The organism is Acetomicrobium hydrogeniformans ATCC BAA-1850, from assembly GCF_000160455.2.
In the GTDB taxonomy this organism is placed as follows: Bacteria; Synergistota; Synergistia; order Synergistales; family Acetomicrobiaceae; genus Acetomicrobium; species Acetomicrobium thermoterrenum.
The window spans coordinates 457,961-515,631 of the sequence record NZ_ACJX03000001.1; the positions used below are offsets into that span (position 1 = coordinate 457,961).

The 57,671-nt window shown below is 44.2% G+C and carries 58 protein-coding genes, 1 other RNA gene and 1 riboswitch (2 of these 60 running past the window's edge); of the genes, 15 read left to right on the top strand and 44 right to left on the bottom strand.

Features of this window, described 5'->3' with window-relative positions:
* Positions 1-651, bottom strand: partial view of a sulfurtransferase gene (locus HMPREF1705_RS02255; RefSeq protein ID WP_009200327.1) — the 5' portion only. It extends 321 nt beyond the left edge of the window; 651 of the gene's 972 nt are visible here — the first part of the coding sequence; the start codon lies at positions 649-651; its stop codon lies off the left edge, out of view.
* Between the two features lie 142 nt (positions 652-793).
* Between HMPREF1705_RS02255 and HMPREF1705_RS10580 the strand changes: the two genes are divergently transcribed.
* From HMPREF1705_RS10580 to HMPREF1705_RS02275, 4 genes are all read left to right on the top strand, one after another.
* Positions 794-2,161 carry a TIGR04283 family arsenosugar biosynthesis glycosyltransferase gene (locus HMPREF1705_RS10580; RefSeq protein WP_071804866.1) on the top strand — a complete coding sequence of 456 codons (1,368 nt, stop codon included), beginning with the start codon at positions 794-796 and terminating at the stop codon, positions 2,159-2,161.
* A gap of 208 nt (positions 2,162-2,369) precedes the next feature.
* Positions 2,370-3,281 carry a sulfurtransferase gene (locus tag HMPREF1705_RS02265; protein WP_009200325.1) on the top strand — a complete coding sequence of 304 codons (912 nt, stop codon included), beginning with the start codon at positions 2,370-2,372 and terminating at the stop codon, positions 3,279-3,281.
* Between the two features lie 97 nt (positions 3,282-3,378).
* On the top strand, positions 3,379-4,101 hold the full coding sequence (locus HMPREF1705_RS02270; RefSeq protein ID WP_009200324.1) for a TVP38/TMEM64 family protein: 723 nt from the start codon (positions 3,379-3,381) through the stop codon (positions 4,099-4,101).
* A gap of 37 nt (positions 4,102-4,138) precedes the next feature.
* Entirely contained in the window at positions 4,139-6,751 is a 2,613-nt protein-coding gene (locus HMPREF1705_RS02275) for an FAD-dependent oxidoreductase (RefSeq protein ID WP_009200323.1), read from the top strand.
* Between the two features lie 80 nt (positions 6,752-6,831).
* Here the strand turns inward: HMPREF1705_RS02275 and arsS are convergent, their stop codons facing one another.
* From arsS to ychF, 7 genes are all read right to left on the bottom strand, one after another.
* Positions 6,832-7,803, bottom strand: a complete 972-nt coding sequence (arsS, locus tag HMPREF1705_RS02280; RefSeq protein ID WP_009200322.1) for an arsenosugar biosynthesis radical SAM (seleno)protein ArsS — start codon at positions 7,801-7,803, stop codon at positions 6,832-6,834.
* Positions 7,804-7,824: 21 nt separating this feature from the next.
* Positions 7,825-8,160: an arsenosugar biosynthesis-associated peroxidase-like protein gene (locus HMPREF1705_RS02285; protein ID WP_009200321.1), complete on the bottom strand. Its 336-nt coding sequence runs from the start codon at positions 8,158-8,160 to the stop codon at positions 7,825-7,827.
* Between the two features lie 114 nt (positions 8,161-8,274).
* Positions 8,275-9,504, bottom strand: a complete 1,230-nt coding sequence (locus HMPREF1705_RS02290; RefSeq protein WP_009200320.1) for a M48 family metallopeptidase — start codon at positions 9,502-9,504, stop codon at positions 8,275-8,277.
* A gap of 18 nt (positions 9,505-9,522) precedes the next feature.
* The gene (gene thiE, locus HMPREF1705_RS02295) at positions 9,523-10,155 is read right to left on the bottom strand and encodes a thiamine phosphate synthase (protein WP_009200319.1); all 633 of its coding nucleotides are present in this window, start codon (positions 10,153-10,155) and stop codon (positions 9,523-9,525) included.
* Between the two features lie 12 nt (positions 10,156-10,167).
* A complete protein-coding gene (gene thiM, locus HMPREF1705_RS02300) occupies positions 10,168-10,983 on the bottom strand; it encodes a hydroxyethylthiazole kinase (RefSeq protein WP_009200318.1) in 816 nt (271 codons plus the stop codon).
* A gap of 33 nt (positions 10,984-11,016) precedes the next feature.
* On the bottom strand, positions 11,017-11,829 hold the full coding sequence (thiD, locus tag HMPREF1705_RS02305) for a bifunctional hydroxymethylpyrimidine kinase/phosphomethylpyrimidine kinase (protein WP_009200317.1): 813 nt from the start codon (positions 11,827-11,829) through the stop codon (positions 11,017-11,019).
* 15 nt (positions 11,830-11,844) lie between these two features.
* Positions 11,845-12,939 carry a redox-regulated ATPase YchF gene (ychF, locus tag HMPREF1705_RS02310; protein ID WP_009200316.1) on the bottom strand — a complete coding sequence of 365 codons (1,095 nt, stop codon included), beginning with the start codon at positions 12,937-12,939 and terminating at the stop codon, positions 11,845-11,847.
* Positions 12,940-13,278: 339 nt separating this feature from the next.
* On the opposite strand from ychF, the gene HMPREF1705_RS02315 reads away from it, so the two are divergent.
* The gene (locus tag HMPREF1705_RS02315; protein ID WP_242603495.1) at positions 13,279-14,610 is read left to right on the top strand and encodes a sodium:solute symporter family protein; all 1,332 of its coding nucleotides are present in this window, start codon (positions 13,279-13,281) and stop codon (positions 14,608-14,610) included.
* Between the two features lie 51 nt (positions 14,611-14,661).
* Here HMPREF1705_RS02315 and HMPREF1705_RS02320 read toward each other — a convergent pair whose 3' ends face one another.
* The gene (locus HMPREF1705_RS02320) at positions 14,662-15,090 is read right to left on the bottom strand and encodes a bis(5'-nucleosyl)-tetraphosphatase (protein ID WP_009200314.1); all 429 of its coding nucleotides are present in this window, start codon (positions 15,088-15,090) and stop codon (positions 14,662-14,664) included.
* A 106-nt stretch (positions 15,091-15,196) separates the two neighbouring features.
* Here HMPREF1705_RS02320 and HMPREF1705_RS02325 point away from each other — a divergent pair, with 106 nt between their 5' ends.
* The 3 genes from HMPREF1705_RS02325 (at position 15,197) to HMPREF1705_RS02335 (ending at position 19,039) form a co-directional block, all read left to right on the top strand.
* A complete protein-coding gene (locus HMPREF1705_RS02325; RefSeq protein ID WP_009200313.1) occupies positions 15,197-16,696 on the top strand; it encodes a DUF4139 domain-containing protein in 1,500 nt (499 codons plus the stop codon).
* Positions 16,697-16,841: 145 nt separating this feature from the next.
* Positions 16,842-17,117 (top strand): FeoA family protein, encoded by a 276-nt coding sequence (locus HMPREF1705_RS02330; protein WP_009200312.1) that lies wholly within the window; start codon positions 16,842-16,844, stop codon positions 17,115-17,117.
* Entirely contained in the window at positions 17,117-19,039 is a 1,923-nt protein-coding gene (locus tag HMPREF1705_RS02335; RefSeq protein ID WP_009200311.1) for a ferrous iron transporter B, read from the top strand. The genes HMPREF1705_RS02330 and HMPREF1705_RS02335 overlap by 1 nt, the downstream gene beginning before the upstream one ends.
* Before the next feature lie 12 nt (positions 19,040-19,051).
* Here HMPREF1705_RS02335 and HMPREF1705_RS02340 read toward each other — a convergent pair whose 3' ends face one another.
* From HMPREF1705_RS02340 to HMPREF1705_RS10875, 4 genes are all read right to left on the bottom strand, one after another.
* Complete coding sequence (locus tag HMPREF1705_RS02340) at positions 19,052-19,837, bottom strand: ABC transporter ATP-binding protein (protein ID WP_242603496.1); 786 nt, start codon at positions 19,835-19,837, stop codon at positions 19,052-19,054.
* A gap of 20 nt (positions 19,838-19,857) precedes the next feature.
* The gene (locus tag HMPREF1705_RS02345; RefSeq protein WP_009200309.1) at positions 19,858-20,841 is read right to left on the bottom strand and encodes a FecCD family ABC transporter permease; all 984 of its coding nucleotides are present in this window, start codon (positions 20,839-20,841) and stop codon (positions 19,858-19,860) included.
* 50 nt (positions 20,842-20,891) lie between these two features.
* Entirely contained in the window at positions 20,892-21,740 is an 849-nt protein-coding gene (locus HMPREF1705_RS02350) for a LacI family DNA-binding transcriptional regulator (RefSeq protein ID WP_242603497.1), read from the bottom strand.
* A gap of 110 nt (positions 21,741-21,850) precedes the next feature.
* Positions 21,851-22,015, bottom strand: coding sequence for a hypothetical protein (locus HMPREF1705_RS10875; RefSeq protein ID WP_165588955.1), 165 nt, complete (start codon positions 22,013-22,015; stop codon positions 21,851-21,853).
* A 184-nt stretch (positions 22,016-22,199) separates the two neighbouring features.
* On the opposite strand from HMPREF1705_RS10875, the gene HMPREF1705_RS02355 reads away from it, so the two are divergent.
* Positions 22,200-24,146, top strand: coding sequence for an FAD-dependent oxidoreductase (locus tag HMPREF1705_RS02355; protein WP_009200306.1), 1,947 nt, complete (start codon positions 22,200-22,202; stop codon positions 24,144-24,146).
* A 100-nt stretch (positions 24,147-24,246) separates the two neighbouring features.
* On the opposite strand, the gene HMPREF1705_RS02360 is transcribed toward HMPREF1705_RS02355, so the two are convergent.
* The 15 genes from HMPREF1705_RS02360 to HMPREF1705_RS02430 form a co-directional block, all read right to left on the bottom strand.
* Positions 24,247-24,639 (bottom strand): OPT/YSL family transporter, encoded by a 393-nt coding sequence (locus tag HMPREF1705_RS02360; protein ID WP_040347749.1) that lies wholly within the window; start codon positions 24,637-24,639, stop codon positions 24,247-24,249.
* Between the two features lie 29 nt (positions 24,640-24,668).
* On the bottom strand, positions 24,669-25,184 hold the full coding sequence (locus HMPREF1705_RS02365; protein WP_242603499.1) for a L,D-transpeptidase: 516 nt from the start codon (positions 25,182-25,184) through the stop codon (positions 24,669-24,671).
* Between the two features lie 175 nt (positions 25,185-25,359).
* Positions 25,360-27,006, bottom strand: coding sequence for a nucleoside kinase (locus HMPREF1705_RS02370; protein WP_057940643.1), 1,647 nt, complete (start codon positions 27,004-27,006; stop codon positions 25,360-25,362).
* Positions 27,007-27,141: 135 nt separating this feature from the next.
* Positions 27,142-27,990, bottom strand: coding sequence for an ABC transporter permease (locus HMPREF1705_RS02375; protein WP_009200302.1), 849 nt, complete (start codon positions 27,988-27,990; stop codon positions 27,142-27,144).
* A gap of 18 nt (positions 27,991-28,008) precedes the next feature.
* Positions 28,009-28,923 (bottom strand): quaternary amine ABC transporter ATP-binding protein, encoded by a 915-nt coding sequence (locus HMPREF1705_RS02380; RefSeq protein ID WP_050767841.1) that lies wholly within the window; start codon positions 28,921-28,923, stop codon positions 28,009-28,011.
* A 202-nt stretch (positions 28,924-29,125) separates the two neighbouring features.
* The gene (locus HMPREF1705_RS02385) at positions 29,126-30,157 is read right to left on the bottom strand and encodes an ABC transporter substrate-binding protein (protein WP_009200300.1); all 1,032 of its coding nucleotides are present in this window, start codon (positions 30,155-30,157) and stop codon (positions 29,126-29,128) included.
* A 404-nt stretch (positions 30,158-30,561) separates the two neighbouring features.
* A complete protein-coding gene (locus HMPREF1705_RS02390; RefSeq protein WP_009200298.1) occupies positions 30,562-31,575 on the bottom strand; it encodes an ATP-binding cassette domain-containing protein in 1,014 nt (337 codons plus the stop codon).
* A gap of 6 nt (positions 31,576-31,581) precedes the next feature.
* A complete protein-coding gene (locus HMPREF1705_RS02395) occupies positions 31,582-32,280 on the bottom strand; it encodes an ABC transporter permease (RefSeq protein ID WP_040347746.1) in 699 nt (232 codons plus the stop codon).
* A gap of 142 nt (positions 32,281-32,422) precedes the next feature.
* Complete coding sequence (locus tag HMPREF1705_RS02400) at positions 32,423-33,283, bottom strand: substrate-binding domain-containing protein (RefSeq protein WP_242603501.1); 861 nt, start codon at positions 33,281-33,283, stop codon at positions 32,423-32,425.
* A gap of 63 nt (positions 33,284-33,346) precedes the next feature.
* Positions 33,347-33,468: riboswitch (molybdenum cofactor riboswitch) on the bottom strand.
* Between the two features lie 60 nt (positions 33,469-33,528).
* Positions 33,529-34,983: a sodium/pantothenate symporter gene (panF, locus tag HMPREF1705_RS02405; RefSeq protein WP_009200294.1), complete on the bottom strand. Its 1,455-nt coding sequence runs from the start codon at positions 34,981-34,983 to the stop codon at positions 33,529-33,531.
* Positions 34,984-34,989: 6 nt separating this feature from the next.
* Positions 34,990-35,304, bottom strand: coding sequence for a YhdT family protein (locus tag HMPREF1705_RS02410; RefSeq protein ID WP_009200293.1), 315 nt, complete (start codon positions 35,302-35,304; stop codon positions 34,990-34,992).
* Positions 35,279-36,967: a dihydroxy-acid dehydratase gene (gene ilvD / locus HMPREF1705_RS02415; RefSeq protein ID WP_009200292.1), complete on the bottom strand. Its 1,689-nt coding sequence runs from the start codon at positions 36,965-36,967 to the stop codon at positions 35,279-35,281. The genes HMPREF1705_RS02410 and ilvD overlap by 26 nt, the downstream gene beginning before the upstream one ends.
* Entirely contained in the window at positions 36,957-38,123 is a 1,167-nt protein-coding gene (locus HMPREF1705_RS02420; protein WP_009200291.1) for an aminotransferase, read from the bottom strand. The genes ilvD and HMPREF1705_RS02420 overlap by 11 nt, the downstream gene beginning before the upstream one ends.
* A gap of 8 nt (positions 38,124-38,131) precedes the next feature.
* A complete protein-coding gene (locus HMPREF1705_RS02425) occupies positions 38,132-38,602 on the bottom strand; it encodes a CRISPR-associated protein Cas4 (RefSeq protein ID WP_040347743.1) in 471 nt (156 codons plus the stop codon).
* Complete coding sequence (locus HMPREF1705_RS02430; RefSeq protein WP_009200289.1) at positions 38,578-38,829, bottom strand: PD-(D/E)XK nuclease family protein; 252 nt, start codon at positions 38,827-38,829, stop codon at positions 38,578-38,580. Before HMPREF1705_RS02430 ends, HMPREF1705_RS02425 begins: the two co-directional genes overlap by 25 nt.
* 73 nt (positions 38,830-38,902) lie before the next feature.
* Here HMPREF1705_RS02430 and HMPREF1705_RS02435 point away from each other — a divergent pair, with 73 nt between their 5' ends.
* Genes HMPREF1705_RS02435 through HMPREF1705_RS02450 form a run of 4 tightly spaced genes read left to right on the top strand, consistent with a single transcriptional unit; the run spans position 38,903 to position 41,386 of the window.
* Positions 38,903-39,319, top strand: a complete 417-nt coding sequence (locus HMPREF1705_RS02435) for a PaaI family thioesterase (protein ID WP_009200288.1) — start codon at positions 38,903-38,905, stop codon at positions 39,317-39,319.
* Between the two features lie 39 nt (positions 39,320-39,358).
* A complete protein-coding gene (locus tag HMPREF1705_RS02440; RefSeq protein WP_009200287.1) occupies positions 39,359-39,874 on the top strand; it encodes a cob(I)yrinic acid a,c-diamide adenosyltransferase in 516 nt (171 codons plus the stop codon).
* A gap of 47 nt (positions 39,875-39,921) precedes the next feature.
* Positions 39,922-40,599 carry a GntR family transcriptional regulator gene (locus HMPREF1705_RS02445; protein WP_009200286.1) on the top strand — a complete coding sequence of 226 codons (678 nt, stop codon included), beginning with the start codon at positions 39,922-39,924 and terminating at the stop codon, positions 40,597-40,599.
* A 22-nt stretch (positions 40,600-40,621) separates the two neighbouring features.
* A complete protein-coding gene (locus HMPREF1705_RS02450; protein WP_009200285.1) occupies positions 40,622-41,386 on the top strand; it encodes a YdcF family protein in 765 nt (254 codons plus the stop codon).
* Between the two features lie 16 nt (positions 41,387-41,402).
* Here the strand turns inward: HMPREF1705_RS02450 and HMPREF1705_RS02455 are convergent, their stop codons facing one another.
* From HMPREF1705_RS02455 to HMPREF1705_RS02525, 16 genes are all read right to left on the bottom strand, one after another.
* Positions 41,403-42,749: a replication-associated recombination protein A gene (locus HMPREF1705_RS02455; RefSeq protein WP_009200284.1), complete on the bottom strand. Its 1,347-nt coding sequence runs from the start codon at positions 42,747-42,749 to the stop codon at positions 41,403-41,405.
* Complete coding sequence (locus HMPREF1705_RS02460) at positions 42,746-43,720, bottom strand: HAD family hydrolase (protein ID WP_111089629.1); 975 nt, start codon at positions 43,718-43,720, stop codon at positions 42,746-42,748. The genes HMPREF1705_RS02455 and HMPREF1705_RS02460 overlap by 4 nt, the downstream gene beginning before the upstream one ends.
* A gap of 41 nt (positions 43,721-43,761) precedes the next feature.
* Positions 43,762-43,940: non-coding RNA, 6S RNA (gene ssrS / locus HMPREF1705_RS10585), on the bottom strand.
* Between the two features lie 26 nt (positions 43,941-43,966).
* Positions 43,967-44,422 (bottom strand): hydrogenase maturation protease, encoded by a 456-nt coding sequence (locus tag HMPREF1705_RS02465; RefSeq protein WP_009200282.1) that lies wholly within the window; start codon positions 44,420-44,422, stop codon positions 43,967-43,969.
* A gap of 6 nt (positions 44,423-44,428) precedes the next feature.
* The gene (locus tag HMPREF1705_RS02470; RefSeq protein ID WP_040347741.1) at positions 44,429-45,856 is read right to left on the bottom strand and encodes a Ni/Fe hydrogenase subunit alpha; all 1,428 of its coding nucleotides are present in this window, start codon (positions 45,854-45,856) and stop codon (positions 44,429-44,431) included.
* 20 nt (positions 45,857-45,876) lie between these two features.
* On the bottom strand, positions 45,877-46,416 hold the full coding sequence (locus HMPREF1705_RS02475; RefSeq protein WP_009200280.1) for an NADH-quinone oxidoreductase subunit B family protein: 540 nt from the start codon (positions 46,414-46,416) through the stop codon (positions 45,877-45,879).
* Positions 46,417-46,437: 21 nt separating this feature from the next.
* Positions 46,438-48,519, bottom strand: a complete 2,082-nt coding sequence (locus HMPREF1705_RS02480) for a molybdopterin-dependent oxidoreductase (protein ID WP_009200279.1) — start codon at positions 48,517-48,519, stop codon at positions 46,438-46,440.
* Positions 48,520-48,538: 19 nt separating this feature from the next.
* A complete protein-coding gene (gene nuoF, locus HMPREF1705_RS02485; protein WP_040347739.1) occupies positions 48,539-50,332 on the bottom strand; it encodes an NADH-quinone oxidoreductase subunit NuoF in 1,794 nt (597 codons plus the stop codon).
* Positions 50,333-50,344: 12 nt separating this feature from the next.
* Positions 50,345-50,716, bottom strand: coding sequence for a (2Fe-2S) ferredoxin domain-containing protein (locus HMPREF1705_RS02490; RefSeq protein WP_009200277.1), 372 nt, complete (start codon positions 50,714-50,716; stop codon positions 50,345-50,347).
* The gene (locus HMPREF1705_RS02495; protein ID WP_009200276.1) at positions 50,709-51,281 is read right to left on the bottom strand and encodes an ATP-binding protein; all 573 of its coding nucleotides are present in this window, start codon (positions 51,279-51,281) and stop codon (positions 50,709-50,711) included. Before HMPREF1705_RS02495 ends, HMPREF1705_RS02490 begins: the two co-directional genes overlap by 8 nt.
* A 6-nt stretch (positions 51,282-51,287) precedes the next feature.
* The gene (nuoE, locus tag HMPREF1705_RS02500) at positions 51,288-51,764 is read right to left on the bottom strand and encodes an NADH-quinone oxidoreductase subunit NuoE (protein ID WP_040348316.1); all 477 of its coding nucleotides are present in this window, start codon (positions 51,762-51,764) and stop codon (positions 51,288-51,290) included.
* A gap of 87 nt (positions 51,765-51,851) precedes the next feature.
* Positions 51,852-52,601, bottom strand: coding sequence for a PHP domain-containing protein (locus HMPREF1705_RS02505; RefSeq protein ID WP_009200274.1), 750 nt, complete (start codon positions 52,599-52,601; stop codon positions 51,852-51,854).
* Between the two features lie 4 nt (positions 52,602-52,605).
* The gene (locus HMPREF1705_RS02510; RefSeq protein WP_009200273.1) at positions 52,606-52,941 is read right to left on the bottom strand and encodes a hypothetical protein; all 336 of its coding nucleotides are present in this window, start codon (positions 52,939-52,941) and stop codon (positions 52,606-52,608) included.
* Positions 52,938-54,266 carry a [Fe-Fe] hydrogenase large subunit C-terminal domain-containing protein gene (locus tag HMPREF1705_RS02515; protein ID WP_242603503.1) on the bottom strand — a complete coding sequence of 443 codons (1,329 nt, stop codon included), beginning with the start codon at positions 54,264-54,266 and terminating at the stop codon, positions 52,938-52,940. The genes HMPREF1705_RS02510 and HMPREF1705_RS02515 overlap by 4 nt, the downstream gene beginning before the upstream one ends.
* Positions 54,263-54,697, bottom strand: coding sequence for an ATP-binding protein (locus tag HMPREF1705_RS02520; protein ID WP_040347735.1), 435 nt, complete (start codon positions 54,695-54,697; stop codon positions 54,263-54,265). The genes HMPREF1705_RS02515 and HMPREF1705_RS02520 overlap by 4 nt, the downstream gene beginning before the upstream one ends.
* Position 54,698: 1 nt before the next feature.
* On the bottom strand, positions 54,699-55,064 hold the full coding sequence (locus HMPREF1705_RS02525) for a hypothetical protein (protein ID WP_009200270.1): 366 nt from the start codon (positions 55,062-55,064) through the stop codon (positions 54,699-54,701).
* A gap of 194 nt (positions 55,065-55,258) precedes the next feature.
* On the opposite strand from HMPREF1705_RS02525, the gene glgP reads away from it, so the two are divergent.
* Both glgP and glgA read left to right on the top strand, forming a co-directional pair.
* Positions 55,259-57,016, top strand: coding sequence for an alpha-glucan family phosphorylase (glgP, locus tag HMPREF1705_RS02530; protein WP_009200269.1), 1,758 nt, complete (start codon positions 55,259-55,261; stop codon positions 57,014-57,016).
* Positions 57,017-57,037: 21 nt separating this feature from the next.
* A protein-coding gene (gene glgA, locus HMPREF1705_RS02535; protein ID WP_040347734.1) for a glycogen synthase GlgA crosses the window boundary here: on the top strand, positions 57,038-57,671 show its 5' end (the start). 854 nt of this gene lie beyond the right edge of the window; 634 of the gene's 1,488 nt are visible here — the first part of the coding sequence; the start codon lies at positions 57,038-57,040; its stop codon lies beyond the right edge, outside the window.

The window sequence follows — 57,671 nt, forward strand, 5'->3', positions numbered from 1 at the left end:
ATCAAAGGCTCTCACGTCAAGTATTATGGAATCCGGGTCGGACATTGCTTCTTTGACATCTTCTAATGTTGCTAATTTCTGTAAATCCATTTCTCCTTTAAACCTGAACTCTTTCGCAGTGATTTCCGGCTTGCTCGTCGTCATTTCGAAACCGGCAGCTTTCCAGCCATCTAATCCTCCATCTATCAAAGCAACCTTATTGTGCCCATACATATCTAACTGCCACCAAAATCTTGCGGCGTCATAATCTCCCCTGTCATCGTACAAAAGTATGAAGGTATTTTCGTCAGCACCCAAACTTCCCAATAATATCTCCATCTTTTCTTTGCTGCATCTCATGCCTTCAAAGGGGTATTCGTCATTATCCGCGCTGTAATCAGGTCTCCATACATTGACGGCTCCTGGAATATGACCTAAGGAGTAGGCAATGGATCTTCTGATATCTATTATCAACACATCTTCTTTTTCCATTATCTCCTTTGCCCTTACCGCAGACACGACAATATCAGAGTTAGCGTAATCGGCATATTTTCCCTCTTGCTCTCTTAACTCTATTTCCGACTTTACCTCCACGCCACGGCCACGATACCATAGCATTCCGCCAACCAAAGCAATAACCAAGATTAATATAGCAATCCCGAACTTCTTCATAACCAATCCTCCTAGCCGGTTTTGCGATAAGTGATAAATCTCAATAAAATACGTGTATAAAATAAAAAAATGATTCTATGTTGTCAACTCTTTCAGGATGAGTTGGACAAAAAGTATAAAAAAATATAACAAGGAGGCAAAGATGGCACGCATAGCGGTTTTCACGAAGTACCCCGAAAGCGGCAAGGTAAAAACACGCCTTGCAAAAGATATCGGAGAGGACAAGGCAGCACGGCTGCAAAAAGAAATGACAGAATTCGCCCTTTCCAATTTATGGCCTTTAATTTCTCGGGGCCATAAATTGGAGGTCAGATTTGACGGAGCTACTTTAGACCAGATGATCTCTTGGCTTGGCGACGGGCTTGAATACGTACAACAAGGTGACGGAGAACTTGGTGTCCGCATGGCACGGGCTATAGCAGATGGCTTAAAAAAAGACAAAGAACCTGTTATCGTCGTAGGAAGCGATTGTCCTGAGATCAACGCTGAGCTAGTTTTGGAAGCAATCGAAGCTTGCAAACACAGCGATATCGTTATCGGCCCTGCCTTCGACGGTGGATACTATTTGATCGGTATGAAAAACTTTGAGCCCGATTTATTTGAACATATTACCTGGGGCAGCAGTACTGTGTTCGAAGAAACCATAAGAAAAGCAAAAAAGCTTGGCCTTTCTGTCTGTAGTCTTACATTGTTAAAAGATGTAGACAGATTTGGTGATATAGAAATATTTGATAAAGCAAAAAGAAAAATAGGTTGGCAGGGGTTGCCCTTTATCAGTGTTATTATCCCAACGTTGAACGAAGAGAGAAATATAGCTAAAACCTTAGAAAACGCCCGAGGAGTAAAGGTCGAAAGAATCGTCGCGGACGGAGGCAGCACTGATAGAACTAGGGATGTCGTTAAGAAATGTAATGTTAAGTTAATATATTCAAAAAAAGGAAGGGCCGTCCAACAAAATGCCGGTGCCCAATATGCTAAAGGCAAAATACTTTTGTTTTTGCATGCTGATTCATCTCTTCCCGGCGGATTTGACAGCGCCATAAGACAAGCCTATGTCAATAACTTTTCCTTTGGAACCTTTAGCCTAGGTATAGATGCCAGTGGCCTTGGTTTTCGTGCTACAGAAATGATCGCTAATGCAAGAAGTAAATATTTAGGCTTGCCCTATGGTGATCAAGCTATTTTCGTTGACAAAAAACTTTTCGAAGATGTCGGCGGATTTCCAATAGTACCCATCATGGAGGATTTCCTGTTGATCAAAAATTTAACTAAGGAATCAGGGAACAAGCCCACGATCCTCCCTCAAAAGGTTATGACCTCTCCAAGAAGATGGCAACAATACGGTCTTTGCAAAGTTTTCTTCGTCAACCAGCTCATCATTTTAGGATATTATGCAGGTGTTTCTCTTGAGGTACTTGCTGAATTTTATAAAAAACCATCGATGCAAATGGGAAAAGCAATAGTATACGAGCTACTTAAAAAATTTTTACACATCAAAAACAATGCCTGACTATATAGAGTAAGATTCCACTATTCATAATAAAAAAAGTTATAAAAGTGCACAATTTAGTCCAATGACCAATAACACAAATTTTTTAAATGACTTCAAATCCCCTTGACACCTATACAGGTAAATGTAAAAATGTACTACGAATGTTAAACATGTGCATATTAGCACAGGTGATAGTGATAACTAATGCAATATATGGAGGTGTTAGATGGCAATGTGGTTGAAAAAGGTCAAATTGTTTGCTCTGTTATGTTTGTTTATTTTGATTAGGATTGGAGGAACCGCCTTCGCGTCAGATTATGCTAATCCCGACGCAATAGTTAGTGTCGATGAATTGCATTCGCATATCGAAAAAGGAGAGGTCAAGATTATCGACGTAAGGGGGGGAATGAAATATAAGTTGGGTCATATACCTGGAGCCGTCAACCTAGATTTCGGCAATTTCATCGACAAAAGTTCTCCCTATCCTTACATGTGTCCATCAAAAGAACAAGTTGAAGAAACTTTGAGAGCATTAGGGTTAAAAAATAATGATACGTTGGTAATATACGGAGACACTCCAAACAATGCAGCTGCCCGGGTATGGTGGATATTGGATCGCTATGGGCACAAAAACATTAAACTTTTAAACGGTGATATTGCCGCTTGGGAATCCGCCAACTTTAACAAGGAAATGCTATCCCCCAAGATTGAAGCCACGACTTACATTATAAATGGCGTGGATAATTCAAAGTATGCATCAGCTGAAGATGTAAAAGCTTCCTTAGATGACCCTAACGTCGTAATTTTGGACGTGAGATCATATGAAGAATACACTGGAGAAAAACTTCTCAAGGGTGCCAAAAAAGCGGGACGTATTCCCGGAGCCGTTTGGGTTGAATGGACTCAGGCTCTGGATGAAAAGGGGCACTTTAAATCATTTAACGCACTTAAGGAACTTTATGAATCTAAGGGTGTTACTCCCGATAAAACAATTATCGTATATTGCCAGGGAGGCTATCGTGCGGCACATACAACATTTGTGCTACATCGCCTCTTAGGATACCCCAACGTCAAGAATTACGATGGATCATGGGTAGAGTGGACAGCTTTGGACTTACCTGTGGAAACGGGAAAGTAATTCTCGATTTGAAAATAATCGAAAGACTTATCTTTTGCTCATACAACTTTAACGTTAAAGTTGTATGAGCAAAAGATAAGTGAAGGGAGTGTTCAATATGACTGTAAATAACCTAAAAAATCAAAAAACGAAAAATTCCTCCGGCAACATTAAAAGAGTCTTGACTGCAGTAGTCATTATTGGGGCTATCATATTGATACTGCATAGACTAGGCGTTTTTTCCTACTTGACTCTTGAAAATATTTCAAGGATAAGAGAATGGATTTTAAGTTTTGGAATTTGGGGACCCGTTATTTATATAATCCTATGGATAGCGGCCTGTGTCTTCTTTTTGCCGGGATTGCCTGTTGCATTAGTGGGAGGGATTGCCTTCGGCCCCCTTTGGGCAACTGTTTATTCCTCTATCGGTTCTACGTTGGGAGCAACTGCAGCTTTCCTTATAGCCCGATATGTGGCGAGAAACATGGTGGAAGAATGGGTAAACAAATCTCCACAGCTCAAGAAAATCGACGAAGGCGTAAAAAAACACGGATGGCGTATGCTTATGATCACGAGATTGGTTCCTATTTTTCCTTTTAACGTACAAAATTACGTATATGGATTGACAAAAATATCGCTGACAACTTACATGTTGGTATCATGGATTTGCATGTTGCCCGGCACCATAGCCTATAGCTTTGCTGGAGGGTCTCTGTCTCAGGGAGGAGATATGAAGCAGACATTTATTTATTTGAGCATAGCCGCAGTCTTCTTCGTAATTATATCTTTAATTCCCGGCTGGATTCGAAAGAAAAAAGGTGACGTTATAGATAACGTCTAAACCATTCAAATTTTGTTCATGGAGGTGTGTTTGCTAAATGACTGAAAAGATAAAAGTAAAACAATATCCGCCTGATGTTATAGAGAAAATGAAAGAGATAGTAGAAGAATGTATGGGAGACGCACCCCCTTTTTGTCAAGCGGCATGTCCTATGCATACGGATGCAAAGGGTTATATACAAATGATTTCGGAAGGAAAATATAAGGATGCGATCAAGTTAATCCGAGAAAAACTCTTCTTGCCGGGAACGCTGGGTCGCATCTGCGCTCACCCCTGTGAGGAAAGATGTAAACGAGGGGACTTGAAATACCCTATGTCTATAGCCGAGCTGAAAAGGTTCGCATCTCAATTTGATAACCCGAGCGATTGGGACCTGCACTGTGAACAAGATAAAGGCAAATCTGTAGCTATTATAGGAGGAGGACCAGCAGGGGCTCAGGCGGCCATAGATTTGAAAAAAAAGGGTTATTCCGTAACTATATTTGAAAAGCTACCTAAAGCGGGAGGGATGCTGCAGGTAGGTATACCTGAGTATAGATTGCCAAGGGAAATTGTCGACTTTGAATACAGCTATCTTTATAAACTGGGTATAGAGATTCGAACGGGAACTGAAGTAGGTAAGGATATATCTTTTAACGATATAAAGGACAATTATGATGCCATATTGATAGCTACTGGCGCTACAAAAAGCCTAATCCTTCCCATTCCTGGTAATGATTTGAATGGAGTATTGGGCGCACTAGAACTGCTAAAGGACGTTAGTGAGAAAAAACCTGTCGAAGTAGGCAATAAAGCAGTGGTAATTGGCGGAGGAAATGTCGCCATGGACGCTGCTAGAACGCTTCTACGAGTAGGAGCCAAAGAAGTACAACTCTTTTGCCTTGAACAAAGGCATGAGATGCCGGCCCATACTTGGGAAGTGGAAGAAGCGGAAGATGAAGGTGTTATAGTCAACAACGGTTACGGACCCAAGGAGATACTGGGGAAAAATGGAAAAGTTAAGGCCATCAGATTTAAAAAGTGCCTTTCCGTCTTTGATGCAGAAGGTAAATTCAATCCCAGTTACGACGAAAATGACATAATTGAAATAGACGCAGATAGTATTATATTCGCAGTGGGTCAACGACCTGACACATCTTTTATCCCAACAGAGATTGGACTGGAGCTTGAAAAAAACGGAAGGATAAAAGTCCTTCCGGAAACATTAGAGACCAACATCCCGGGAATTTTCGCAGCCGGTGATGTTGTTATAAAGCCATGGTTTGTCATCGAAGCTTTAGCCCTCGGGCGAAAGGCAGCAATATCAATAGACAGATACCTGGAAGGAAAAGATTTGTTTGCAGACAGAGACCTCACCTGGGAAGGTCCTTTTGATACATGGTTGGAAAAGGATATTGAAGGGGAGGAAATCTTGCCGAGAGTGCAAACACGCATGAGGCCTTCACAGGAGCGAATCAATGATTTTAAAGAAGTAAATCTAGGCTTTACCGAAGAAATGGCTCGCAGAGAGGCAGAGCGCTGTTTGCAATGCGAATGCAGGCTATGCATGCAAGAATGCTTAATGCTTAATGATTTCGCTCACTGTCCAAGGGAGCTTTTCGAAGAAATCCTTAAAAGCAATGAGGTTAATCCCCTAGTTCCCTACTCTTGCAACATGTGCGACCAATGTACGCTTCAATGTCCAAAGGAGTTTAAGCTGGGAGACAGATTTAGCGACATAAGAAAGGAATTAGTTCAAGAAGGGTTAGCTCCATTGAAGGAACATAAGCCCATATTGGCACATCAACGACTTGGCTTTTCTAAACTTTTTAACGTTACCGTTCCCGACACAAATACAGGTAAGACTGTCAGGGTCTTTTTTCCGGGATGTAGCTTGCCTTCATATAACCCCGAGGCCGTAGGTGCTATTTATGCATATTTAAAAGAGAAGTTGCCCGGAACCGGAGCTATACTGAAATGCTGCGGAAAACCTACAAAGGCATTGGGAATGATGGAAGATTTCCATCATAAATTTGACAGCGTCATAGAGGAAATAGAAAAACTGGGCGCTACAGAAGTTATAGTGGCCTGCCAGTCCTGCTATAATACCTTCAGGCAGTACTTGCCTGAGCATATAAGTGTCAAATCTTTATGGCAACTGCTACCGGAAATTGGTCTTCCCGATGATGCCGTAGGTATTGGCAAAGATACGGGTATAACAGTTGCTATTCACGATTCCTGTGTTACCAGAGATGTTCCATCTATACATGATGGCATCAGGTGGATAGTAAAGCAGCTGGGCTATGAAATCGAAGAACTGTCACACAGTAGAGAAAACACGCGTTGTTGCGGATATGGAGGTATGATAGTTCCTGTTAATCCCGATCTAGCGAAACGTGTGATGTCGAGACGTGCACAGGAAGCAAATTCCGATTGCATAGTAACCTATTGTGCCGCTTGCAGGGCATCTATGATGGCTGGAGGAAAACAAGGTTTCCATATATTGGACTTAATTTTCGGCGGAAGCCTTGCCGGGCGGGAAGCTCCAGCCCCTGATGGTTCACTAGCCAGCTGGTACAAGCGCTGGAAGACGAAGCGATTACTGAAAAAAGTAGCCGAAACCCAGTCCAGAAAATCATCGTTAAGCAGCAACAACGCGCGGGCGGCATAAGTTTAAACAAGGCAATTTGCCGTGAAAATAAAACTGGGAGGGATCAATCCTCCCAGTTTTATTTTTCGTTGTAAACTTTACTATTTAACTGTTTCGCCTTGACAGGAGGAGCCGGCTCCTGCCGTACAACCGAAACAATGTTCGCCCACAACTATCTTTCTATTGGAAAGTTTGTCATAATCAAAATCGAATATATGGGAAGGACCATCCTTAATCTTTAAACCCAACATTTGGTTAAAATCACAATCATAAAGATACCCCTCCCAATCAACAGAGATGGTCGTTCTGCACATTACATTTTGTACAGCAACGGGATTAAAGGCGGAGATCAATTCCTCCATATAGCCACCATAATTTTCGCTTCTTTGTAGAAATTCCATGAATCTTCCAATAGGCATGTTTACAATCACAAAAAGGTTATTGAAGTGTACACCGTATTTCCGCAGCAAATGTTTTTTGTACTCTGTTTCCAGCGCTTTTTGGCTTGCGGGCAAGTAGGCCCCTGCAGGATTGTGAACCAAATGAACTTGCAAATTTGACCCAGACATTCCGTAACCAAGCTTGTTGAGTTCCTTCAATGCTTCTATAGACCGAATGAACGTATTTTCGCCACGTTGTCTATCCGTTCTCGAGGGATTATAATCGGGAAGCGAACCCACTAGTTCGATGCCCAATTTACTGTAAATTTCTAAATATCGACGCCATGGTTCATTGAGTAATATCACCAGATTTGTTCGCACGATAATCCGTCTAGAAGGCCTTGCGAGCATTTTCAAAAACCAAGCAAGATCGGGATGCATCTCAGGAGATCCTCCTGTTATGTCAACTACAGAAATATTATTGGCATCAATAACATTGAGGCAGGCTTCCAGAATCTCTCTAGACATTATCTCCTCTCTTTTGGGCGAGGCATTGACATGGCAATGCTTGCAACATAAATTGCATCGTCTAGTGATATTAAGCTGTAATATTTGCACTCCTGTAGCTCGCAAGGGCATCATATTCAAGCTGCAAAGCTTATTTTCAAAACTTTCAGCAACTTTTGTCTCCATGGCCTGGCTATCTCCCCTTTTTTACATTTCTTTCTGCTTTATAATCTTACGCATCTGCGTTGCATGGGCTAAAGTATCTCCAGCAACCATCGAGGCTGCTACATGCACAGCCTCCATCATCTCATCATTGCTTACACCCAAAGACAGACACTTATTAGTATAAGCATCTATGCAATATGGACAGTGACGAACTGTTGCAACTGCTAGGGCTATCAAGGCTTTTTCGCGTTCTGTCAAAGTTCCTGCGCTTGTGGCAGCACCGTAATAATCGAAAAATTTCTTACCTAACTCAGATGCATATTCCACTATATTAGGAAAATCCTTAAGATCTTTTTGTTCATAATATGATTGAGACATATAAATTACACCTCCGATGAAATTCAATTTATACCTATCAGGGTTTATTATACATAAAAATAATGTATTTAGAAGACCTATATACAGAAGTCATTCTTATATTTAATTCCACATCTAAATATTGGTAAAAGTTTTTAAAAACCTTAGCCTCTCCGGAATGGGCGGATGTGTGCAGTACCACGCTTTATATAAAAAATGCCGAGGCAACCAGGCCATGTTATCGGTCGATATTTTTGAAAGTGCGTTTATCATTAGACTACTGCCTGCATGTCGGGCAGCAAATAAGTCGGCCTTTGTTTCTTGTCGCCTTATAAAGTTCAGCAGGCAGGGTTGAAAAAAGAGAGTAACTACCATATTTAACAGAAGAAAGGCATAAATGGCGAACTGTTGAGGATTTTGAATTTGAAAATCATACATGAAGCCGACATTGGACATGACAAAGGCGAAGTATACTAAGACCGCTTGAATCGCTAAAACCAAGCCTATGCGCTTCAGGGCGTGTGCAAGTTTCCAATGCCCCAGTTCATGTAACAAAACGGCAATAACTTCATCCGCGGCGAGGCTCGAAACAAGGGTATCGAAGAGCACTATCTTTTTATTCCTTCCAAGACCTGTTACGAAGGCATTGCTATGCAACGTCCTCTTGGATGCATTGGCGACAAAAACTTTTATTTTATTGATGCCCAATTTACGCAACAACTCATTGATTTTAAATATGAGCTCCTCATCGGCAAGAGGGTTAAGTTCAAAGAAAAGCGGGATGACCACCAAGGGGACAAGTATCATGGCAACGATTTCAAACAAAGCGAAGACAAACATCAGATAAAGTGGCCATATCCGACTTTCAAATATAACGGCAAAACAGGCAAATCCCAAAAAAGACAACAAAACAATAAAACTTAATACTATGGCTTGGTCTTTGATGAATATGCTTTTAGTAGTCTTATTAAATTTATACTTACTTTCGACATAGAATACTTTAGCCCACGCCCATGGGAAAGAAGATACCCAAAAAAGAAGCCCAAAAGCAATGCCGAATGCTCCGGCCCTGAAAATGGGCGAACTAATTTGAGCGGTTAAACCATCGACAAGTTTTGGAAGGTCATAGGCGACGATAATAGCGCTTATTAAGTAATTGGTGAGCGTTTCTCCCAAAGAGATTCTCAAGTGTTCAATGGCGTAGTCAACGTTTTTGTCGTTAACTGTGGACTTTTGGACGTAGCCATCAAAAACCGTATTGAGATTTAACTTCATTTTAATCAGATGTCGCCACTCCAGTGAATGAAGAAAAACCTCCCACGTTACGGCTCCGATCCACAAAATCCAAAAAATTTGTTTCCACATACGAGGTATACCGCTAAATTAAGAAACTAAAGACCTCAAAGTCCTTGCAGCGCCAGCTATGTCCTTTTGCGATATTACAGCAGATATTACAGCAACGCCCACTGCTCCAGCTTGCAAAGCCTGCTTTACGTTATGTACCCCTATCCCCCCAATTGCCACGCAGGGCAATTTTGTGTTAACGCAAACCTCTTTCAACCCTTCGATGCCTATCGTCTTCGCATCAGGCTTGCTGGACGTTCCGAAGACATCTCCTACTCCAAGATAATCAGCGCCTTTCCTTTCTGCTTCGATTGCCTGATCTGGAGTTCTAACGGATATGCCTATAATAAAACCTTCGGGAGCTATTTTTTCCGCTGCCTCTAGAGGCAAATCTTCCTGTCCAAGATGGACGCCATCGGCACCGGCGGTCAAAGCTACATCTAACCTGTCGTTTACTATGAAAAGAACGCCCTTTTCTTTGCATATTTCTTTTATCGCTAAAGCAGCCCGATAAAAGTCTCGCCCCTGCATCCTTTTATCGCGAAGTTGAATGGCTGTAGCGCCCCCTTGTATAGCCAATCTTGCCTGGTCGCACAAAGGCACTCCCCTTCCCAATCTCCTGTCCAATATAACGTAAAGCTTTAATCTATCCTTCAAATCCAATAACTTCACCTTCTTGCAGCACTATAAATCTAATATTTGCCACTTTGGAAACACGATGGACGAGGGGTTTCTTACGCAAGCAAAAAGGGCATCAAATAGGTTGCAATGAAAACTCCCGGGACCGTAGGATTTCTTAACCGCCACTTCTGCAACAAAACCCATCAATGCCAGAGACGCCAAAGCTGCAACCAAAGGTTCAGTTATAGCCATGCAAGCTGCTATGATAGTGCCCACATAACATCCTGATCCGGAAATGAGGGAAAGCCATTCGTGACCGCTCTCTAAGGCAAAGACGTCTCTTCCGTCAGAAACATAATCTATCGGGCCTGTGGCAACGGCAATACAGTTATATTTGCGTGAGACTGTTTTGGCAGCCAGTGCAGCTCGGGGAGAATCTGCTGAATCAACTCCTCGCACTTGAGCGCCCTCACCGCCAAGCAATGAGATCTCAGCACCGTTGCCCTTTATTACGCCAAAAGCCTTAGTATCGAGTAACCTTTCTACAAGATCCGTTCTCATATTAGTCGCTCCATAGCCAACCGGATCAATGAGGGCAGGTCTTCCCAATTCTCTAGCCTCTCTTGCCGCAACGAACATGGCTTCAATTCCTTCTCTCGTAGGGGTACCTATGTTAACCAACAATGAATCAGATACGGCGACCAATTCAGCAGCTTCTCCGGGATAAAGCGACATAACGGGAGAAGCACCAATAGCCAAAGCCAAATGAGCCTGCCCACTAATAGCTACCATGTTGGTCATGTGATATATTAATGGTTTATGCTGCAGCAAATTGTTAAATACATCGGCAAAGCGAGTTTCCAATTCTAGATTGTCCATCTACACACCCCCATCTAGCGAAAAGAAAGCTGTTTAATCGGAATTTTCAAGCCAGTCTACCTTGAAAATATGCCCCACACAGCCATACCCCTTTCCACCTTTGAACCTATGTTGAATAGCCAGCCTGGTATAATCTTTGGCCCTTTTCACCGCTTCTAAAGTATCGGTACCTGCAGCCAATTCCGCCGCAATCGCCGCCGACAATGTACAACCTGTTCCATGATGATCGTTCGTATGTATCCTTTCATGCTCGAAGACATGAAACTTTCCCTCATAGTAAAAAAGGTCGGTAACCCTTTCACCCTCCAGATGTCCTCCCTTTACAAACACACCTTTAGGGCCTAATTCAGCAATGACCTTAGCTGCCTCCTTCATTTCGTCAAGAGAGGTAATTTTCATCCCTGTTAGTTTTTCCGCTTCAGGAATGTTTGGGGTTACTATAAAGGCAAGGGGAAGAAGTTCACCGATCATAGCGTTAACGGCCCCTCCAAACATTAAAGGATCTCCGCTTTGAGCAACCATGACAGGATCCACCACCAATTTGGTCACTCTATAAGTTTTTATGCCCTCAGCTACCTCTGAAATGGTTTCCTCGCGCGAAAGCATGCCTGTTTTTACGGCACCTACAGAAAAATCAGTCAATATTGCCTTTATTTGGGCGCCAACCATCTCGCAAGGTATATCGAAGACCTTGTGCACTCCCAAACTGTTTTGAGCTGTTACTGCCGCCAAAGCAGCAGTACCAAAAACCTTCAAATGCAAAAAAGTTGCAAGATCAGCTTCTATACCGGCTCCTCCACCGGAATCGCTGCCGGCTATCGTCATCGCAATACCCCTATATGTCATTTTTATCACCTTGCTTTATATATTGAATCGTATTTCTATAATATCTCCGTCTTTTACTATGTAATCCTTGCCCTCCAGGCGAAGCAGGCCCTTCTCTCTGGCCACTGCCATGGAAAATCCCAATTGCTTGAAATCATCGAAGTGTATTACCTGAGCCCTTATAAACCCCCTGGCTAAATCAGAATGGATAGCTCCTGCTGCATCCAAAGCGGTAGAACCTTGGGGTATAGTCCAAGCTCTAACTTCGTCATGGCCCACTGTAAAAAAGGAAATCAACCCAAGCATTTTGTAGGCCTCTCTTATTAGCCTCTCCCTTCCGGGATTCGTTATGCCAAGCTCTTTCATGAATTCTTTTTGGTCCTCCGAGGAAAGATCGGCCATCTCCATTTCCATCCTGCCGTAAATCTTTATCAAGGAAAGTCCCCTCTCCGCTGCCAACCGGACTATTTTATCGTAATCGGGAATTTTATCGTCAGACGTCTGCGTTTCATCCAAGTTTAAAACTATCAACTCCGGCTTTAGCGTCAAAAAGGAAAAACCTCTCGCTTTTTTATGCTCTGTATCGGAAAATACCAACTCCCTCAATGGCCTTTCAGACAGAAGATGGGAATGACACTTTTCCAGCAATTCCTTTTCCTGTTCTTCTTCCTTCTGCAGCACTTTCTTTTTTGCCAGCCTTTCCAGACGATTTTCTATAACGGACAGATCTCTAAATATTAATTCCATCTCAACTATTTCGAAATCCCTTAAGGGGTCTATATTTCCCTCGGGATGGGCAACTTCAGCATTATCGAAACATCTTATGATGTGAATCAATGCGTCAGAATCGGCAACGAAAGTCAAAAAGGCATTACCCAAACCGGCTCCTTTGCTTGCATCCTTAGAAAGGCCGGCCAAATCGACAAATTCGATTTGGGCAGGAACCGTCTTTTTCGGTTTATATACTGATGCAAGTTCCTGCAATCTCCCATCAGGGACATCCACAACAGCTCTATTTGGGTCCGTCTTCCCTCCGGCATAGGACTTGACTTCCGCTCGAGCGCTCGTTAAGACATTGAAAATCGTCGTCTTGCCCGACAGGGGAAGCCCGACAATACCACAATTCAACATGACCACCACTCCTTTTTCAAGAGGCCCTATACATTTTAACCCAGGGTTATATATTATGCTAATTTCTTGCGATCAATTTCTCTTCTGCCCGAAAATCGTGCGTCTGCCATGGAGGTTCCTGCAATTCTAATATCCTTGGTTTCAATTGACACATCTCGGGCTTTTAATTAAGATTATTGGAAAAATTTCAGGCAAGCCAATTCGATATTTTATCATAGCTTTTATGGAGGTGTTATTTAATTGAGCGTTCAATTATTTATATTAATTGGTTATATTGCGATGTTATATGTTATCTCGTGGTACGCGACACGCCTTGTCAATCGAGGCGGGGGAGGAGCTTTGAATTACCTGTTAGCAGGAAGGCACTTCCCGACCATCATTGTTGCGACGATGTTGACGGGGCTTGCAATAGGAGGGGCTTCTACTGTAGGGGTAGCCGAAGGAGCTTATACGCAGGGCATCTCGGCCGGTTGGTATAATGCAGCTTGGGGAGCAGGTGGCATCATAGTAGGTATACTGGTCGCCGATGCTTTTAGGCGCATGGAGGTTCGTACAATACCGGAAATGATGGAGCGCATGTATGGCCCCTCCAGCAGATTGATAAGCATAGTAGCTCAAATATTAATAATGATGGTCATCACTTCTCTTCAGTACGTTGCAGGAGGCGCAATTCTTACCGCTCTGCTGCCGTCTATTTTTACCTTCCAGCAAGGAGTTCTCTTGACGGCCCTGGTCTTTGTCGGCATTACGCTGATAGGCGGATATTGGGCAGCAGGACTCTCCAATCTGATAAACGTAATCATAATCTATCTCGGAGTAGTGGTAGCTATCTTTATCTCGGTCTCGAATTTTGGCGGTTTCGAAGCCATAACTTCCCGACTCCCGGCAGACGGACCATGGTTTCATCCTATTAGCGGTGTTGGGCTTTCTATTATAATGGCTTGGATGGTCGTCATGATCACTCAAACCTTCTCGATCCAGGCAATATCTCAAATTGCCTTTGCCGCCAGGAACGGCCGTACTGCACGCCGCGGTTTTATTATAGGAGGAATAATAACCATACCTGCTGGATTTTTGTGCGCGCTCTTTGGGATTATTGCCGCTGCCCAATTCCCTGGCCTGGAAAATGCCGCTATGGCACTGCCCATCCTGGTCACCCACATAACACCGGCAGTTGGAGGATTGTTGCTCGCATCCTTGTGGGCTGCGGATATATCGACAGCAGTGGGATTGCTTCTCGGGTGTTCAACCATGGTCACCGAAGATTTTCTAAAAAGGCTTATGCCTGAAAAAATAACGCCACGGGGAGAGTTGCTCATTTCACGGCTCGCCGTCTTGCTCGTCAGTGCAGCCACGTTATGGCTGGCCCTGACATCTGTCGGAATTTTAAAGACCATTACAACCGCTTTAGCCATGACATCCTCCTTTACCCTTTTAATATTAGCCAATATCTTCGCGCCGGCTCTGTGCAAAAAGAATTGTGGTTTTTGGACTATATTGGCATCGGTAGTGATTTGGGTAGCCTGGACTTTATTTCCTTCGACTCATATTGTTCCTCACGTAATATACTTAGAATGGCCAATTTGCCTCGGCGTGTTTTCGGCATGTGCCTTATTGAGCAAAGAACCTGCCGAAAGACTCTTGAAGGAAGTCCCTGAAATTGGAAGCTGATCGGCCTGCAGGATCAGAAATATATGTAGCTGAAGCGACCTTAGAGGATGTTCAGGAATTGGGCATCCTCTCTTTTAAAATTTTTTGGTGAGCCCATTCAAGAATCGCTTTTAACCTTTCGTTCAAAAGAGCTCTCGCATCATCATAGGGCAACCACTTCCACTCATGATGCTCGGGACGCCCCAGGTCTGGAGATATTGGAAGAAATACGTCCTTGGTTTTGGCTTCTGCAATATAAAACATGGCAACCTTTCCTTTGCCATAGGGAGGTGTTTCAGTAACATTGTCATAAAATATCACATCGGTCAAACCCGTCTCCTCTGCAACCTCGCGCTTAGCGGTTTCTAAGGGATGTTCCTCCGGTTTTATCTCGCCCTTTGGAAAATCCCAATTTCTATAAGCCCTAAGAAGCAAATAAACAGGCCTGTCATTTTCCCAATAAAAGATCACAGCACCTGCACTGATGGTTTTTATTCTCATCTTCCAACGCCTCCTCGGATCCTAGAGCTATCTTATTTTGTCATTTTATTCTAATATAGTCCCGTAAGGATACGAAATTTTGAGAAAAAGCAAGGGAGATGTAAAAATGAGGAAAATACGTCTGGGCCTATATTTATTTGCGGTGGCTTTAATGACATCGATGGGTACACACTCGTCTTTGGCTGTAGAAGGCGATTTTAACATGCTATCACCATCTAAAATAGAAATATTTTCCGAAGGAGCCCTGCTTTACTTTGAAATGCCTTCAGGCGAAGCAACCGTTATACTCCCTCCAACAATAGACCCTAACAGCATATCGATATATTCGGATTCGGGCGTAAATATATCGAAACTGGAAATAGACAAAGAATATCTGGGAGATTGGATCCCATCCGAACTTGGGGAGTTGAAAAAACAAATTAACTCATTGCAATCGAAAGTGGCCGAAACGGCTTCCCAGTTAAATGCCCTCAAACAATCTGCCGGGATGTTTGAAACCATTCCACTTCCCTCCGATCCGCGTAAGGCTAAAGAGATAATCTCGGAATTGCAAAAAGATAGGTTCGCAACTGAACAAAGCATATTCGATTTGGAGCTAAAACTGGAAGCCCAAAAAAACAACTTGAAATATTTACAGGACCAATGGAATGCCCTTAGCCCTACCGATGATTTTGCAGCCAGGGTTGCGATTTCATCGACCGGAAAGGGCGAAATCCTCCTTAAGGCCTTCAGCCACGAAGCTCGATGGCGCCCAGTTTACTATGCTAATTACGACACCAAACGAGGAGAATTGACGCTGGATGTCAAGGCTGAAATATATCAAAAAACGGGAATTCCTTGGAATGGAAAAATATCACTTTACACCCATACTGCCAAGGATGAAATCGGCATGCCCGAACTTCCGCCTTTGGTAGTGGAGTTCAGAGAACCGATTACCCTTAAAGCGCTTTCGCGAGATATCGCCAGTTTCGAGCAAAAGGCAGAAACAAGAGCCGAAGTTCTTCCGGGTATAGTTTATACCGTGGATTCCACTATTGCCGGTACGGGAAAATTAGCATTACTCCCCCTCGAAAAGTACAGCGAAAAGACAGAAATAGAAATACGTTGCTTACCTCAAATAGATCCTGAAGCATGGATTATCGTACAAACTAAACCAATTGAAAAATCTCTTGCCAAAGGAGAAGTCCATCTTTCTATCGACAATACTCCTACGGGAACAAGCTTAATAGACAATACAAGTGCGGGCGAAAATTTGAGGTTTTCCCTAGGTAAATCTCCATTGGTCAGAGCAACCAAAGTAGACCTGATACCAAAAACCGGTGAAAAGTGGACAAAAGGCACTCTTCTGGATGGCTATGACATCACTGTAGTAAACGGACTTTCCCAAGAGAGTTATATTACAATCGTAGATAGAATTCCCGTAAGTTCCCATCAAGATATCAAAGTTTCAAATATAAGTATCGAACCGGAGCCAACGGAGACAACTCAAAAGGGTATTTACACCTGGAAATTGAGATTAAAACAGGGAGAGACAGGAGCCATAAAAGTGAGATATGAGATAAAATTTCCTGAAGACAAGGAGATTACAATACGACCCATCTTCTAAGACCTTTGATAAGCCTGTATCAATCAAGCTTGACATCTTTTGTTTTAGGATATAAATTTGGCTAGGCTAACTTTTTTCGAATGTTCTTTGATTTTTTATTGGTCAGCAGCGCGTGCAATATATTTGGAAAGGAAGTTTTAATAACATGTTAGCGAGAAAATGTGATGATCAAGAGAGCATGTCCCTTATCCTATTGCCTAACGGTAAATATGCAGAGATAGCATCTTTGCCACTGGGCCAGTGTGGAAAAAGACTGGAAGCGCTGGGCCTTAGGCCTGGCAAAAAGATAAAAAAACTTTATGGAATGCCTTTTTGCGGACCGGTGACGATCGAAATCGACGGAAGACAGGCAGCGATAGGTTATATGGCAGCCTCACGAGTTAAGGTAAAACTTGTGGAAAACGGATCTCTAGAAGGGTGATGCGTATGTCCTGCCACGGACTTTTCGACATATTAAAAAAACGAAAAACCAATGGTCGAAACAATGCCAACCTAGATGACTTCGAGAGCAATACAGGTTGTGGTATGGGGATACATTGCAGCGAGTGCCCTCTGTCTTTTCGTTGCAGCCATAATGGCAATAAAGACGTATCAAAAACGACGAAGAGCGGCCAAAAAATTAAAAAAGTCCTTCTAATGGGAAACCCAAACGTCGGCAAAAGCGCTATATTTTCCCGATTGACGGGATTACATGCCATTTCCTCCAATTACCCCGGGACTACCGTAGGTTTTCTTGAAGGATCCGTTTCAATCGACGGAGAAACGTACAAGCTCATAGATGTGCCGGGTGCTTACACATTGGATCCAACTAACGAAGCAGAGGAAGTTGCCCGTCGCATCTTAGACGAAGGTGGAGATATAGTTGTAATAGTCGCGGATGCAACTGCGCTAGAGAGAAACCTCTATTTGGCACTTCAGGTACTTGAAAAAGGTTACCCTTCGGTATTGGTCTTAAATATGGTTGATGAAGCCAGACACAAGGGCATACATATAGATTTGCAAACGCTGGAAAGAGAGCTGGGCATCCCCGTTGTGTCGACTGTTGCCGTTACCGGAGAAGGTATATCTGCACTCAAAGACGCCCTCGCAAAGGCACGCCCCTCCTTCATACTTCCCATGGGCAAAGACGAGCGATGGCGGTTGATAGGCGATATAGTTATGCGATCCCAGCAGGTAACACACAGACACCACACTTTTCGCGATCGCCTTGAGGATATAAGCGTTCATCCCGTATCAGGTCTGATATTGAGCCTATTGGTCATAGGATTGAGCTTTTACACAATAAGAACTATTGGCGAGGGGTTGATTGATTACGTCTTTGACCCTCTATTCGACAGATTTTGGAGTCCACTCCTTGCTTCTTTGTCTAATCTGCTGGGTGGCTCGGGATTCCTCCATGACATACTCATCGGGCACCTCATTGACGGAAACTTGGACTGGGAACAGAGCTTTGGAATTCTGTCGACGGGATTATACGTGGAATTTGCTATGGTATTCCCCTATATAATCTCATTTTATTTAATCTTATCTTTGCTTGAAGATATTGGCTACCTACCACGCTTGGCCGTGCTTTTTGACGCGCTACTGCACAGGATAGGCCTTCACGGATTTGCAATAGTGCCCACCCTTTTGGGTCTAGGTTGTAATGTCCCAGGAATTCTGGCAACAAGGGTATTGGAATCGGAACGGGAAAGGTTTATTGCTGCTACCTTGATATCGGTTGCCGTGCCCTGCGCCGGCCTTCAGGCAATGATATTTGGTGCGATTGGTTCGCTAGGCATGAGGTATGTCGTGGTTATATATGCTTCCCTTTTTCTCGTATGGCTGATTCTTGGATATGTGCTTAATAAAATTTTATCGGGTCAAAGCCCCGAGCTAATTGTGGAAATTCCGCCTTACAGACTGCCTTCGTTTCGAGATCTAGGCCTGAAACTTTGGTTTCGCATATCGGGGTTTTTATTAGAGGCAACTCCTCTGGTGCTTATAGGGATCCTGATCGCCAATCTTATTTATTCCAGCGGAATACTTCCCTTGATCTCTAATTTCTTAAAGCCTGCTGTGTATCTTCTCGGGTTACCCCCGGAGGCAATTGGCGCGATATTGCTTGGTTTCTTGAGAAAAGATGTGGCCGTAGGCCTGCTATTGCCTCTTGGGCTGACTCCCCAACAGCTTATCGTAGCAATTGTTGTGCTTTCCATGACCTTTCCATGCATCGCTACGTTCGTTGTGCTTTTCAAGGAATTAGGGGCAAAAAGGCTGTTGCAAAGCATAATTATCATGATTTCCATTGCCATGTTAGCGGGGATCGCTTTAAACTCCCTTTTTTCTCTCATGATTACATAGGTCGAGGTTACTTTAAAGGGGTATGGCGATCAACCCGCCATCCCAATGTTTTACGTACCAGGAAACGTCAAATACCTCGCTCAGCATATCTGCATCGACATCTTTCGTGTCACAGATATTATAAACTGATCCATCTTTCATCAAAGCTATCCTGTCCGCAAAACGAAGCGCTAGATTGACATCGTGCATGACGCAAAGGGCCGCTCGGCCCCCGTTGGCGTAAGCCCTCAAGACTCTCATAACAGCCACCGAATGTTTCGGATCGAGAGCACTCGTTGGTTCATCTAACAGCAACAAGGCTGCGTCTTGAGCAAGACATTGAGCAAGCAAGACCCTTTGCAGTTCTCCGCCCGAGAGGGATGTAACTGATCTTTCTTCAAAGCCCTTCATTTCAACTTCCTGAAGATAACGCAATGCCAATTTTACATCTAAGGTTCCGTAGCTGCCCAAGAAGGAAACCCAGGGATAACGCCCCAACAAAACTACATCCAAAACTTTAAAAGGCATTGCCATATGTGCCTTCTGAGGCATATAAGATACCATCCTGGCTAACTCTCTGCGGGATAGCTTTTCTACGGAACGGTTTAAGATATTTACGCTTCCCTTCATATTTACCAACTTGACAAAGGCCTTTAACATCGTGCTTTTTCCGCTGCCATTAGGCCCGAGTACTGCAACAAGCTCATCTTTATGCACAGTAAGCGATATATCGCGCAAAACTTGCCTGTCTCCATAAAAGGCTGAAACGCCTTGGGCGTTTAACGCCTCTGCGGGGCGTTCTGAATCTATTTTATCCAACAGCAAACACCACCTCTAAATCAAGACGACTTCCACAGAAGAAAACAGAAAACAGGACCTCCCACAAGGACCGTCAGCACTCCCACAGGCAAAGAACCCAATGCACGTGCCGCAATGTCCGACCATAACAATATAAGGCCGCCGCCCATCCAAGAGGCAAAAATAAGCCGAATATGAGAATGTCCCACTATCATTCTAAATAAATGCGGGACTATCAACCCTATGAAACCAATCACACCGCTATAGGAGACAGCAACTGATGTTATAAAAGAAACGATGCAAAGTAAGATCCATCTCGTACGATGTGTGTTCATCCCCAAAGTTTCGGCCTTTCCCTCCCCTAGGGATATGAGATCTAACTCTCTATGCAGCAGCAAAAACAATAAGGCCAAGCCTGAAGCTATTAAACACCCAGGAAGCCATCTCCAACTGGCAGAGTTGAAACTGCCCATGATCCAAAAGAAAAAAGCACCCAGCTTTTCAGGAAATAAAGTTTGAAGCAACATCATGAAAGCCTGAAGAATGCTGCTTACTATGACTCCCGACAGAATAAGCCTGGTTGGATCGATCGAGCGTGATCTACTGCTCAATGCCCATACTCCGGAAAGAGTCAAAATGCCCCCCAAAAAAGCAAAGAGCCTTATCGATGGCAAGTTAAAGGCAATTGCAAGAGTTGCACCCAATGCAGCTCCAGAGGCAACGCCCAAGGTATAGCTTTCGGCCAAGGGATTAAGAAGGAGACCTTGATAAACCACACCCGAAGCCCCAAGGATCGAACCAATTAAGAAAGCTATTATTGTTCTAGGAAGCCTTACATAAAGGACAATTGCATTAAAAACGTCCCCCGAATCTCTTGCTTGTGAGGACGTGAGATAGGAAAAAACTATTGAAACGACATCCTTTAATGGAACATGTACCTCGCCAATCACGAGAGAAAGACACATAGTCAAAAGGACAACAAAACTTGAGGCAACTACAAAGGCAAAATAGCTCTTTTTTTTCACCGGGTTCCCCTTTCTCGATTCTTCAGCTTAAAAAGCCATCATTAAAATTATCATTCAATGGAAAATCTCACCAAATTTTTAAAAGGGACATCGCGATGTCTCAATATGTTGACTAAAAGCTTTGCTGCCAAAACGCCCATCTCAAAACAGGGGAAATGAATGCAATATCCACCCATGGCTTTTGCGAAATCTCGTTCGTCGAACAAAAGCAACATATCCCCTTTACGAAAATATTCTTCTTTAAATCCTGAATCCTGATCTATTTCGTAATTGGAGTTGATTAATCGCCCAATTCCCTTTGGCAAGGTCCCGTCGCATACCCAAAGGGAATTTTTACCCTTTCCTTTGTACCCTTTGAGTTTTACTTTTAGAGTTCTATTAGGCTTGGTATCTCCCGCAAATACTATCCTGCGCCCGTCAGCTAGTTTTATTATCATTTGAGCCAAGTCCTCCCAAAAGGGCACAATGCTTACATGTTTATCTATCGTCTCTCCTACTGCTATCAAGGGAAAATCGACATCCGGCGGAGGGCTTCCCACCCAAATAATGCCTTCTACTTTATGCGCTACAAAACGAGATCGCAAAAAGCTCGCCTCAAAATCGTCGGCTACATAAATAATGGGCTCCTTATTCACAGTTGCCATGATGCGATTTATCCCTTTCAAAAACCTATTTAATCCAGAAAATTGCTGCTCTTCAACCTCTACGCTTATTAACCCTGACTTTCTTTCCGATAGCCCTCTAGCCAAGGCATTAGGTTTATATTCCAGACGCTTTATGACCTCCCAGACCTTTTCCCTCGTTTTTGACGATATTCGGGGGTCTCCTCGCAACACGCGGCTGACAGTTGCCTTGTCAACACCTGCCTCTTTCGCTACATCAGCCATTGTCACAGACATTAGTTTCACTCCCAGTTAACTTGCCTTTATATCATAAACATATTGTAATAGTCATTTTACACCACATAATATCCGGGGCAGGAGGTTCCGCTCCTGCCCCGGAGGGGGCTTCAGGCTTGTATGTCCAAATTTGATCCAATGCCCAGACTTTGAAAGAGCTCCTGCAACATTGCCTGCTGCAAATTTAAGGTCCTTTTCAACATAGCCGCAGCAACAACACCCTGCACGTCTTTTACTGCCTCACTGGAGATGTTGCTTGTTTGTCCTACCTCCATGGGCATCACCTCCCCTTACGGCCCTAATAAATTATAGACTATTTTCAAAATACCCGCATACGACCTATAGTCCTTGCTGTATTTCATCGTCATAAGCCATGTAACAATACGGTATATTAGCTTCAGGATTCATGGCCATGCTATAATAATTTTGTATTAACATAATTTGAGGGGGTGCGAAATAATGGAAATCAAATACAAAAACTTGTTTTCCGAAGGAAAGATAGGCAATTTAAATGTTAGAAATCGCATTGTCATGCCTCCCATGGGCACAAACTTTGCAAATGCAGATGGCTCTGTAAGTCAGGTGCTTATCGATTATTACAAAGAACGGGCCTGTGGTGGGGTTGGATTGATCATTACCGAAATAGTTTGCGTTGACAGCCCGGTGGGAAAGGCCATCACAAATCAACTCTGCCTTGACGACGACAAATACATTGGCGGTTTTTCCGATTTAGCCGAAGCCGTCCACTTGGAAGGAGCCAAGGTATTCGTCCAGCTCCATCATGCCGGAAGACAAACTACTCCGAACATTACCGGAGGAATTCAGCCGGTGTGTCCCTCTGCAACCCATGAAGGGTTTTTGAACGTCACACCCAGAGAACTGTCAAACGAAGAGATAGAAGATCTCGTACAAAAATTCGTAAGCGCTGCTGTTCGGGCCAAGATGGCCGGAATTGATGGCGTAGAGCTCCATGGAGCTCATGGTTACCTTATCGGCCAGTTTATGTCACCTCATATAAATAAGCGCACGGATAAGTGGGGAGGAAGCACTGAACGACGCATGCGGTTTCCCCTCGAGATTATAAAGGGCATTCGACAATCTTTGGGACCGAATTTTCCCATATGCTTCCGCTTTAATGCAGACGACTTTGTGGAAGATGGAATAACATTGGATGAAGCTAAAATAATTGCAAAGATATTAGAGGACGCAGGAGTAAACGTCCTAAGCGTGAGCGTTGGTATTTACGAAACCATGCCAAAACTGCTTGAGCCTTTCCATTTTGAAGAAGGGTGGCGGGTTTATACGGCTGAAGCGATTAAAAAGGTTGTCAACATCCCTGTCATAACAGTCGGAGTTATACGCAATCCCGAGTTCGCAGAAACAGTCATAGCCGAAGGCAAAGCAGATTTTGTGGCCATTGGACGCGGCCTCATAGCCGATCCCGAATGGCCAAAAAAGGCTTATGAGGGACGCGACGAAGAGATACGAAAATGCATTTCCTGCAACACTTGCATTGGTTTGAAGGTCTTTGCTGGTCAAAAAATGAGATGTGCCGTTAACCCCAAAGTAGGGTATGAGTGGAAGTACCAATGCCTTCCTTCCGCCTGCGAGAGAAAAAAGGTCGTGGTGGTCGGAGGCGGGCCTGCCGGAACATATGCTGCCGTAACCGCTGCCCGGAGGGGGCACGAAGTCACTCTCATTGAAAAGGAGGATAAAATTGGCGGTCAGCTAAACCTCTCAAGCCTGCCGCCTGGAAAGGATAAAATTAACTGGTTTACCGAATGGCTTGAAGGAGAATTAAAGCGAACAAATGTCACTGTCAGGCTAGGTGAATGTGCAACTGCTGAGAAATTATACGAATTAAAACCAGATGTCGTCATTGTAGCCACCGGGGCAGAGCCGATTGTACCAAACATCCCTGGCACAGAGAGGGCTCTTCTTTCTTGGGACGTTTTAAGAGGAAAGGCCAACATTCCATCAGGAGAAGATGTGGTAATAGTAGGCGGAGGGTTAGTGGGCTGTGAGACCGCTAACTACCTCCTTGGAAAGGGATGCAATGTCACTATAATCGAAATGCTTGACGATATAGCTCTAGATATGGAGCCAATCGAAAGATTTGATCTTCTTACACTCTTTGCCTCTAAGGGTGTAAAAGCTCTGACAAAAAGTCTGGTAACCAATATAACCCCTGACTCAATCGAGATGGTAGATGTTACATCGCGACAAATAAAACAAATACCGGCAAAGCACGTAGTATTGGCCGTGGGACAAAAACCCGTGGGATGCGAATTAGCAAGGGATTTATCCGACAAAGGCATCCCCGTAATTACTGTGGGCGACGCTCGATCCGTAGGCAAGATAGTCGATGCATCGTTATTCGGTTTTAACGCAGGTGTAAAGGTATAAACTAGCGATAGCGCAATATGTAAAAATTAACGCCTCTTTCTCCCTAATTAAGAAGAAAGAGGCGTTATATAATTTTCGGTGCCTTATACGACCAATTGCATTACTTTTTCCCAAGCCTCACAAGCCAATAAGCAATGGCAAGCAAAAGAATCAGACCCAAGTTGCTACTGGTTTGACCCACCTTGAGGCTGACTACCGTTACGATCATGATGGCAAACCCGATACCCATTAATACCTCTCCGGTTATTAGTCCAGCAGCTCCAAGAACGCCGATATCATTAGTCGACTCGTTTTTACCCCTTCTCAGTTTTCTGCTTACAGAATTCAGTATGCCTCCGAAAAATATGGCCACACCCAAACTAAAGGGAAGATAGAGACCGACAGCAACGGGCATGACGGGAGTACGGAAGTTAGAACCTTTAGCAGCAAGGATTTCATTAATTTCGGTCCTTGGGAGGAGTGCTCCTCCCTGTTTTTTGCGTACTATGCTCATCCCTGCACTCATACCCTTGTGAGTGGGATTTAATTTAGTGACTCCAGAATAACTACCTTTTGGCCTTTCATGCTCATGCTCACGACTTCCAACAGATCGTCGTTCGCCATCCTTATACATCCGTGGCTTGCGTCCGTTCCTATTTCATGCAGATGTTCATCGTCGGTTCCATGAATTCCTATCCCTTTCCACCCCGTTTCAAGGCGAATAAAATAGGGCCCATACCCTATCCGCTCTTTTGTGGCTTTATCGACGTAGCTACCCCAAAAGCTGGAATCCTCGATAGATTTTACGTAAAAAACACCTTCAGGAGTACGCATATCCCCTACTTTAAGTTTTTGCCCAGGATTTCTTCCCGTTGCCACCATCCATCCGCCGTATATCACTTTATCTGTTTCAGAGAGAGCCAGTAAAACATGTTCTTTCTTAGAACAAACCCATGTTATTTTAGCTAAATCACTGGGAGGAACATTTAGCGACAGCATAACTTCCGAAAATTCGACGACAGAAGTGCCTTGCACTAAAGAAAAATAATTTACTGCCATTTGGATTAAATCATTTTCGGCAAGCCTATATGTGGCCTCCGCATTGGACACATTGCATAACGTAAACATATACAAAAATAAACATATTATTAAAGATTTTAAAAATAAACAATAAGTTATTTTTATTTTTTTATACTGCATTATTATGTATTTTATTAACATATTTGGATTTTTATTAAATCGTCTCAAAACAGCTTCCTCCAATGAACTCCCGTATTATCGAATTATTAGGAACGCCATCGGCAGGCATGAAAGGTACATAATGCAAAAAGGTCAACAATCTTTGCGCTTCGCCGAACATGGGCGAATCCTCATGGATATTTCTAAGCAAAGGTTCAGCATAACCTTTCAATACGGCAAGTTCGTATACGGTAGCAGAATTGAACATAACATGAGCTCTCTCTTGATAGGGAAATATATGTTTTTGTGCTCCCCTTGTCACCGATGGCCATTGGATTAAAGTCGCTTCGGGACTCTTGCCCCTTGTCCGATAATCCCTGACCAATCGCCTTATAAGTCTGTTATCTGTCGTACTTGTCCTATTGTGGCGATCAAGATTAATCCCCGTTAAGGGGGAAACGTATATCCTCCACTTATTGTACTCGGGGATACTTTTGGTGACCATTTCATTCAAACCATGAATCCCCTCAATAACTATGATGTCACCATCTTTAATACGCATTCGTCTTCCTCTTTCTCTTTTGCCCGTGAAAAAGTTAAATTTAGAGATTTCGACCTCTTCGCCATCGAAGAGGTTAACTAAACTTTCGTTTATCAAATCCAAGTCAAGGGCTTCGATAGCTTCGAAATCATAATTGCCCTTTTCATCCTTAGGTGTTTTTTCTCTCTCAACAAAATAATCGTCCAGGGAAATTATAAATACCCGCTTACCAAACACCTGAAGTTGAATACGCAATCGATGAGCAGATGTGGTCTTACCTGAAGCCGAAGGTCCGGCAATACAGATCAACCTTATATTGTTATTTACCGCAATATTTTTAGCCAATTGCGACAACCACTGAGAATGCAACGCTTCCGATATTTGTATTACATCATTGGATTCACCCCTTGAAACCAAGGCGTGAAGGTTTTCCATGGTATTTATTCCTAAGATATCAAGCCATCTTGCATATACCGTAAAAACTTCTGCCAAACGCTTAGAGGGCATAAAGGGCGGAAGCCCCTGAGGATAGGCAACTGTCGGAAACCTCAATACCATGCCCTGGTCGTATGGTATGAGGTCATAGGTTTTCATATAACCTGTTGACGGGGCAAGAGGCGCGTAAAAATAACCGTAGGTATTATCGCTTCTATAAACCTCTATAGGATCGACAGCTGCCCACCTCAACAAGTTGGCCTTATCCATATTTCCTTGACGGGTAAATATTCTCTTGGCTTTGTCGCCCGATATTACCTCTCGTTTTATGGGAATATCGGCATTAACCAGTCTATCCAATTCGCGTTTTATGGCATCTAACTTTTTCTCCGTGACTGAACCGGATTCAAGCTCACAGTAATAGCCGTCGCTAATCGAGTGCCTGATGAATACGTCTTCCGACAAAGCGTTCATACAGGCAAGAACCAGCAAAAAACTGAGACTTCTTCTGTATACTTCCATCCCCTCAAAGCTTGAGGTGTCCACAAACTCTATGCAACTATCGTCATCCACGACCCAATCCAAAGGGCGCAAGTAGCGATTTACTCTCCAAGCCACTATATTGGACTCGTGCCCCTTGCCACAGGCAACAAGCACGTCCTGCCCCTTTACAGGTCGCGCAAAAAGCAGCCTGTTTCCGTTCTTTACCTTGACGACAAAGCTCATGCTATGTTTTTTTACCTCCACTACGTCTTTATTGCGCAATCGTCTATATCACACGAAAATCCCGCTAGTTTTATATTTTAGCATGGGATAATTTTCAAAGGAAGAAGCTTTTAAATAATAGTTTTCCGATTATCCTTACCTGGGCGGCTCCCATTTCTTCGCTATGGACTGAGTCACTCTATCGATAACTATAGCCATCACAACAACTGACAATCCCGCTTCAAATCCTCTGCCTATATCTATTCTATTTATGGAGAGCAACACCTCCTGACCAAGCCCCCTGGCCCCGATCATCGAGGCAACGACAACCATAGCTAAAGCCATCATTGTAGTTTGATTGACACCGGTAAGAATGGAAGGCATTGCCAGCGGAATCCTTACTTCCTTGAGCAGTTGCCACTTCGTTGCGCCATAAGCCAAAGCGGCCTCTTCTATGTTTTTAGGCACATGCCTTAAACCCATATTCGTCAGCCTTATTACAGGTGGTAACGAATATATCAAGGTGGCCAAAACCGCAGGCACCTTGCCAAGGCCAAAGAGCATCATGGCTGGGATTAAATACACGAAGCTCGGCATAGTCTGCATCCCATCCAAAATTGGCCTTATGACCACCGCAAAGGAGTTGATCTCCGCCATCAGTATCCCCATGGGAATACCTATTAACAGCGAAATTATAACCGCCGTCAGCACGACGGCCAGCGATTCCATCGCCAATGCCCATAATCCGAAGGCACCGATCAACAATGGCAAGATAGCCAAGGTCAAAGAAGCAATGAGCTTTTTCGTGGTTGTAAATAGCACCACAAAAACAATTATCATATACAACCACCAGGGGACCATCAGCAGTATTTCGTTTATCCTTAGCAACATAGTAAGGATACCAGTAGAAATAGCGTCAAATACAGGTGCATATGAATCTAGCAACCAATCTACGAAATTATTGACTTGTTCCGCTACATGAAAAGTGAAATGCTCTGGAAACATATTCTCTTCACCTCCTCGTTACGAGCTTGCAGGCGTACTTGCCAGCTTGTTACCCAAACTCAGTTTCGTCTTTTCCAGCGTCCGCCTTTCGTCGGCAACGAAAGCAGCTACGTAGTCATCTGCCGGATTCGAAACGATCTCATCCGGTGTCCCGATTTGAACTATACTTCCCCTTCTCATGATGGCCATTCTGTCACCTAACCGCAAAGCTTCCGATAAATCATGAGTAACAAACATTATGCTTTTTTTCATTTCTTCCTGCAGCCTCAACAGTTCGTCCTGTAGTTGTCTGCTGATAAGAGGATCCAGACCGCTAAAAGGTTCGTCCATCAGAAGTACAGGGGCATCCATTACCAGCGCACGGGCAATTCCGACCCTTTGCTGCATTCCGCCGGACAATGCGGCAGGATAATAATTCTCCCATCCCTTCAAACCCACTCTTGCTATTGCAGCATTGGCTTTTCGATATCTTTCCTCTTCCGGTTCGCCTCGAAGCTTTAAGCCGAAGGCAACGTTATCCAGAACTGTTTTGTGGGGAAGCAAACCATAGTGCTGAAAAACCATCGCGGCTTGATATCTTCTGTGCTTAACCAATTCCTTTTTGCTCAAAGAGGTGATATCGAGATCATTGATTTTAATCGTTCCTGCCGTAACTTCTATCAATCTCATGAGACAGCGTATAAGGGTTGACTTTCCGCTGCCGGATAACCCCATGACGATAAAAATCTCTCCAGGATATATTTCGAAAGATACATCCCTCACAGCCACTACAACTTTGCCGTCTTTTTCCATCTGTGAAATCGTTACTTCATCGTGAACGTCGATATTTAATGTTTTCTTCCCTTTTAAACGTTGTCCTTTAGAAAACACCTTCCACAGGTTTTTTACCTCAACAACCGGAGAAATAGCATTTATAGACTTAATCTCACTCATCCACATCACTCCCATTTTCGTGGACTTTCAAAAACAAATAGGGATAAAATTTGACCAAAATAATCGATCAAACTTTATCCCACCCAAACCACCCAAGTACTTTTATAAAATTTACATATTGTATTGAGCTAGAAAATCCGCCTCTTTCAACAGAAATTTAAGTTTTTAACCGAAATCTAACTCGATCAACGAATTTTAAGATCTATTCCTTAACGACCTCTTTATCCAATGCCTCTTTCAGCTTGTCTATATGAGGATCGCCAGAAATGGGAAACCACTGCTCCCATTGCTCGGGAAACTTTTTCAAAAACCATATGGCAGCATCTTTAGGTCGCAGCTCATTCTGCCACATGTAGGCAAGTGCTTCGTTTGTCTGTTCGATCGTCGCTTCGTAATTTGCTAAAAACGATATGACGAAGGGGTCTTTCTGCAGTAATTTTGCGCTCGCTCCTACATGGACTTTTGATTTAGGAAAATCACATCTGTAGCCGTTTTCTTCGTTCCATAATTTGATATCATATGGCGGTTCCTCGATTTTAGTCATGTCAAAAAGGCCAAGAATCGGCGTAGGCTCCCAATAGTAGAAAAATATAGGCTCACCTTTTCGATAGGCACTTACTATTGCAGTGGAGAGAGCTGCGTCAGAGCCTGGCTCAAAAGATTGATAATACTTATCCAATCCATATGATTTAAGTTTTTCCATGTTTATAGAGCTAATCATCCAACCTGTGGGGCCATTGTAAAATCTACCCTTATTAGGATTCTCCGGATCCTTAAAAAGTTCCCAATATTTAGGAAGATCCTCAATACTTTTGAGGTCCGGCGCCATTGGTTTAATACCTCTTTCGGGATCGCCCTTAATGACATATGTGGGTACATACCAACCCTGGCCGGCATCTGGATAGGTCGAACCTAAATCCAAACATTCGCCGCTTTCCACATATTTACCCCATGCCTCAATATTGTCCGACCATATTTCCATGGATACATCTACATCGCCTCGCGCCATCCCCAATAACAAGGGAAGACTTTCTCCAAAGCTATAGGAAACGCTATATCCATAAGCCTTTTCCAATATATAACCGGCAATACGATTATGTATTTGTACACTATCCCAACTAAAATCCCCAAAGGTGATGTTTTTCGCTTTGGCAAATGATATTGCAGGTGAAGAGAGAAGAAAGAAAGAAAATACTACTATTACTATCAGCACAGTGATTGCCCTTTTAAACATGCAAATACCCCCCTTTAATTCATGCAAAACCTCACATCCTTCGATTCGAAAGCGACGGATAAAGGATTATCGGTTACTGAATATTTGAACTTTATGTTTCGTCCACTGTAATATATGCGGTTTTTATATCTGGCCAGACTCATTTGAAAGTGGATTTGATTACGATCATCTATTTTAAAATACAATAATATTAATATTTGTCAAGTTAACTGTATACATTTTATTGTCAATATATGAACACCAGAAAACAATAAACCCCTTGATATATTAGCCAAAATCAGACATTACGGACGAAATAACGTCAAAGAAAAAATTTTAAAAATACTGTACACAAACCTTCAAGCAAGATCAGACACAATCAAAGCGTCAAAATCGCTTTAGCACACTGTCACCCAAAAAACTTCTCATAACCATTTCGCAGCCGTGGCCTTAAACACTACATATATATTCATCCCGGGGCTTAATTTGAGTTCCCTGGCAGCTTCATCGGTAATTAAGGCAACCAAGTTTATCTCCCCTATAGATAAGGTAACCCTTATCTGACTGCCATTACAATAGGCCATCTCTCTAATAAAACCATATAACAAATTACGAGCAGAGGTCCTTTCAGGATATTCAGCCAAAAGTATCTCCGATGGACTGATTGACACTACGCCAGATTGCGATGGGGCTCCGGAAATAAAAATCTTTTGACCATCCCTTAACCTTTTACAGTACAAGCCGTTTTCAAGCTTTTCCCAAGGGCCGGGGATTATGTTCTCAGGCCCCTGACGCACAATGCGACCGCCCCAAAGCGAAAGGATCTCATCGGCAGTGCTGTAAAGCCATCCCAGATCATGGCTTACCATGATAATAGTCGTTTTCCATTCCCTTTTTGCCTTGATCACGGCCTGATTTATTAAGGCTTCCGATACTTTGTCGACATTTGCCGTCGGCTCATCGAGCAATAAAACATCGGGCCTTAAAGCGAGACGCGCTGCCAAGGCTACGCGCTGAGCTTCGCCTCCCGAGAGCTCATGCCAGGCTCTGTATAAAAAATCTCTTGGCTGCAAACCAACCATTTCAAGCGCTTCCACAACCCTGCTTTTAATGGTCTTCGAATCATATCCGCGTAATTTCAAGCCATAGGCCACATTGTCCTTTACCTTTCGAGTCAATAGACGTGCATTTTGTAAAAGCATTGTTACTTCTTGGCGGAAAAGTGAGGCCTTTTGCGACGTAACGGAAGAGCCTTTATATATAATTTGGCCTTCGCTCGGCTCATCTAAAAATGCCAAAATTCTGAGCAATGTCGTCTTACCGCTCCCGTTCGGGCCGACTAGGCCGTAAATCTTACCCCCTTCTATAGCCAAACGATCTACGGATAGAGCACATCTGTCGTTGTAAAAACGTTTAATATCTCTTAACTCATAAAGCATATCTGTTCACCTTGTCTGCCTTCTTCGCTTAGCATATGATAGTGTGCTGTTGACTATAAAGGCTATCAACAGCAAGATCATCCCCAAGGCTATCCCCATGGCAAATTGCCCCTTGTTTGTTTCAAATGCCATTGCCGTGGTAATTGTTCTCGTTCTCCATTTTATGTTTCCGCCTAACATTGAGGCAGCACCAACCTCGGATATAACGCGTCCATATGCGGTAATTGCTGCCATAAGCATCCCATATCTCGCCTCCCATAAGATGTCAAATAACAGCCTTTTTCCGCTGGCTCCTAGCGTTAAAAGGGTGTCCCTTACCGACAAATCCAGCTCTTCGATGGATTGTGCTGAAAGTGCAATCACAATAGGCAGGGCCAGAACCACTTCGCCCACTATAACGCCTTTTAGAGTAAAAAGCAGATTCATACCGCCCAGTGGTCCACGATTTGAAATAAAGGCATACACCCATAGTCCGACCAATACCGTGGGAAGGGCAAGCAATGCATCGAAAACGGATCTAAAAAACCGTCTGCCTGGAAAATCGAAGTAACCCAATAAAAAACCCAAAGGAAGACCTATAACAAGAGATATTATTATCGCAGCCGTAGAAGCCCTCAATGTAGCGGAGACGGCCGAATATACCTCCTCATCTCCTTTTAAAAGCAACACAAAGGCTTCCGCTATTCCAGAAAGGATATATTCCATGATGTTACCTCCCTCGAAAGTTGCGATGCTCAAAAAGATTATATACACAAATATAAAAAACAATAAGCCGCCACAGGGGGATGCGGCGGCCTATATGGGGGATTGGAGCATCTATATAAAACTTAAAAAGCGCAGGATGTCATTAATTTGTCCCCAAAGCCATATTTGCGTTCGGGAAGAAAAGTTGTTTGCCCATGAGCCTGAAATCGGCTATGGCTTGCTGGGCTTTTGGAGTAACAATCCATTCGATAAACTTCTTTGCCAAATCGTATTTGACATTGGGGCAATTCTCAGGATTTACCGCAATTACGCTATATTGATTCATCAAGAAAGAATCCCCTTCAGATAAAATAACGAGTGGAGGATTCCCTTCGTAGTTAGCTTCATATCTAATGTAAGTGCCTCTATCGGTTAACGTATAGCCTCCCTTTTCGGCAGCTACGTTAATCGTAACTAACATACCTTGACCTGTCTGCACATACCATTCTTCTTTGTCAGGAATAGCCAAACCCGCCTGCACCCAAATAAATTTCTCCTTGGCATGAGTGCCCGATTCATCGGCTCTGCTGACAAATACGGCCTCCTTTTCGGCAACCTTCTTTAATGCTTCAGTAGAAGACAACCCCTTTATGCCAGCCGGATCGTCCTCTGGGCCAATTATCACAAAGTCATTGTACATTACTTGAGTCCTATCAACTCCATATCCGGCTTCTATAAATTTCTCCTCAGAATCAGGATCGTGAACCAGCAGAACATCTACATCACAATTTTCTCCCAACTTTAAAGCCTTCCCAGTACCCGTAGCCGTCCATTGAAGAGTTATTCCCGTATCTTCATTGAACATGGGTGCAAGATAATCGAGAAGACCGGTATCGTCGGTACTTGTTGTAGTTGCCATTAAAAGGACGTCTTCTGCTTCTGCGAACCCTTGCCCAAGAGAAAAAACCACCAATATAGCTACAAAAACAATCAGCAACCGCGAGGTCAACCTTTTCATGTCCATGATAATTCCTCCCTTGCTTAATTTTTTCACAAAAAAATTAGTCCCCTTCCCGCCGGGAAAAGGACTAATGTTCTTTCTCCTCCTTTCCGAGCGGGAGGCCCTTTCGTTTCCGAAAAGACCCTATCGGTCAACGCTCATAGACCGCAAAGATCCTTAGAACCGTTGACTCGGAGGTTATATTATTAAAATTAAGATATGTTTACATTGATAATAATACTAAACATAAAAATAAATGTCAATGAAGGTCATTCCCATACCCTCATTACTGCTTTAACCGATGGTTTAGAGAGATAACTGGCCACTATAAACACGACAAAAGTTACGACAAAAGTAGGCACGATGGGATGTAATCCGTGAAGCAAAAAGGCATATTTGCTCAATGCAATAAATAAGATTACGCCGGTTATCATGGAGGCCAGAGCTCCTGAAGCAGTTGCGCGTTTCCAATAAAGGCCCATCACAATCGGCCAAAAAAATACAGCCTCAAGCCCACCAAAGGCAAAAAGATTAATCCACACTATCAGACTTGGAGGCTTAAAGGCCACGAGAAACACCGTGACCCCTATAATAGTCGTAACTAAAAGGCTGATGCGCCTGATCTTTTTGTCGTCATATGCAGCGCCAGGATTAATATAACCAACGTACAGATCATTTATAATTGCTGCCGAGGCCAATATAAGTTGAGAATCTACTGTGGACATAATAGATGCCATGGGCCCCGCTAAAAAGATCCCGGCAAAAATCGGAGGAAGGACTTTGACCGTTAAAGTCGGTATAACGGAATCAACTGCTTCTATGTTGGGCAGTACGGCCCTCCCCAATGCGCCAGCCAGATGCATACCCAACATTAGAAAGCCGGTCACGAATGTGCCAATTACTATTGCCTTATGCATGGATTTGGAATCTTTATAACTGATACACCTAACAGCGGTGTGAGGTAAGCCAATTATTCCAAAGCACACCAATATCCAAAAAGATAAGATAAAGGGCTTTGTGATAAATCCGTCGACCCCGAAAGGCGTCAATAAATCCGGGTTTATCTCCATCAATTTGGCGCTTATGGCATTCATCCCGCCTGCTGCCTTTGTGATTCCAAACACCAACGCCAAAGTCCCCAACATCATGACAATGCCCTGAAAGGCATCTGTCAATACCACTGCCCTAAATCCTCCTATTACCGTATAAAATATTACGGTAATAGCAAATATAGTGAGACCTACCTCGTAAGGAAGGCCTATAGCCTCAAACAACCTGGCGCCTCCTATGAATTGTGCAACAATAGCTGCAGTGAAAAATAATAACAAACTGATTGATGCCATAATCACTATTGGTGTGCTTTCATATCTGGCTCTCAGGAAATCGTTAATTGTTATAGCATTAATCTTACGCGCAACAATGGCAAACTTCTTGCCCAAAAAGCCCAGAGTAAGGTATGCCGTTGGAACTTGAATCATCGCAAGCAACACCCAACCCAGCCCCATCTTATAGGCCATCCCCGGGCCACCCACAAAGCTACTTGCGCTAACATAGGAAGCAACCAACGTCATGGCAAGTACAAAGCCGCCCATTGAACGACTACCTATAAAGTATTCGCTAAGAAAGGACCCCTTTGTTTCCGACATTTTCCTGTTTGCAATATATCCAATCCCGCATATTATAATAAGATAAAGCGCTAATGTAATTGCAATATCGATATTCACGATTCCTCACCTTACCTTAAGGTCATTTCTCCCGTCCGTCTCGAGAGACATGTCGTGAAAGAAAAATTTAACCAAAAACCAGGAGGCGAAAGAAAAGACAATGAACCCTACGACACAACTCCAAAAAAACCAGCTTGGCAAACCCATAACGAACTTATAGCTAGATAGAGGTTTTGACCCCATGCCATAGGCGAACCCATACCACCAAACGAAGTAAAGCACGGTCAATATTATCGAGTATAGAGCCTCACTCTTGGCTGACTTATAACGCTTGTCTTCTCCGATATCTTCCAAATTAACAGTCTTCACAACCACCGCCATTCACCTCCAAAACTGCTCCTTTAGCTCCCGAAGTGACAAAAGCGCGGTACCGCTCCAAAAAGGGGCTGTCAAGCTTTCGAAGAAAAGGTTTCCATCCTTCTTTTCTCGAGTTTAACTCTTCTTCGCTAATATTAACATCAAGTTTACGAGCGGGAATGTCTATTATGACCTCGTCCCCCTCTCTGAGAAGTCCTATCGGCCCTCCGTCAGCTGCCTCAGGAGACACATGCCCAATGGAAGCTCCCCTTGTGGCCCCGCTGAAACGGCCGTCAGTAATGAGGGCAACATGTCTGTCCAATCCCATCCCTGCCAATGCGGAGGTTGGACCTAACATCTCTCTCATTCCCGGTCCTCCTTTGGGACCCTCATACCTTATGACCACTACATCACCTTTTTTTATTTGGCCGGAAAAGATAGCCTTTGTGGCCGCTTCTTCAGAGTCGAAAATCCTGGCAGGGCCTTTATGCTTCATCATTTCAGAAGAAACGGCGGATTGCTTTACGACCGCTCCGTCGGGTGCCAGGTTTCCGTGAAGGACGGCAATGCCGCCTTCCCGATGATGAGGCCTTTCTACGGGTCGAATAACCTCGTCATCAAGAACATAAGCATCCTTGAGATTATAAGCAACTGTATTTGTCGTTACGGTCATAGCGCTGCCGTCGATAAGACCTGCATCGGATAACCTTTTCATGACTGCCAAAACTCCTCCCGCAAAATACAAATCTTCAACGTGATCGCTGCCCCCGGGGCTCATGTTGCATAAATGAGGACACTTTTTGCTCATATCATCAAAGATGGAAAGGGGGAGATTCAGGCCTGCCGCCCAGGCAATGGCGGGTAGATGCAAAGTGGTATTGGTAGAACCCCCCAACGCCATATCGACAGCAATTGCGTTTAAGAATGAGGCCTTTGTCAGAATTTGCCGAGGCGTAATTTTCTTCTCGATTAGCTTCATAACCGCCCTTCCCGTCTCCTTTGCCAATCTAATTCTCTCGGAAAATACCGCCGGTATAGTCCCGTTGCCGGGCAAGGCAAGTCCTAAAGCCTCCATCATACAATTCATCGTATTAGCCGTAAACATTCCGGCACAGGACCCACAGGTAGGACAAGCAGATTTTTCAAGTTTAATCAGCTCGGCATCCGTCAGCGCTCCTGCTGCATGTTTTCCTACTGCTTCGAACATAGAAGAAAGATCTACGGTTTTTCCTCCGTCGACCTTTCCGGTGAGCATGGGGCCACCGCTCAAAACAACGGACGGAATATCCAAACGGGCAGCGGCCATAGCCATACCGGGCACTATCTTGTCGCAATTCGTCACCAACACAAGGGCATCGATCCCATGAGCTCTTGCCATTATTTCGACGGAATCCATTATATGTTCCCTGCTCGTCAGGGAGTATTTCATGCCTTCGTGATTCATCGCCAGCCCGTCGCAAACCCCTATAGCGGGAAACTCGAGAGGTAAACCACCAGCTGCATACACTCCAGCCTTAACGGCTTCGACTAACGTCCTCAAATGGACATGGCCGGGGATTATTGCATTATAGGCATTGACAACTCCTACCCATGGTCTTTCGATCTCCCACTTTTCATATCCTGCTGCCATTAAAAGCGACCTATGGGGCGCTCTGGAAACTCCCTTTTTTACCGTATCACTTCGCATTATTCATTTCTCCTTCCACTTTTCTCAAAAAAATAGACAAACACTTAAGTCCTTCTTGCAATACTTCGCTGGAGCAAGCATAACCTATCCTTGCCCAACCGTTAAATTCCGGGCCAAAGGCACTCCCCGGCACCAAAAAGGCACCTGTCTCAGCCAACAATCCTTCGCAAAAATCACTTGATGAAATGCCATAGTCGCTAAAATTGAGAAAAGCTGTCGTTCCCGCCTTCGGCGGGATCCAACCAACCTTTTTTTCATCGGCAACCCACGAAGACAAGATCTTAAAATTTTTCCGCACGATCTTCAAATTCCTCTCCAAAAGTCGATCCCTGTTCTTCAAAGCTATAAGCGCAAGGTATTCATCAACGAGTCCACAGCTTATGGTCATGTAATCTCGATGGGAAAAACATTGTTTTATAACCTCTGGAGACCCAACTATCCAGCCCAACCTCAATCCGGCAAGAGAAAACACCTTAGACATGCTTCCGGTACTAATCCCCTTTTCGTATAAATCGACTATTGAAGGGGTCTTAAAACTTGCTTCGTGCTCCAAACCCCTATAGACTTCGTCGCACAAAATATAAGCATCGTATCTTTTCGCTATATCCACTATGCGCTTTAAAAAATCACCGTCCATTAAGGCGCCAGTGGGGTTATTCGGATTATTTAGGCAGATCATCTTAAGATTTTTGGCGGTTTTAGCCACTACCTCAAGCTCATTTAGATCGGGCAAGAAATTGTTTTCCGGACGTAGAGGCAAAAGATAAACGGATGCTCCAAATGACTTTGGAACGCTATATAACTGTTGGTATGTGGGATAGACAGATACGACACCATCGCCGGGATTTACGAGTGAAAATTGCGTCAAAAAATTTGCTCCTATTCCGCCCTGTGTGATCAAGACATTGTCTTCATCCATACTGTTATATAGCGAAGCAATGGCCCTTCGTAATTCGCCCGAACCGGGTATTTCCCCATAAGTAAGTTTAATTCCCGCAATATCCCTCATTGCTCCAGCCGGATCTTGCAATAAATTCAGAAGCTCTTCCACTTTGAGCGATTCCACACAAGTTTCGGCAATATTGTACTTGGCTTTAGTCTCGTACCGGTTCATCCACTCCTCAACACCGAAGGGTTCAATATACAACTCGATCATCCCTTTCTTTAGTCCTGTTGTTTACAGATAAAACGATAAGCACATTTATAACACCTTCCGTCCCCTTCTTCCAGCGGGGGAGGAGGAAAATCTTTAGAGAGCACATCTAAAGCTTCATCTGCAATTTGCATCAAATAGCCTTTCGTCCTCTTATTCCAGCGTATTTTGAACTTTTTCCCTCGATATTGCAATAGCCCGTAGGGTACTTTGAAACCTGCCTCTTCCAGCAGGAAGCAATAACATAAAAGTTGTAATCTGTGGCTTTCCATTGGTTCATCGTAGTTTGAGCTTTTATACTCTATCGGTATGTGCCAGGGGCCTTTTTTTATTACCGCATCGGGCCTGCCCGTAAAAATTTGCCCCTTCCACAATTTCGAATCGATGCTTAAGGGAATTTCCCTCATCCACCAAACGTAAATACCCAATATGCAGATTGCAGCGATTGCAATGCCAGCTATTTCAACATCAAATACAAACAAAGCAAGACACCTCCAACAGCGATGAGAAAAAAGGCAGCCCTCCAGACGCTACTCCAAAAACCTTTAAGCTTTTCCAGGAAGCCAAACCATCTATGGGCCCTTTGCCCCTTTTGAAGGGCTTTTCCGCCACCGTTGCCCTGAGGGGTAAAACCATGGGCCCTATACCATGCCGCACGGGGGCAATATACGTATTGTGCTAGTAATGATGCGCTTATTCTATCTTTCATGTAAGTTTAAAACCCCCTAAAATAAAGAGTATTATTTACCTGTAATCGATGTTACCACAAAGGGGGATTGAAAATGAGCCTTGTAAAACTACAGGGAACGCCATCGTGTCTTGTTTGTGGAAACGAAAATAATAATCCTCGAAGTCTCGGACTAAACATCTTCTGGGACAATGAATCAAGGTGCACATCTATAAGTTTCATTCCCGACGAAAGCTGGTGTGGTTACGAAGGAATAGTTCACGGCGGACTGCTTGCAGCTATTATAGACGATGCCATGGCATGGTCAATAAAAGCGTCGGACGATGACATCTATGTTACTGGAAAACTAACCATATCCTTTAGAAGGGCGGTGCGCTCCGGGGAAAAATACGTGGCCCAAGGTTTCCTTGAAAGAAAGGAGGGCAGAAGAGCTTATACTTCTGCCGTTATCAAGGATGAAGAAGGAAACACTTGCGTCGAAGGCGAGGCCGTTTTCATACGTGCAAAATGAAAAAAGGAATAAAATTTTCATCTCAAAGGGGGGCCAGCGTTGGAGATTAAAATAACGACCAAGACAGGAGATCAAGGCATGACCAGCCTTGGTAATGGCAAAAGAGTTCCCAAGGATCATCCAAGGGTCGAGTTATACGGAACCTTAGATGAATGTCAGGCACACATCGGAATGGCGCGTGCTACCTGCAAAAACGAAGAAATAAAGGATACGCTCTTGCGATTGGAAAGGGATTTAAGCCGCTTTATGGGTTACTTGGCTTTATTTCCTGACTTAAGCGCTCCCGATGTCATTTGGCTGGAAGAAATTATTTCAAAGGTATTACGTTCTATTTCGAAGGACAAACCAAGCTTTGTATTGCCCGGCGAATCCATATCGGAAGCAGCTCTCCATACAGCACGCACAGTGGCCAGAAGAGCAGAAAGGATAGCTGTAAAGTTATTGAGAAACAAAGAAATAGAGGAAAACGCCTATGTTTTTATCAATAGGTTATCTGATGCGTTATATGCCTTAGCATTGTGGACGAACAACGATTTACAAAATAGGGAGAATTAAGTATACTTTGTAAAAAATAAATACAACCATTAAGGAGGAAAAGCTATATGACAAGTAATCCGCTTACTCCCGCTGAAAGTACCGATTTAAGACAAATAGTTTATAACAAGATAAGGGACGCAATAATAATGGGAATCATCAAACCGGGAGAAAAACTCTCCGAGACCGAATTGGCACAAACTTTAGCGGTATCCAGAACCCCAATACGAGAGGCCATAAGACAGCTGGCTCAAACCGGAATTGTAAGGCTCGTCCCGAGAAAGGGAGCTTTTGTTACCCTTCCCACGGAAAAAGACGTAAACGACCTTTACGAAGTAAGGATCGCTCTGGAAACTATAGCTGTAAAAAGGATTTGTAAGAAGGGACCGAAGGAGGAATTACTCCGCTTTAGAGAATACTTCGCCTCTGTTGATCATAGCACCGACCCCAACGCTTTTTTGTTACAAGACACAGCCTTTCATTCCTTCCTGCGCAACTCATGCGATAATAGATTTCTAAACCAATTTTTAATGGAGACGTATGATCTAATTCAGCTTTATAGACACTATTCCATAAAGGGTGTAGACCTTAAGGAATCATCAATGGAACATGTCAGGTTAATAGATGCCATATTGGAAAAAGACGAAGAAAGGGCCATTAGGTTGTTGCAAAATCATTTGGAAGGTGCCCGGGATGCTCTCTTGGCCTTTCTAAAAGATGCCTTACCCGCCAGCGAAGCGGATTAGCATTGAATAATGCGGAAATGCTATGCTTTTTACACTTTATAAAATTATAGGTTCCTTCGCCGTACCTCCAGGAATATTGGTCTTGCTATTGTTTATCGCCTCTTTATTGGCCTTTAAGAGGCCTAGAAAGGTTTTTCTCGGATGCCTTTTGCTTTTGATTGCCCTTAGTTTTTATCTTTTAAGCACGCCTATTACCTCCAGAATTGTACTTGGCAAATTGGAGAATATGGTTGCGCCTTCTCTGCCTGCAGATAAAGCTGCGATCGTGGTGCTTGGTGGAGGGCAGCGCAGGACCTCGGACCCCGATAAAGCGGAAGTATCGCCACATACATTAATGCGCCTCTTCGGAGGCATAGAGTTGGCCCTGAAGTTCAATTGGCCAATTTTACTGTGTGGCGGATCCTATTCGCAGGAAGTGCCTGAGGCAATGACGATGGCAAAAAAGGTTAAGGAGCTTTTCCCGGATTTACCGATCTACGAAGAATCGCAATCTAGAACGACTTGGGAAAATATAAAAAATGCCTCGTCCATTTTGAGGTCTTTGGAACTTAAACATGCGGTCCTAGTCACGCACGGATATCATATGCCTCGGGCACATTTAATCGCCCAGGGGTTGGCTCCCGAAATTAACTGGCACCCCTTTCCCGTGGGCAAAATGGCAGATAATGCTCCATTGTCGATTATAGACTTCTTGCCCGGCGCTTCGAGCTTGCATATCAATAGCTTGGCCTTAAAAGAGCATGTTGGAATAATAGCTTATCGAATTAAGCTATTTATTGAACGATGATTAAAGGTAAATCGGTCTAATTTCGATCGTTATCGTTTTTATTGGAATATCTCTTCCATAATTTCTGCAATCTCTTGGAAATGTTCCATTCGTGACCTACATTGCCCGGAAAATAAAAACGCTTTGGAACAGTCATGTATTTTTGGGGGACCCAATGTCTCGGGTCGTCGTGGGGATACACATATCCTTCGCCATGGGATTTAAGATGGAGTGGGACTTCTTGGATTTCGCCCTTTTCTATAGCGTTTAAAGCAGAATCGATGGCCTTATAAGAACTGTTGCTCTTCTCGGCGCAGGCAAGATAGATTGCACATTCAGACAATATAATCCTCGCCTCGGGCAGTCCGACATGATCCACCGCACTAGCCGCAGCTTCTGCCAACACCAATGCAAATGGGTTTGCCAACCCAACATCCTCGGCAGCAAATATAAGCATCCTCCTAGCTATAAATCTGATATCCTCTCCGCCGGCCACCATCCTGGCAAGCCAGTAAACGGCTGCATCGGGGTCGGAACCTCTCATGCTTTTTATAAAGGCTGAAATGATATCATAATGCTTGTCCGAGGACTTGTCGTATATTTGCAAGGACTTTGGCGCCAATTGAACAACATCTTCCAGTGTTACCCTCTTTTTCCCCGAAGCTACAGATGCCAAAACGACCGACTCCAATCGCAGAAGCGCTTGCCTCGCATCGCCACCAGCAGCGCGGGAAATGAAGGTAACAGCTTGTTCGTCTACTACTACGTCAAACATCCCCAAACCCTTTTCTTTATCCCTAAGGGCCCTAAATAAAATGTGCTCGATGTCTCCTGGAGCAAGAGGCTTAAGCTCGAATACGATCGCCCTCGAAAGAAGGGTCTTGTTTATTTCAAAATAAGGATTTTCAGTAGTAGTGCCCACTAAAATCAAATCTCCCCTCTCAACTGAAGGGAGCAGGGCATTTTGTTGTTGTTTGTTGAAATGATAAATTTCATCAATAAAAACTATTGCCGATTTTCCTGTACTTCTTTTTAAATTTCTCGCTGTATCAACCACATCCCGCAGTTGAGCTACTTTAGCAGTTACGGCATTAATTTCGAACAATTTTCTTCCCGTTACGGAAGCCATTGCCCTTACTAACGTCGTTTTTCCGCTTCCGGGAGGACCGTAGAGGATACAGCTTGGCACCTGTCCGGCCTCAAGCAATCGTCTAAGCGGCTTATCCTTCCCTAGAAGGTGTTCCTGACCGACAAAATCCTCTAATTTGGCAGGACGCATCCTTTCTGCCAGAGGAATCTCTAATCCTTGCTCCCTGCTGCCTTTACTTTCCTCGATAATATTGTCGGCGTAATTTTCAAATAGATCTTTTTGCATTTGACTCATCGGGACAACAACTCCTCGATGAAGGAAATGCTTTCCGACATCCCGCATGGCAAATCCAGAACTTCCCCATCGCTCACAACCTTAGCCAGAGGAAAACGCTTTATGAGAAAATCACTTACAACCTTATCCAAGGGCTCCCAAAGATATTTGGGGTCGATGTAAGGGCTATTTCGCCAACGATCAGCCTCAAGCCTAACCTCATTGTCTATACAAAAGGAGCCTACTCCCATCGCCGCCAACTTGGCAAGGATTTCAAAAGCGTCATCTCCCACAAGTTTTACCGTCAACCCAAAAGCCCTTTCGAGCCATTTAAAACCCCTCTTACGTACGACAGGCTGGTATTCCCATGGTATCAAAGGTTGCGGATTCCCCAGTGCGTAAAATAAATCTATAACTTCGTTATATGCTACATCTGCCCAGTTACTCCATTCTTCGTTGGCTCGTCTAACGAGAACAGCCCTCATACATGCACGTCTAGCGCCCACAATATCATACAGAAAATCTCCTATAACGACACATTGATACCACGGTATCTCGAGAAGCTCTGAAGCTTTTATAAAAACTTGCGGGTCCGGCTTCAATAGGCCGTCATCTCTGGTAATTACGATCGGGGGGAGTTTAATGGAAGCCCTTTTGGCTGCCATGGCGACGCACTTTTTGGTGTTTCGGCTCACTACAGCCCAGGGAATATCATTTTTTTCAAGCCATGATATCAATTCTAAAGCCCCTAAAACCGGTTTGGCTTTTTCAGCGCCCTCAACTTCTATCTTTTCTATTGCCTCATAAAGCGCGTCTCTTTCTGTCGCAGGAAGCCTTACCGCTTCTTCTAAAATCATAACCCTTTTACCCCCAAAAAAGCGATCATATATGGGAGTAAAATCCAGTTTCGTTTCAGCCAGAACCCCATCCCAATCGAGTATAAAACCTCTTTGATTAGCCGGATGCCAGTAGGGACCGCTAAAAGCCTGCAAATTACCAGCTCCCAAAAATGATATTAAAAATAAAATATTAGAAAAACCCCGCAATGCCGTGCCAAGAAGGCCTTGACCCGATCCTCACCTATTGGTGAGGCCTCCCCGTCCTTAGCCTTGGTGACCCTTTAAGGTCTCCTCAGCCGGACAGGAGTCAGCCTCGATCGGATTTAGTGTTGGCTCAAGGCTCTTCGGCATAGCACGAACACCGCAGGGTTTTTGTACCTATATTATAGCACAAAATATTCAACAGAAATTATCTGTAAAATACTTTTTAAAACCATCCAATGCTTTGTTAAATCTACCCATACATATACAGCTTAATGATTCACCAAAATCGAAGTCAACACCGGAAACAGATACCATGACCATTTTGGGCATATCAATCCCCATCTGTGCAGCCAAATGCTTTATCCATCCGGGAGTGCAGGTGTGAAGGTTAAGTCCATCGATATCGGCGGAGGAGGTAACTTCGGCTATATTGTAACCGTCGGGATATTGATCCACAGATGCATCGATGAAGATGGCGAGATCCTTTCCTTCCAATTCAAGCGTTACCTCAGGAAGCAACTGATGCCCAATCCAAGTAGTTGCTTCATGTCCATTTTCGCGTAGCCATTCAGCAATGGCAAGTGCTCCCCTATGCCCTACGCCATCATCCTTCCTGAAGGAATTACCATAGCCCAATACGATCACGTTCATCGGCAATTAGCCCCTCACGACCTCTTTAATTACCTCCCCAGAGGATGACATCAACTCTAATTTTAACGGCATCTTGCCCACAGCGTGAGTGGAACAGGATAAGCAGGGATCGTAAGCACGGATAACATGCTCCAATCTGTTAAACACACCCTCCGGTATATCTCTGCCCTTGATGAATTTCTTGGCCACCGCTTCGACGCCTTTATTCATGGCATAGTTGTTATGGCCAGTCGCTACTATCAAGTTGACCTTCGTGATAACTCCGCTCTCGTTAACCCAATAATGGTGAATAAGGGTCCCCCTGGGAGCCTCTATAACTCCTACCCCCTCCGGGTTCATTTCCTTAGATGTAACCCTGAGATCACTAGATGTAATCTCGGGGTCAGAAAGCAACTGCTCGATACGCTCTATGCCGTAAAGGGCCTCTATCAATCTAGCATAGTGGTAGTAAAGCGTATAGGGAACTATGCCATCGTCAGTTATTTGCTTGTATAGCGCGTACTCCTTAGAAGCCTGTGGCGTATCGATATTATCAGCGGCATTTAACCTGGCAAGGGGACCAACCCTATAGGAACCGTGTGGAAATCCCAAGGATTTATAGAAAGGAAATTTCAAATAGCTCCATGGTTCAACGTGCTCTCCTATATATTTAAGATAATCCTTTGGATCGAATTCATCCAAAATCCTTCCTCTTGGCGCTTTAATCCGAATGTTCCCGTCGTAAAGCTCGAGATTGCCGTCTCGAACCAGGCCCATATAGGCAGTTTCTACAGTTGCAAACTCCTTAGCCTCTTCCTTACCTTCTTCCAGATAACCCTTAATCAACTTAATCGCTTCCAGCGCTATTGATTTCATTTCGGGAATTTGAGCGGCTATATTATCCCGCTCCTGAGGCGTCAGGCTCCTGTTTACACCGCCGGGAATGCTGTGCCAGGGGTGAACTTTTTTGCCACCCAAAGTTTTTATTATTTCCTGACCAAACTTGCGAAGCAATATCCCCTTTTTCGCAAGTTCCGGATAGCGTTCCGCCAAACCGACCACATTTCTTATCTTTACAGGAGCATCAAAACCTAGCAAAATATCGGGGCTAGACAAATGAAAGAAACTCAGGGCGTGGGATTGAACAATTTGCCCCATATGCATGAGCTCCCTTAACTTGTGGGCTGCAGGCGTAATGGTAACACCTAAAATATCGTCGCATGCTTTAGCGGATGCCAAATGATGCGATACAGGGCAGATGCCGCAAATTCGCGGAGTTATCACCGGCATCTCCCTGAAATCCCTTCCTTTGGTAAAGACTTCAAACCCTCTATACTGGGTTACATGAAACCTGGCTTCTTTCACCTCCCCAGCCTCATCAAGCATTACAGTTATCTTCCCGTGTCCTTCAATCCTTGTTACCGGATTAATCTCTAATTTGTAGACCTCAGTCATGGCCATTTCCTCCCCTTCCTCTAATCGTAACGCATCATTTCCGAGGGAACTTTAGGAACACGCCCTGCTAACAGCTCTTTGAAGACGTAGTATATAGTATCTGCATCAGGCGGACATCCGGGCACGTAAACGTCGACCTTCACCTCATAATCTAAAGGTAATGCCCTTGGAAGCAATTCGGGGATATCCTCGTTAGGTATTATTCCTTCAGGATTAACGGTGCTGGCAGTGTCGATATAGCCCTCTTTTAAAACCCTATCCTTCGGTATAAAATTGCGCATACAATTAATGCCGCCGAATACAGCGCAATCTCCCCATGCAACCAAATACTTACATCTTTCTCTCATTTTCCTGGCTATCTCTAATTCCTCAACGTTACCCAAACCGCCGGATAGCACTCCTACATCTATATCGGGAATGTCCTTTGCGTCTACTATAGGAGAATAAAGTATTTCTACGTTTTTGAACAAATCGACCAATCTTTCATCTATGTCAAGGAAAGACATATGACATCCTGCGCACGCTTCTAACCAATATGTCGCAACTTTTGCCTTAGCCATGGAACTTCACCTCCCAAAAAACTAATTTAATGGAATTATGCGAGCCTCGCTGGCCCGAGCTTGCGATTTAAAAACCTCTTCGCAAGGAGACGTTTCCGGCTTCCCAAGCTTCACGCCCAGCTTCTTTGCAAATTCATCCATCACATAATGCAGCCCCTTTAGATCGCCTTTTGGAGGAACGATTGTATTAAGCTTTCTGCGCTCTCCCTCGATGGTGCAGTAATGACCGCTTCTTTCGTACCACGCAGGTGCTGGCAGAAGTATGTCTGCAAGGTTGACCAAGGGCCTAACTTTAAAAGGAGTTTGGACCACAACAAATCGCGTTGCAGAAATGGCAGCCAAAATTTCTTCCTCCTCGGGAACCATGCCCGTGGAAAAGACGTACATGAAATCCCTTTTTTCTTTGGTAACCCAAGGATCCTCGCTTACTACGGTGTTTCGAGCTCCCAAGCTGTTGGCACTCACCAACAACGGCACCACCCCTAAACCGTCCTCGTAGAAAGACTTCGATGCTATTGCGAGATTGCAGGCTGCGGTAACTAATTCGTGCGATTTCGTTGCCCTGCCTCCAACTACGAAGACGGGTTTCTTAGACGATATAAGCATCAGGGCAACCTCTTCGGCAATCTTCGGATCAAGCCCCATGGCTCTGGCACTTTCTTCTATAGATTCCCTGTAGGACGATAAAGCAGATTCGGCTCCGCTTTCATATTCGCCAAAACCGGCCATTTCAGACGGTCCAGCACTGATCTTGCTGATTATTTCGGCCAAATTTGAGAGGGCCTTTGGAAGCGCCTGTCCCTCGGGCAATTGAACATCCAAATCGACCAAACCGGGGAATTGTGATGCTCCAAAGGAAATATTCAGCAATTTTGCATTCTTGTGCAGGCAAGCAACTCGGATGTAACTTGCAACCACGGGAGCCTCCTTCTGAGGGTCGGCGAACATTGTAACAACAAGATCGCTATCTAAGATGTGATGCGCTGCGGTAAATGGCCTTACACCCTGGTCTTTGAAGGGCATGAATCCCTTGATAAAACCACGGATCACGTCTCCGTCAAAGGAATCGGTATACTTCATCTTCAATGCATCCTTAAAAAGGGTGGAAAAGAGCGTCAACTCCTCGTCCGTACACAGGCTTGAAAGGATCGCTCCGGCTTTCTCCTCTTTATACGCCTTTTTAAACTCTGACGCCGCCAGCTCTAATGCCTCTTCCCATGTTGCCTCACGGTATGTGGCACCCTCTCTTATCAACGGCGTTGTAACCCTTTCCCGTTCCGTCGATTCGGGCAACCACCAACGACCCATGTGACAAAGCTGCCCGCCGTCCGGTTCATCTTGAGCGGTACCTTCAACTCTGACTATGCTGCCCGTGCGGACATAAGTCTTTATCTTGCAACCAACGGCACATAAAGGGCAGACGCTGTCCACCATGGCATCGCAATCGCTACGCCTTCCCCTGTAGGCAAAATCTCTGATAGTGATGGTGCCGGTCGGGCAAGATTGAGCACAGGCTCCACAATTTACGCAGGTGTCGCTTTCCGCCAACCTGTTTCCCAGATCCGCTATAACTTTTGCTTGCCAGCCTCGACGCTCGAGGTCCAAAGCGTGGGCACCAACGATTTCAGAACAAGTCCTGATGCATCTTTGACACAGTATGCAACGGTTATGGTCCATCATCAAATCCGCATCGGTAGCATCTACTTCGAAATCGGAATAAAGGTAGGGAAATCTCACCGAATCCATTTCATGTTCAATGGCCAGTCGCTGCAATTCACAATCGCCACTTTGCGAGCAGAACATACAAAAATGATTTCTTCCTGCAAACAGAAGTTCGAGAACCTGGCGCCTATAGTCTTTTAGCTTTTCGTTTTTCGTAATGACAACCATGCCCTCTTGAGCAGGCGTAGTGCAAGATGGCAACATTTTGGGATTGCCCTCAAGCTGAACTACGCACATCCTGCAGGCTCCTATAGGTGTTAAACCTTTTTGGAAGCATAGGGTGGGAATATAGACGTCGTTCTTGTTAGCGACATCCAATATCGTATCCCCCTGTACTCCCTTACATTCCTTCCCATCTATGATCAAAGTTATCTCTTTCATGCCAATCCTCCTCCGCCGGCTATACTTTTGCGATAACGCCAAATGGGCAGACCTGCATGCAAGTCCCACATTTGATGCATTTCTCTTGATCTATGAAATAAGGAGTCTGTCTATCACCGCTAATGCATTTGACAGGGCAATTTCTGGCACATAAACCGCACTTTCGACATTTATCGGGATCTACCACGTACTTGATCAATGCCGGACAGACCTTGGCGGGGCAACGTTTTTCCTCTATGTGAGCAAGGTATTCGTCCCGGAAATAGCGAATCGTAGTTATTACAGGGTTGGGAGCTGTTTGCCCTAATCCGCACAGTGAAGTTTCTTTGACCATGTAGGCCAGCTCTTCAAGTTTGCTCAAATCCTCCAACGTTCCCTCACCTTTGCAAATCTTCTCAAGCATTAACAACATTTGCTTCGTGCCCTCTCTACAAGGAACGCATTTTCCGCAGGATTCCCGTTGGGTAAACTCCAGGAAAAACCTGGCCACATCGACCATACAGGTATCTTCGTCCATTACCACCAAACCGCCCGATCCCATGATGGCTCCGGCACCGGTCAAGGATTCATAATCTATGGGCAGATCGAGATGTTCTTTAGTCAAACAACCTCCGGAGGGACCTCCAATCTGAACTGCTTTAAACTCTTTTCCGTTCAGGATACCGCCACCCAACTCGTATATGATCTCTTTAATGGTTATACCCATGGGAACTTCTATCAAACCGGTGTTAGTTATTTTACCAGTTAGGGCAAATATCTTGGTTCCCTTAGATTTTTCCGTCCCCATCGAGGCAAACCAATCTGCGCCGTTCAAGATAATTTTGGGGACGTTTGCCCAGGTTTCCACATTGTTTATATTTGTAGGCTTGCCCCACAAACCATGTTGCGCCGGAAACGGCGGCCTTGGCCGAGGCATGCCCCTACGACCTTCGATCGAAGCCATTAAAGCGGTTTCTTCACCGCAGACGAAAGCTCCTGCTCCTTCCTTTAAATGCAGATGAAAGGAAAAATTGGTGCCCATTATGTTATCTCCGAGCAACCCCATCTCCTCGGCCTGAGCAATTGCTATTTTAAGTCTTTTAATGGCAAGGGGATACTCGGCACGACAATAGATATAACCTTCATCAGCACCAATAGCATATGCCCCTAGCGCCATACCTTCTATTACAGAGTGGGGGTCTCCCTCTAAAGTTGACCGGTCCATAAAAGCACCCGGGTCACCCTCGTCGGCATTGCATATGACATATTTTTTATTCCCAGGGGCTTTGCGAGCAAATTCCCACTTCAACCCAGTAGGAAACCCTGCGCCACCCCTGCCTCTCAAACCGGATTTTTTCACTTCATCCAAAACTTCCTCCGGCGTCATTTCCAGGAGAGCCTTCCCCAGGGCTATATAACCATCGCGAGCTATATATTCCTCTATTTTTTCCGGATCTATATAACCACAGTTGCTGAGCACTATGCGATGCTGCTTGCTGTAAAAAGGTATATCTCTATAATACGGAACTTTTTCCATATCTTGGGGCACTGTATAGAGCAACCTTTGAACGATTCGCCCCTTATAGAGATGCTCTTCCACTATTTCGGGCACATCTTCAGGCATTACTCTGCAGTAAAAGGCCCCCTCGGGATAAACGACGACCACGGGCCCCATTTCGCACATACCGTGACAACCCGTCTCTACCAACATCACTTCCCTGTCTAAGCCCTTTTTGACAAGTTCGTCCTTGAAGGCCTTCATTACGCTTGGAGCGCCACTGGCAGTACAGCCTGTTCCCCTGCAAACCAACACATGAGCACGATAAATAGCCATGATCAACTCCCCCTAATCCGTTCTGCCGATAACTTTTTCCCAAACTATATTGCCATTAATCATATGTTCAGCAATAATTCGGGATACGTCTTCGGGTTTTATGTTTCCGTATGTAACCCTTGGCTCGCCCGGCCTGATTATGTCAACCAGCGGTTCGTATTGGCACATGCCTATACAGCCGGTTGTCTCGACGGCTACGTCTTTGATACCGCGTTTGTCAAGCTCGGTTAAGATAGCAGTGAGGACCTCCCTTGCTCCTGCTGCTATTCCGCAAGTGCCCATGCCCACTATTATCTTCTTTTTGCCGCCCGATCGCGCCGAAGTCAGGTCTTTCGATTCTTCTTTAATTTTCCTCAGATCGTCAAGATTTTTGATCTTAGGCAATGTCTTCGCCTCCTTTTTTCTGATTCAATAAATCTATATTTTCCTGAATGTAATCCTTAATCCACAAAACTACCTTGGGAGATTTTAACAATTCTCTATCGCCAAGATGTTCGAGCAAATCATCAAGGTCAAGCATGAAAGAATTTCCGTCAACGTTATACCTAAAGATCCAACGACATTCGGGCCATCCCATGATCAATGTAGCTATAGTGGCCGCAACATCCCCCAATGGCGGGCAATCTATGTGGTCCTTTCTAAAGCCGGCTTCGATTACGGTACCTTCTCCCCTTTTTGATTTGATATCAAAGAAGCCCTCGCAAGTCGAAGCTGCCTGCTTTAAAAAGGGAATCCCAAGCCCAACCTTTCGTTCTTTTCTCGTAGTTGTAAAAGGATCTTCTACTTTGCGCAAAAATTCCTCGTCCATACCGCATCCGTCATCGGACACCCTTAAAACAATCGATTTGTTCCTATTGTCGATCGTAAGCTCAATTAAGACCTTCTTAGCCTTTGCCTTTGCGGAATTTTCGGCGATATCAAGGATATATTGAGAAAGATCCTCCAGCATGGAAGCTTATTCGTACCGATCCAAAATAGACTGTATCTTATCGGGAGTCATGCGCCCGTGCGTATCCTCGTCCACCATCATGACAGGAGCAAGACCGCATGCCCCAAGGCAAGCCACAGGTTCCAGGGTAAAGCGCAAGTCTTCAGTTGTTTCGTTCTCATCTATCCCCAATGTTTGTTTGATTTTTTCCAAAATCTGCAAACTTCCCCTTACATGACAAGCGGTTCCGCGGCAAACGCGAATTATATGACGCCCCCTGGGTTTTAAATGAAATTGGGCATAAAATGTCGCTACTCCGTAAATCTCGGCTTTTGGCATCTTCAACTCCCTAGATATCGTGAGCAACGCATCTTCAGGCAGATAACCGAATTCCCGCTGAACTTCCTGCAATATGGGAATCAAACCACCCTGTTTACCCTTCCACGGAGCCACTATTTCTTTAGTCTTTTCAACAACATCCACAGTGCCTAATGCCACGATCATCACCACCATTGTATATATTTTTTAAAATCATTTCTCTCCACTTTGTGATGGATATCATATTCCCAAAAAAGAGTCAAGTAGAAAATGTTACGACCACGGCCACTTCACCCTCCTATCATTATATCTATGTAAAGCAAAAAAAACGTCATTAAACGAAGGTTGCTCCAAATAGATGGGCGTCGAGTGACATCTTTGGATGTCGTTAAGTCGATGAGCATCAGAGGATCTGATAATAGAATAATCTAAAACACTTTCCTTCCAGTATAAAGCCTCCTGAGCAGTCAACCTCGCTGACAGCTCCACGGCATCTATATTCATATTAGGATGCAACATCCCGAGCACTGCAAGATACGAATATGCCGGCCTGTCGACGTGGGCTAAAATCGCAATTCCTCCCATGCACTTTGTCTTCTCTATAACATCGTCCACAGATGCATCTATTCCCTGTAGCAGGAGAGTGTCAACTTCTTCCAGTATATTGTTCTCATGATCAATTACTAACTGAAACCCAAACAAATCGGGGTCGTTTTTCACCGGAGCCAATCGTGCCCACACCCAATCCTGGAAAGCAAAAGCCTCCTCGACAGTTTTAAAAAGGCATAAGGTATGAATGTCTTCGCGAGATTGAACTTCCAACGCCGGCAAAACTGTCAGCGGCTTATCTTTGGCTGCGTTAATTACAGCGACTGAATTTGCCGCCGCATTATGATCAGCTATAGCTATTATATCAATCCCTTCATCCAAACACCTGCCTACTATATCCGCTGCTCCCATCTCAAGTTCGGCACAAGGCGATAATACAGTATGAACATGCAGGTCCATCCAATAAAGGTGCATGACTTCAATCTTTTATTCCCAGCTCGTACAGCTTGCCGCAAAGATTGAATGCATCCTGTTTGGAAGATGTAAGAGTAATATTTTCCTTCCGACAGCTGTCTATAAGTTCTTGAAGCGGTTCACGTCCTGATGCTAGCACGATGAATGGGATGTCTTTCAAAACAGCGACAGCAGCCACGTTAACATGGTTTTGAATAGTAACCCACACTGCTCCCTCCGGTGCCGTTCTCATTATAAAGCTCAAAAGATCTCCAACAACCCCCTGATGCACTTCTTTGTCAAGGTCGCCTTGAACATGCACATTCAATTCTAACTTTTCGCATATTTCCTTCACCTTCATGATTTCCCCTCCGGCGTCATTGTATGTACCAACCTCTTTGAAAGGTCGTAAATTTCCTTGGACAAATCTGCAATGCGTTCTTTTAATCTGAAGATGCAATCATCGAGCGAACCTTCGCCCTTTACGATATCTTCAGCCATAACCCTGCATGAGGGTCTGCCGCAGGTCCCGCAATCGAGGTGTGGGAGATCAGCGTAGACAGCGTGTAGTTGCTTCAATCTTTCCATAGCCTTTGCCAGATCCTCTCCTAAAGGCATCTGTTCAATGGGAACAATTCTTTCTCTGAGAGACCAAATCTTCGCATCGTAGATCGACTCGAGCTCCTCCCTGTTTTCCTCATTAAAATCAAAATCAATTTCCATGTTATCAATCTTGATACGGCTCAAAAAACGAGATTCGGCATTTCCTATGCCGCCTATGCATCCCAAATCGCAAACCCTGGCTTCGATGTAGTCGATACCTCTGAGTTTTCCCAATTCCATTTCCTGAAAAAGGTTAATCACGTTTCGCAACCCATCCACTTCAAGAGTTTTAATGGGCCTGCTCAAAAAACTGCGGACGTGCATTGACTCACCTCCGGTCTTAGCCCATGCTATCCAGCGTGGAGCATGGAATGGATAATCGACGGACACCTTTTTGGATGGGTCACCAGAGCCTATTAACACCTCTCGGGCAAGTTTAGACGTGGAAATGGCAAATTCAGCAGAACTTATATCCCTTCCAACGGGAGAACGTACCATGGCAATTCGCGCAGGACAGGATGAAACCAAGGTAACGGGGTCTCGCCTTTTCGACCTCGCTCTCCAAAGATCTATGCTCGTCTCTAGGGGAGATTCTACCTGCACGAGATGGGGAATAAGTTCATGGAATTTGATCTGAATCAACCTGACAACGGCAGGGCAATAAGTTGAAATGAGAGGCTTCAGGTTATCCGAAGAGCTCTCTATGGCTCTTGCTACGGCCAAAGCCGTAACATCGTAAGCCGCTTCATATTCGTCAAAGATCGGCTCGAAGTTCAATTCAAATAGGGCTTGTGCCATCAACTCAGGGATGGGCGGCCAAGAAAACTGCGTGCAGAAGGAAGGGTCTGTAACCAACGTCATGGGGCGTTTGCTCAGTATATAATCCCATTCATCCTCCTCAAGCAATAATGCTCTATGCGTGCATCGTCTCAGACACTCGCCGCAGGCGATACAAATTTCGCTCAAAATACGAACTTTACCCTCTATGACCCTCATGGCCTCAGTGGGACATGATTTAATACAGTTGACACATCCTCTACAGGATGTTTCTACGATTTTCACGCCGTGAGCCAAACAACTCACCGTCCTTTATTAAGGTATATAACTGCACGTAATTTTGTACCCTTCCCCGGCACTGTGTCTATATACAATTCATCGGCATTTCTTTTGATATTGGGCAGGCCCATTCCTGCTCCGAAGCCCATTTCCCTTATAAAGTCGGGGGCAGAAGAATAACCTTCCTGCATCGCCAACTCCAGGTCCTCGATTCCCGGGCCCTCGTCTTCAGCCATTATGGTAACTTTATCCTCCTCAACTTGGAGGCGCATAACTCCACCGCCGCCATGTATCACAATGTTCATTTCCGCTTCGTAAACGACGATAGCTGCCCTACGGCAAATTTCGGGAGGCAATCCGAGAGATTTTAACGTTTCCTTAAACTGGGTGGCTGTTTCTCCTGCAGCCAGAAAATCCAGGGGCTTAACTTCTAACTCCAACACTAGCGGTTCGCTCAATTTAACTCGACTCCTTGTGAAGAATAGGACATGGTTTTAAACCGGCTTGATATAATAATCCGCAGGTTTCAAACATGCTCTTCTGACATAATAAAATAGGTATATCTAGCTTTTTGGCTAGGACAACCGCCTCTTCCAAGGGCCTCTTATTTCTTACAAACACAATACCGGTCATATCCAACATTGTCGCCGTCCGGATGATTTGAATATTTGTTAAGCCCGTTATTAAAAGCGAAGTTGCCAACGCAAAGGCAAGGACATCGCTCATTAGATCCGATGCAAAGGCATACTCGACTTCGCTATCCATTGCTGCAGTGTCAAATAATCTACTGGCCTGCAATATTTTTTCGATTTCGGATATCTTCATCCAATCTGACCTCCCGGAGGCAATTGAAATGTTAATGTTATAGTAATAACTATAGCATAATTTTTGGCCTGAGTGTATTTAATATCAAAGGGGCAAAAGCGACTTACTATATCCCCACATGATATAATTCTTGAGTCTATGTTAATAATCGTTTTATACTTTCTACGCAATCAGAGTGAAGGAGTGGTAGATTAATGGTTGAATCTTACAGCAGAAATGACGCAATGAATTACAATATACCCGTAGGCTCATCGCTTACACATCTGATGGAAATGGACCCTGCCTTTAGAACCGTTGCCTATTTTTCAATGGAAATTGGCGTCATGAACGACATTCCCACCTATGCGGGCGGATTGGGAATTTTAGCCGGCGATGTGCTGAAAAGTGCAGCCGACCTCGGAGTACCTATTGTAGGGGTTACGCTCCTATATAAACAGGGATATTTCAAACAAAGGATCGACGAACAGGGACGACAAATTGAGGAACCCTTTCAATGGGAACCAGGTAAAAATCTAACCTTACTTCCTAATGAAGTAAACGTCGATATAGAGGGCAATTCGGTATACGTACGTGTTTGGGTATATGAAATTGTCGGGGAGACGGGGTATGTTGTACCTGTCTATTTTCTCGATACCGATTATGAAAAAAATGCCCCCGAGTATAGAAACCTTACTTGGTATTTGTACGGAGGAGACCTCAGATACAGATTGTGCCAAGAGATGATTTTAGGAATAGGGGGTCTAAGAATCCTAAGAGATCTGGGTTACAATAATATAAAGACTTTTCATCTTAATGAAGGTCATGCAGGCTTTCTGGCTTTAGAACTTCTTAGAGAACAGGGTTATATCGATTTCGAAAAAATTAAGGAACAGGTGGTCTTCACTTCGCATACTCCAGTGGCAGCAGGACACGATTATTTTTCCTTTGACCTAATAGAGAGAACCATGTCGCCAGTATTCGTAGATTATTTAAAACAGATGATGCCTAACGGCGGCGTTTCAATGGTCGATTTCGGACTCAAGTACAGCAAATACATAAATGGTGTATCAAAAAAACACAGAGACGTAAGCAGAAAGCTTTATAATACCGAAAACATAGACTACATAACCAACGGCGTTCATTCAAAAAGCTGGACATCTTCAAGTATGCAAAGGATTTTTGACCAAAACATTCCGGGGTGGAGAAATGACCCGTCCAGATTGGTCATGGCAAGCAAATTGGGCGATAATGAAATTTGGAAAGCCCATCAGGCAAACAAAATGCATCTTCTATCCAAGGTGCTCGAGAAAACCGGAATAGAGCTGGACACTGAAATCCTCACTATAGGCTTCGCCAGAAGAGCAGTAGCGTACAAAAGAGCCGATCTCATCTTTAAAGACATAAATAGATTAATTGACATATGCGCCGGCAAAGTACAACTAATATTCTCGGGAAAGGCGCATCCTTCCGACGAAGACGGCAAAAAAATGATACAGCGCGTGATAGAGATCTCTAAAGAGATTTCCGATAGAATCCCGGTAGTTTTCTTGGATAATTACGACATGGAGCTGGCCGCTCTGCTCACCTCCGGGGTTGACGTATGGCTCAACACGCCCATTAGACCCCGTGAAGCTTCGGGAACTAGCGGAATGAAGTGTTCCCATAACGGAGTATTAAATTTATCCATATTGGACGGATGGTGGGTTGAAGGTTGGATAGAAGACATAACGGGGTGGGCAATAGGGCCTGAACCAAAAGAAGTGGAGCTTGTAAATTACGACGAGTCCCAAGACGCGGATGCGTTATACAAAGTGCTTGAGCAAAAGGTCATTCCATTGTATTATCAAAATAAAGACAAATGGATTTCAATGATGAAAAATACGATTTCCTTAAATGCCAGCTATTTCAATACTCATCGAGTTGTAAGAGAATATTGCGAAAAAGCCTATGGCATACACCCAAAATATTACTAAATTAAAGTGAAGTGGTAAGAGGTGTCTTCGCCTTTCAAAAAAATAAAAGTGCTTCACGTTGCTTCAGAAATGCACCCCCTCGCAAAAAAAGGAGGACTGGGCGACGTCGTCGGCTCCCTACCCAAAGCACAAAGAGAACTTGGCATCGACAGCAGGGTTTTGTTGCCCCTCTACCCCGGAGTTATGGATCGCATCATTGGGAAGGCAAAAAAATTACCGCGCAAGCTTTATCTTCCTTTAGAGTGGAGGGTATTTCCTGCCCGACTATGGCATACCGATGTCCAGGAGGTCCCTGTCTACCTTCTGGACATCGAAGATATATCCTTTTCGGCAGATGTATATCCAAATCAATTGGACATGAACTCGGTAAGACCTTTTTTCCTTCTCTCCTTGGCTGCAATGGAATTTAAAAAGGCAACCAACTGGAATCCACATATATTTCACATTCACGATTGGCCTACCTCTATGGTAGCAACTGTTCTTAAATGGCACATGTATTATTCGACATTATCCAACCATTATGATACCGTTCTCACAATACACAACCTTGCTCACCAAGGAATCGTTCAGGAAACGAACTTAATTCAATGGGGAATCCCAAAAGAGGCTTTTAATATAGAAGGGTTGGAATACTACGGAATGACCAACTTTTTAA

What these genes read in the sequence shown, in the direction of transcription:
- HMPREF1705_RS10580 (WP_071804866.1), top strand. Translation starts at nt 794, where the DNA reads ATGGCACGCATAGCGGTTTTCACGAAGTACCCCGAAAGCGGCAAGGTA.
- HMPREF1705_RS02265 (WP_009200325.1), top strand. Translation starts at nt 2,370, where the DNA reads ATGGCAATGTGGTTGAAAAAGGTCAAATTGTTTGCTCTGTTATGTTTG.
- HMPREF1705_RS02270 (WP_009200324.1), top strand. Translation starts at nt 3,379, where the DNA reads ATGACTGTAAATAACCTAAAAAATCAAAAAACGAAAAATTCCTCCGGC.
- HMPREF1705_RS02275 (WP_009200323.1), top strand. Translation starts at nt 4,139, where the DNA reads ATGACTGAAAAGATAAAAGTAAAACAATATCCGCCTGATGTTATAGAG.
- arsS (WP_009200322.1), bottom strand. Translation starts at nt 7,803, where the DNA reads ATGGAGACAAAAGTTGCTGAAAGTTTTGAAAATAAGCTTTGCAGCTTG.
- HMPREF1705_RS02285 (WP_009200321.1), bottom strand. Translation starts at nt 8,160, where the DNA reads ATGTCTCAATCATATTATGAACAAAAAGATCTTAAGGATTTTCCTAAT.
- HMPREF1705_RS02290 (WP_009200320.1), bottom strand. Translation starts at nt 9,504, where the DNA reads ATGTGGAAACAAATTTTTTGGATTTTGTGGATCGGAGCCGTAACGTGG.
- thiM (WP_009200318.1), bottom strand. Translation starts at nt 10,983, where the DNA reads ATGGACAATCTAGAATTGGAAACTCGCTTTGCCGATGTATTTAACAAT.
- thiD (WP_009200317.1), bottom strand. Translation starts at nt 11,829, where the DNA reads ATGACATATAGGGGTATTGCGATGACGATAGCCGGCAGCGATTCCGGT.
- ychF (WP_009200316.1), bottom strand. Translation starts at nt 12,939, where the DNA reads ATGTTGAATTGTGGTATTGTCGGGCTTCCCCTGTCGGGCAAGACGACG.
- HMPREF1705_RS02320 (WP_009200314.1), bottom strand. Translation starts at nt 15,090, where the DNA reads ATGAGAATAAAAACCATCAGTGCAGGTGCTGTGATCTTTTATTGGGAA.
- HMPREF1705_RS02325 (WP_009200313.1), top strand. Translation starts at nt 15,197, where the DNA reads ATGAGGAAAATACGTCTGGGCCTATATTTATTTGCGGTGGCTTTAATG.
- HMPREF1705_RS02330 (WP_009200312.1), top strand. Translation starts at nt 16,842, where the DNA reads ATGTTAGCGAGAAAATGTGATGATCAAGAGAGCATGTCCCTTATCCTA.
- HMPREF1705_RS02335 (WP_009200311.1), top strand. Translation starts at nt 17,117, where the DNA reads ATGCGTATGTCCTGCCACGGACTTTTCGACATATTAAAAAAACGAAAA.
- HMPREF1705_RS02350 (WP_242603497.1), bottom strand. Translation starts at nt 21,740, where the DNA reads ATGTCTGTGACAATGGCTGATGTAGCGAAAGAGGCAGGTGTTGACAAG.
- HMPREF1705_RS10875 (WP_165588955.1), bottom strand. Translation starts at nt 22,015, where the DNA reads ATGGAGGTAGGACAAACAAGCAACATCTCCAGTGAGGCAGTAAAAGAC.
- HMPREF1705_RS02355 (WP_009200306.1), top strand. Translation starts at nt 22,200, where the DNA reads ATGGAAATCAAATACAAAAACTTGTTTTCCGAAGGAAAGATAGGCAAT.
- HMPREF1705_RS02360 (WP_040347749.1), bottom strand. Translation starts at nt 24,639, where the DNA reads ATGAGCATAGTACGCAAAAAACAGGGAGGAGCACTCCTCCCAAGGACC.
- HMPREF1705_RS02365 (WP_242603499.1), bottom strand. Translation starts at nt 25,184, where the DNA reads ATGGCAGTAAATTATTTTTCTTTAGTGCAAGGCACTTCTGTCGTCGAA.
- HMPREF1705_RS02370 (WP_057940643.1), bottom strand. Translation starts at nt 27,006, where the DNA reads ATGAGCTTTGTCGTCAAGGTAAAGAACGGAAACAGGCTGCTTTTTGCG.
- HMPREF1705_RS02375 (WP_009200302.1), bottom strand. Translation starts at nt 27,990, where the DNA reads ATGTTTCCAGAGCATTTCACTTTTCATGTAGCGGAACAAGTCAATAAT.
- HMPREF1705_RS02380 (WP_050767841.1), bottom strand. Translation starts at nt 28,923, where the DNA reads ATGAGTGAGATTAAGTCTATAAATGCTATTTCTCCGGTTGTTGAGGTA.
- HMPREF1705_RS02385 (WP_009200300.1), bottom strand. Translation starts at nt 30,157, where the DNA reads ATGTTTAAAAGGGCAATCACTGTGCTGATAGTAATAGTAGTATTTTCT.
- HMPREF1705_RS02390 (WP_009200298.1), bottom strand. Translation starts at nt 31,575, where the DNA reads ATGCTTTATGAGTTAAGAGATATTAAACGTTTTTACAACGACAGATGT.
- HMPREF1705_RS02395 (WP_040347746.1), bottom strand. Translation starts at nt 32,280, where the DNA reads ATGGAATATATCCTTTCTGGAATAGCGGAAGCCTTTGTGTTGCTTTTA.
- HMPREF1705_RS02400 (WP_242603501.1), bottom strand. Translation starts at nt 33,283, where the DNA reads ATGGACATGAAAAGGTTGACCTCGCGGTTGCTGATTGTTTTTGTAGCT.
- HMPREF1705_RS02410 (WP_009200293.1), bottom strand. Translation starts at nt 35,304, where the DNA reads ATGGCGGTGGTTGTGAAGACTGTTAATTTGGAAGATATCGGAGAAGAC.
- ilvD (WP_009200292.1), bottom strand. Translation starts at nt 36,967, where the DNA reads ATGCGAAGTGATACGGTAAAAAAGGGAGTTTCCAGAGCGCCCCATAGG.
- HMPREF1705_RS02420 (WP_009200291.1), bottom strand. Translation starts at nt 38,123, where the DNA reads ATGATCGAGTTGTATATTGAACCCTTCGGTGTTGAGGAGTGGATGAAC.
- HMPREF1705_RS02430 (WP_009200289.1), bottom strand. Translation starts at nt 38,829, where the DNA reads ATGAAAGATAGAATAAGCGCATCATTACTAGCACAATACGTATATTGC.
- HMPREF1705_RS02435 (WP_009200288.1), top strand. Translation starts at nt 38,903, where the DNA reads ATGAGCCTTGTAAAACTACAGGGAACGCCATCGTGTCTTGTTTGTGGA.
- HMPREF1705_RS02445 (WP_009200286.1), top strand. Translation starts at nt 39,922, where the DNA reads ATGACAAGTAATCCGCTTACTCCCGCTGAAAGTACCGATTTAAGACAA.
- HMPREF1705_RS02450 (WP_009200285.1), top strand. Translation starts at nt 40,622, where the DNA reads ATGCTTTTTACACTTTATAAAATTATAGGTTCCTTCGCCGTACCTCCA.
- HMPREF1705_RS02455 (WP_009200284.1), bottom strand. Translation starts at nt 42,749, where the DNA reads ATGAGTCAAATGCAAAAAGATCTATTTGAAAATTACGCCGACAATATT.
- HMPREF1705_RS02465 (WP_009200282.1), bottom strand. Translation starts at nt 44,422, where the DNA reads ATGAACGTGATCGTATTGGGCTATGGTAATTCCTTCAGGAAGGATGAT.
- HMPREF1705_RS02470 (WP_040347741.1), bottom strand. Translation starts at nt 45,856, where the DNA reads ATGACTGAGGTCTACAAATTAGAGATTAATCCGGTAACAAGGATTGAA.
- HMPREF1705_RS02475 (WP_009200280.1), bottom strand. Translation starts at nt 46,416, where the DNA reads ATGGCTAAGGCAAAAGTTGCGACATATTGGTTAGAAGCGTGCGCAGGA.
- HMPREF1705_RS02480 (WP_009200279.1), bottom strand. Translation starts at nt 48,519, where the DNA reads ATGAAAGAGATAACTTTGATCATAGATGGGAAGGAATGTAAGGGAGTA.
- nuoF (WP_040347739.1), bottom strand. Translation starts at nt 50,332, where the DNA reads ATGGCTATTTATCGTGCTCATGTGTTGGTTTGCAGGGGAACAGGCTGT.
- HMPREF1705_RS02495 (WP_009200276.1), bottom strand. Translation starts at nt 51,281, where the DNA reads ATGCTGGAGGATCTTTCTCAATATATCCTTGATATCGCCGAAAATTCC.
- nuoE (WP_040348316.1), bottom strand. Translation starts at nt 51,764, where the DNA reads ATGATCGTGGCATTAGGCACTGTGGATGTTGTTGAAAAGACTAAAGAA.
- HMPREF1705_RS02505 (WP_009200274.1), bottom strand. Translation starts at nt 52,601, where the DNA reads ATGCACCTTTATTGGATGGACCTGCATGTTCATACTGTATTATCGCCT.
- HMPREF1705_RS02510 (WP_009200273.1), bottom strand. Translation starts at nt 52,941, where the DNA reads ATGAAGGTGAAGGAAATATGCGAAAAGTTAGAATTGAATGTGCATGTT.
- HMPREF1705_RS02525 (WP_009200270.1), bottom strand. Translation starts at nt 55,064, where the DNA reads ATGAAGATATCCGAAATCGAAAAAATATTGCAGGCCAGTAGATTATTT.
- glgP (WP_009200269.1), top strand. Translation starts at nt 55,259, where the DNA reads ATGGTTGAATCTTACAGCAGAAATGACGCAATGAATTACAATATACCC.